The following is a 57,671-nucleotide window of genomic DNA, read 5'->3' on the forward strand; positions in this document are numbered from 1 at the left end:
GGCTATTCGTCGGCAGCGTCAGATGTGTATAAGAGACAGATTCTATACAATGTACCTTTCTGATAAACAGATTTTTTCGAATTTTGTATTGCAGTCTTCATATTTAAATATTCTCACATTTTTAACTTTATAATTTAAAGAATTATTTTCAAGTTCGATATTTATTATTGCTTTTGTCGATATTGAATGAGTCATTATCAATGATGCGCAATCGACAATTAAATTACCTGAATCCAACTTAGTAATTTCACGAGAGAGAATTTTTATTTTTAAATTTTCTTTTTCGTTATTTAAGTCGATTGAGTTAATTTCTTCAGGATATTTGTTTAACTTAATATCCAATATGGTTTTATCAAGATAGTAGTCTGCCATTATTTCATGACGGCTTTTAAATATCATTGTCCCCCTCCGTTGATGCAAGTTATACTTTCCCTCCCGTTAAAAGACAACGTGACTCAGAGTTGCAAAAAGGTAACAATCATGGAATTGATGAACAATGAGCTGGTCTGCTTTGCAGCCATTTGTAAACACCTCTCTCTTACAGAGGCATCAAAAGAACTTGGAAAGTCGAAAGCTCAAGTCAGCAGGCAGTTAGCGGCATTAGAAAAACAACTTGGTGTAACACTCGTCCACAGGACAACAAGAAAACTCGTTTTAACTGATCATGGTGAAAGCATTAGAGAGCTTGCCATCAAAACGTTAGAGAGCTTGCAGGAGTTAAATTACAGAGCTAGCTCGTTGAGTGAATGCATTAATGGAAAGTTTAAAATTACAATGCCCAACTCTATAGCCTCTTCTATTTTTGGCTCTGTTCTTAAAGGCTTACAAGAGCGATATCCAGCAGTGAACTTTGAAATATCATCAAGTAACAATGTTGAGAATTTATTAGAAAGCAACGTAGATTTAGCGATTAGGCTTAATAATATTATTGATGACACTCTGATTGCACATAAAATCGGTGATTATAACGATGTTTTAATATCTACAGTTAACAATGCCAATAACAACACGCTATTAATCTACAAGAATCACTCGAATAAGGAATCAATTAAAAAGCAGTACACTGACGTTATCGAAGTTGATAACACCTCTATTTTAATAAACTTTGTCTCTGAGGGGGTTGGGGTTGGCGTCATTCCAAATTACCTTGTAAAAGGTAACCATATAGACAACAATATCAAAATTTCACAAAATTTTGATATAGAACGCTCCATGTATATCGCCTACCCTTATCAAAACCCTTTACCAAGAAAGCTAGCTGAAATATCTACTTTTATTAGGTCTGAGTTATCAAAAATATTGAAAAATGAATCACTTTAGGATGGCTTTTCAGGTTTATAATTTTCCTTTGATAACTCATGAGGTCTAGCGAGAAGCTTTGTAACGTATTGTTTCAAAGAGCCTCGTTAGGCATTTATGAAAATCCCCAACTTTATGCTTGTTATCACAACATGAGATGCTATACCGTTTCATTATCAAGGCTTTGCGTGGAATAAATCACGTGGGTTAAACGATAGATTGACTTACATTAAAAATTTAATCGAAAGCAGCTTTATATTAAATTGATTTCATACCGTTCTGCGTGTATCTTCTACCCATATCCCCACAATAACCAAGGAGAATGCCATGGATAAGCTACTCGCGTCTGCACTAGAAATTAAGCAGCGAACTATGGTGACTGGCTTTTTTGCTAGAAATGGATTCAAAATTGCTATGACCGATTTTGATGATGTCACTTTTGAGCGAGAAGGTGTGCAAGTTAACGTGCATTTTGATTTACAGTCAAACGCAGAGTCTGCATCTATTTTATCCCAAGAGGCATCTGCCATTCCTGGTTAGTTATTTTGTTGTCAATCATACGCAAAGCCGAACGCAAACGTTCGGCTTTTTAATATGCGAAAAACGGGATTACAAAAGATGCGGCACAAACCTGCGTTACTGTCACTCATCCAAGTAAACAATCAATAAATCCGCTTCAACCTCATTCGCTACCCTTGGTACCGATGAAAAGAAACGGCTCAATAAATTATGATGATGACCGCAGACAACTAGGTCTATTCCCTCTTTTTTTACGATTCCCGACAATTTGATATGAAGGTCACCGATAACTGCCATCGTCTCGTGTACTGGATATAGGCATTTATCAGCGAGTTCTTGTAGCTCCTTTTGCAACTTTTGTTCTTCTTTCGGCTCCATGATCACACGATCAACATCCACATAAACGAATGAAAGTTTGGCGTTCGAGTTCTTTGCTTGAGTTATTGCTTTTTCGATAACGACTTGGCTAGATTGAGATAAATCAACAGCGACTAAAACGTGCTTGTAACTCATTCTTTCTCTCCTAGTTAGTTTTCATGTGCTTATAGTAAGTCTAGTTCACTAAGAGCGAATGCAATGTCTAAACTCATATTTCATGAAAATATTGGAGTTTGATATAAGAATGTGGAAACAGCCGAACGATCAGCTATCTAATAGCCATTGAAGGCTCGTGAAGTCAACTAGTGACTTAGGAACCGGTTATTGATATGTGGCCCATTTTGTTCTCCCTCCTTAAGATATACATAACTATGTAACTAACGCAAACAAACCCACGTTACGCCGTCACTACGCTTCTAAACCCTGTCAATTTCTATTGCAGCTTGTTTTATATTCCTAATTACAACGTCGCCTAGTTTAGTAAAACCACTTGGCAATAAGTAATTTTTTCGTGTAATCCATCGATCAAGATTAAGAGTTATTTCATAGACAACACTGAATTAAAGACAAGATTTAGAGTTAAAACAGAGTCCAACACTCCTATGTTCAACCTAAAACCGACATACGTCTGCGAGCACTTACTGTCTATATAACGTCAACTATATAACTATATTCAGATTTTATTTTTCTGTTACAACGTGTCTTTTTTATCTTTACAGCATAATCCTCTACTTGAAAACATACCCAATCACCATCTTGTAATTTAATTACACAAAAAGATGTTCGAAACATAACCGCAAGACAAAAAAACCAACACAAGTTACTGAATTTATTAATTTTAATTTAAAAGATAGCATTTCACCCCACATTCGTTCAAGCCAGAACGCATCAAGGTTAACTTAAACAAGTAAAATTTTACCAATTGCTTAGTACGGAATAGAGGAAGTTGAATAAATTGAAAGGTATAGAAATAACGTTACGACGTAACTACGTTAAGGTATGAAAATATTTGAGGATAAATATGAGGACCAAAAAAACAGGGCCAAAGCCCTGATATGAATTAATTAGTTTTGTTGCTGTTGTTTTTCTGCGTACTCAGATCGAATCTGTTCGGCAACAATTTTGATGGCTTCTGCTGTGCTTGTGCCCTTCGCCATCAATTCTTGAATTTTCTCTACAGCTTGTTGTTGCTCTTGGTGAGATAGAGGGGGTAAATCGTCAAACATAAAAAAGCTCCTCATTTTGAGGAGCAGACTATAACGATTCAATTAATAGGTCGCAAGGAAATTAATGGATGCCCCCATTGCGTTCTCGTTCGTGTACTGAGCAGCAATATCTAATTCGATCAACTTAAGTGGAGACAGTCCAATACCTGCAGTAATGGTACCTTCGTCGCTACTTCGAGCTAAGTTTTTCATATAACCCGCTCGCAATGCCATTTGACGCAAGATATCAAATTCAATACCAGCTCGAATCATTTGTGTATTATCATCAAAGGATGAAAAACGTTTTTCTTCATTAAGATCGTAGTCGACACTCATAGTAAAGTAATCGGCAACAACCCCTGCCCCGACCGTATATACGGGACGCATGCTGTATTCGTATGATTTTATCGTATCACTGCCATACATGAACGATTTTGTTTTAACGTCTCTTCCGATCAAGTTTTTTGCTGAAATACCGACACGATATGGGCCAAAGAACCAAAGCGCGCCCGCATCCAAGTTAAACATCGTTTCCGCTGTCTCATGTTCACGTAAGTCTTTGGTATCGAAATTCTGAAAACTCGTGGCGTAAGAGTACGTATAAATACGCTGAAGTTTAGGCGTAACACCAAATGAAAGGTGTTGATTCATAAAGTTGGTGTATTTAGCAAGTGATACACCTGCTTCAGCAACACCAATAGAAACACCTTGTACGTAGCTATCGTCTAACGGATTAGTACCTGACGTATCTACTTTTGGTTGTACGAATGATTCAGTGTATAACTTACCGTAAGCAGTTGCAGATAAAAATTTATTAGGAATACCTATAGCGACAACGCCACCAAGATCAAAGTCAGTTTTTTTTCCATCTATGGCATTCATCGATTTTTTGATTTCATCGACATCGGTCAATTTGCTGATGCGTTCGATTTCATCGACAAGATCATATTGATCATCGTAGTTACCACCAAAACTTGGCACGATCATTCCTGCATCGTCGTTTCGGCGATAAATTGCAGTAAGTGCGGGGTTGAAAAAAGGAGCAGTCAGATAAGTTGCTGATACCGTACCAACGCCCCCCATCGCATCGCTACGAGCTTCTATCGCATAAGTGGCAGCCGAAGCAACGTTTGCGAAAAGTGTGGTGGCAACAGAGGTGGCTAGAATTTTATATTTGGTTTTCATACTACACTTGTGATTTTGGTTCTTCCTGAACCTTTATCGGCACAAATGGTATTTCTTTAACTATTCTTCTTGGGAAAGATCATAGGTTCGGCTAATAGTTTGAGCTTGCTCAACAATTATATCGCCCTGCCAACGACGACTGTTGATACTCACTGCCAACACGTATCTATCATTTGGGACGCCCGCAAGCTCTAGTGAATTGGGATAGTTAGACTCGTACGTCTTTTTCCACATTTGCTCGTATTGACCATCAATGTAGTCATATAAACCAACTTCAAGTTGCGGTAATGGACAATGGGGATTACGAAGTGCGCTCTTTTCTACTTTCCAATTCTCTTTAGATGTCCAACGAACATATTGCGAAGAATTGGAATCTCCTAATATTACCCAAGTTCGATACTCTTGTTTATCTTTAGAAACAATAGTTAAGTGATACAAGCCTGCTTCAAGCTTACCCGTGAGGTTATAGCGTTTCGAATAACTACGCTCATTGGCTAATTCCGTACCGCTCGGCTGTTCTTCATAACTGAATGAACTGTCTGCGGATATAGAATCATCCACCCATCGATTAAATGAAATATTTTCGATGTCAGTTGTAGCTCTTAGCTTGATCACTAACCTAAATGTATCTCGCCCAGGGCTTTGGATAGTCTGACGAATAACGTTCACGCCACTTATCCATTCAGGCAGCGTTACACCAGTGAGAGACTTGCCACAGTTTTTAGATAGTGACTGACCAAGAAGGTCATTGAGATGAGGAGTCAAATCTTTACTTGGTTCCGTTTGCCACAGTTCAACAAGAGAGTTGAACATACCGGCAAGATCATCTTCAAGTAAGTGTTGATGTGCCTGCGTTAAAGGCGTGTTAGTTTGAAACCAGTCCATTGCATGGACTGGTGTCACTAACGCTAATGAGAGAACTACGGGGAGTAGTGTTTTCATTATGACTTATGCTTTCATCTTGTAGCCAACACCGCGAAGTGTTTCAATTTCCAGTCCTGGCAGTTTTTGACGAAGCTGCAATACGTGCGTATCCACAGTACGTGTTGTTGGGAAGTGATTATAACCCCAAACGTGGTCAAGTAGCTCATCACGAGTAAACACGCGACCTAAGTTCGACGCTAAAAATAGCAGTAGATCAAACTCTGTACGAGTTAACGTAATTAGCTCATCTTTATAGGTAACTTCACGAGTTGAACGATCAATTTCTAAGTCTTTTGTGATCACTTTATCAGCGCTGCTTTGCTCTGCTGAATCCGGTGCTCGTAGCTGTGCACGGATTCTCGCAAAGAGTTCCGCTTCAGCAAAAGGCTTCGTTAAGTAGTCGTTCGCGCCGGAATCAAGGCCTGCAACTTTATCTTTTACGGTAACAAGTGCCGTTAGCAAGATAACTGGTACGTCTTTAATCTGTTTCCATTCTGGGAGACATTGTACAGAGTCACCATCTGGGAGTTGGCGATCTAGAATAACCAAGTCAGCTTTTTTCCATTGTGGTTCTACGTCTGCAATACGTTCCACATGTAAACACTCATATCCTGCTTGTTCCAGGCTTACTAACAGGCCATCAGCCAAGTTTTTATCGTCCTCAACGAGAAGCAGTGTCTGTTTCACAAGGTATCTCCAATATAAAAGTTGTAGGTGGTCCCATCAGGGACATTTTTCCGCCCATGCGGCCTACCATAGATTCAACGATTGTTAACCCAAGTCCTAACCCGCTCTTACTGACGAACGGTTTCTTCAAATTTGCCCAATCTTTAGCCGTTAGGCCACCAGCATCTCGGACTTGGAATACTATTTTTTCTTCACTAGTTGAAACATCCAATTCAACCGGTGCAATACCGTACTTAAGCGCATTACGAAGCAAGTTATCGATACAAGTTCCTAACCAGTACACATTAACTTTAGCAGCCACATCTTCATTGATGTTGAAAAGCACGGCACTATCAAATTCTTCTTCGATCTTAAATTCTAACCAGTCTGCGACAGACGGAACCCAGTCTGTTGCAAGCATTTGGTTATCAGATTGCAAATAATCTTTACTCGCTTCTGCCAATTGACGCAAACGACGTGTATCTTCACACAATCTGCGAAACTCGTCATATACGCTTTCAGGTAGATGCTCGAACTCTCGGCGAAAGCCCTCAACCGTCAGTGATAGAGATGCAATAGGTGTTCTGAGCTCATGCGTTAAAATTTGCAACACAAGCATTCTACTACGGAGCTCTTCTCGCTTACTATTCCAGCGGTATACAGCCCAACCAATCACTAGAAGAATATTTGCGATTACCAGTATGATCATACTGATCCGCAAAACTTGTGAGTGATCTTCTACATCCCAACAAATATTGCCTCGTTTAACAAAGCAACTTTTGCTTTGAGACGCTAGAGCGTACGACAGACCCGCATTAGCGACGTTTTCTTCCCAGATATCTTTCTCGAAGACAAAGTAACGGTCACCACGTCGTAACCAAAGTTCGTTACCTTCGATAAACATGCTCGCGCCTGCAATCAAAGCATTAATGGCGTCGTCGTCCATGTTTTTCAAGCTTTCTAACAACTCATCCCCTTCCTCATTGTCACGCTCTTTAATATGCATGTATTGAGCAAGCTTGGGTTTGAGTTCTGGATACTTATCCACATAGCGTGCAGCATAAGTCCCACCACCAGGGTGAATGAGGCCACTACGCGAAAACCAACGTGGTGTCAGTTGCGTCCCTTTACAGATAGCTCTTGTAAATACTAACGGCTCAGTAATTAAAGGACTCAGTGGCAATTTACCACGACAAGTATTCGCTAAGCTGTAAAGCTGCTGTATATCTTTTAACGGATAGTCAGACGTTTGCGGCAGAAGCGAATCTGGCGCAAGTAACTTGGTAGGATAATTTGATTGCAGAATACGAATATCATACGATTTAAGAGCTACTTCATAATTAAATAGCTCTGTAAACGTATCTATTCTTTCTGGTAGTGAATCGGAAAATGCAGGTGCCGAAAAAAGCGGCAATACAGTTGCAAAACCGAGCAAAAACTTTTTAATCAAACTGTTACCGTCACTTGTTACATTAGCCAAAACTATACATCAATCTACAAGCAATTGACATCTGCTAACAGAAGGATTTGCATTACTATAACATTGAAACGGAACAAAAAAGGGCCAGCGATTGCTGACCCTGTATAGTTTTAAATCAAGAATGGTTAGAGTGCTTTAAAAATAGACTCAACACTTTCCTTCGCATCACCAAATAGCATTGATGTATTTTCTTTGAAGAACAGTGGGTTCTGTACACCTGCGTAACCAGTATTCATTGAACGCTTGAATACCACTACATTTTTCGCGTTCCAAACCTCCAGTACAGGCATACCAGCAATCGGGCTGTTCGGATCTTCAAGAGCTGCTGGGTTTACCGTATCGTTAGCGCCGATAACCAGTACGGTATCTGTTTCAGCGAAGTCATCATTGATTTCATCCATTTCAAGAACGATATCATACGGTACTTTCGCTTCAGCAAGTAACACGTTCATATGTCCCGGAAGACGACCTGCTACTGGGTGAATACCAAAGCGAACCTCAATACCTTTTGAACGAAGTACGTCAGTAATTTCATGCACTGGATACTGCGCTTGCGCTACAGCCATACCATATCCTGGAGTGATTATTACTGATTTTGAGTTCTTCAGCATTTCAGCGACTTCTTCTGCCGTTGTTTCGCGGTGTTCGCCCTGCTCTTCGTCACCTGAAATTACAATCTCTTGACCAAAGCCACCAGCAATAACACTGATAAACGAACGGTTCATGGCTTTACACATGATGTAAGAAAGAATCGCACCTGAAGAACCAACCAACGCACCTGTTACGATTAATAGATCATTTGCGAGCATGAAACCTGCTGCTGCTGCTGCCCAACCTGAATATGAGTTCAGCATTGAAACGACAACTGGCATATCAGCACCACCAATTGAAGCAACTAAGTGGTAACCGAACGCGAACGCAATCAATGTCATCACAATCAGAGCGAACATGCTGCCATCTGCTTTTACGAAGTAGATCATAAGAAGCGTAGAAATCACAACCGCTGCAAGGTTCATTTTGTGCTTGTGAGGAAGGTTAAGCGGCGAAGAAGAAATCACACCACGTAACTTACCAAATGCAACAATTGAACCCGTGAAGGTTACGGCACCAATGAAAACACCCAAGAATACTTCTACAAGGTGGATAACATGTTCAGCATGAGTTGCTGCTTCTGGCGCATCAAGGTAACTGTTGTAGCCAACTAAAACCGCAGCTAAACCTACAAAGCTGTGCAGTATCGCAACCAGTTCTGGCATTTCGGTCATTTCTACTTTCTTCGCATAGAAAATACCGATCGCCCCACCGATCGCCATCGCAATAATGATCCACCCAAAGCCTTGAGCATCAGGGCTGAAGATCGTCGCGATCAGCGCGATCGTCATACCTGCGATACCATAGTAGTTACCATTACGAGCGGACTCTTGCTTTGAAAGCCCCGCCAAACTCATGATGAAAAATAATGCAGCAACAATGTAAGCTGCTTGTACTAATCCTGCAGACATTGTAACTCCTATTTATCTTTGCGGAACATTTCAAGCATACGCTTGGTGACGGTGAAACCACCGAAGATATTGATGCTGGCGATCAATACAGCAATAAAGGATAGGAATGAAACGACCCCATTACCTTGCCCAATTTGCAGTAATGCACCAACCACAATAATGCCGGAGATAGCATTCGTTACCGACATAAGCGGAGTATGAAGTGCATGGGTAACATTCCAAACCACGTAGTAGCCGACAACACAAGCTAAAACAAATACAGTAAAGTGAGAAAGGAACGCTGCCGGCGCAACCGATGCAATCCAAGCAAAAGCACCTACTGCCGCGGCTACACCAATAATTTTCTTCGTTGGAGAGGTAGGTTCTTCTACTTTAGGCTCTGGTTTCGCAGGTTGCTCTTGTTTCACTTGCGGCTGCGCTGAAACCTGGATTGGTGGCGCAGGCCATGTAATTTCACCTTCTTTAACCACGGTGACACCACGGATAACAACATCTTCGAAATCAATATTGATGTTACCGTCTTTTTCTTTACACAGCAGTTTTAGAAGGTTAACAAGGTTTGTCGCGTAAAGTTGAGAAGATTGCGTTGGCAAACGGCCGACCATGTCAGTGTAACCAACAATTTTTACGCCATTATCTGTCATGATAACTTGGTCTTTCACAGTGTATTCACAGTTACCGCCATTAGCAGCTGCCAAGTCAACAATGACACTGCCCGCTTTCATGCTGTCGACCATTTCCTTGGTGATCAGCTTCGGAGCAGGTTTGCCAGGGATTAGTGCCGTTGTAATGATGATATCAACATCTTTAGCTTGCTCTGCATATAACTCTGCCGCTTTTTTGTTGAAGTCATCGGACATTTCTTTTGCGTAGCCGTCACCAGAACCAGAGTCTTCTTGGAAATCCACGGTCAGGAACTCTGCTCCCATGGACTCAACTTGTTCTTTTACTTCTGGGCGAACGTCAAATGCACGAACAATAGCCCCTAGGCTACCCGCAGCACCGATTGCAGCCAAACCAGCCACACCCGCACCAGCGACCAATACTTTCGCTGGTGGTACTTTACCGGCAGCCGTGATTTGACCTGTAAAGAAACGACCAAACTCATGAGCTGCTTCAACAACCGCACGATACCCAGCGATGTTAGCCATCGAAGAGAGCGCGTCTAAGGCTTGTGCACGAGAGATACGAGGAACAGAATCCATGGCAAGAACGTTAATGTTCTTACTTGAAAGTTGTTCCATCAACTCTGCGTTTTGAGCAGGCCAAATAAAGCTAACAAGTGTTGCACCATCTTGTAGTAGTGCGATTTCGTCAATGCCTTGTTCTTCATCTACGATTGGCGCATTAACTTTTAGAATAAGACCAGATGCCCAAACTTCTTCACTAGAAACGATTTTCGCACCAGCAGCTTCATAAGCAGCATCATCGAAACTCGCAAGCACCCCCGCTTGGGATTCAATCGCGATATCGAATCCCAACTTTATTAACTGCTCAACCGACTTCGGCGATGCAGCTACTCGCGATTCACCCGCAAGTATCTCTTTAGGTACACCGATTTGCAAAACGCATACTCCTTGTATACATATCAATAAATTAGTCCCAAAACAGAGCGTAGCTCTACTCTAACTCTTTTTTATTTCTATCTGTTTACCACGCAAGACAATTGCAAACGAAAGATGGTGTTTGGGGCCACCCATTTGCACAATAACACCTTGACTAACAGCCCTGTTATTATTCTGTTTGTATCGAACGCGTCTCATTACTTCAAGTGTTTTGTAATTTAAATACTAAATTTCATTACATATAACGCTAAGTAATGAATGATTGTCGCTCTGAGCACGAAAAATAACAACGCCATGCCTTACTAGGCTGAGGTCTAACCAGATCATAATTAAATGCTGACTTAACAAACATTTAAGCTCTAAAAAAGAAAGAGCCATCAGCATATACACTAATGGCTCTTTTTAAGATGATTGGAATCAAGTTGCGGTGAATTGTTAGTCGAAGATTTTATCGCCCATTTGATCGATAAACATTTGAGATTTCTTCAACATAAGTTCATTGGCATCTTGTTCCGAGCCGAGCAAATCTGAACGAATAAATCGATGCGTTTTTACTTCATCGTCGTATTGCTTTTCTATTCGACCAGCAATGCGGTATTGCCCACCCTCTGAAAGGCTCTCTTGGTAAATAAGGAAACCTTTGTACTTAACTGGTTCCACAGTTTTTACTTCAGCAGTCTTTTCACTACCACCAAACAAACGCGAAAAAAATCCCACGGTTCCTCCTTGGGTAAGCTCATCGATAGATTAAGCTTGTATCACTTAATATTGACATTGAGGATTGGTTTTTCATACCAGTCCAATTCTTTGTCTTCATCATAACTGGTATGGGTAAAAATTACAGGTACATCATGATCTCGGTTTTTACGCCGGTCTTCTTTCACCATTTCTGCCGCGTTCTTCACCGCGATATCCGCACTTTGCTTAAATTGGGTGAGCTTTTGTTCCGGAAGCGAAGATAAAAAATCAATATCATGACGAATATAGACGGGTTTGAGCTGAATAAGTGCAAGGCACGCAATATCTGCGAGCTGCTCGTTGTCATACTGCTCTACAAACTGAGGCAAACTGAGCACTTGTCCAACAAGTGTTTCCATGTAGTTATGCACATCTGAACTTATCTGCATTGGCAAATCTCCCTTGATCTATGAAAACAAGTATAGCAACGACTTGTTTATAACAACTTATTGATTGCTCTTAATTTAATCAATCTCTCTCTTTTTGTCGTAATGTCTCCCAAAATACTTGGGAAAATGAGCAAATAGACGTATTCTTGCTAGTTCTCGAAGCATGAAAATCGATAGCAGATTAATATCTATATTGATGAAACGCTTAACCTAACCAATTATATAAGCAACTATTTTCAGGCAATTTGTAATAGATGTCCTCATCATCAATGACTTCATCAGGCTTTCGGTTCCTTTTCCCATTTATGTTGCTGGGATTAGTGAGTTCGAGCATGAACAACATCATTCAGATGACTCAGTCAAACTGGGGTATTGCCGCAAATTTGCCGTACATACTGTTAGGCTGTGCACTGCTCCTTTGCTATTCATTTAAGCAAGGTAGGGAGTCAATGGTGTGCTTAGCGATGTTACTGGCCTATTTCGTGATACAGCACAGGCTACAAGTCCCACTTCAAAGTGGTACAGCCTTACTTGAGTTGACCATTTTAGCCACGCTACTTCCTGTTTCTTTTCTTGCGGTATTTTTGTTTAGTAAAGACGGTTTCGACTCAAGAGCCATGTTTACTTACCTCTTGATGTTAACGATGTTCGTTCTTTGGTCTTACCTTACGTTAGCGTATTACGTTGAAGGTGGGTTTGAACAATGGACAAGCGGCATTTTATTTATCGTACCTACGGTTTCTAAACTGCCTTTTATTCTAGTTTTATATTGTGTGGGTATTGTCTGCTTCCTCGGAATTCTTGTTTTAAAGAAGAATGAAATCATCCATGCTATGACCTACTCTGCAATGGTGCTGGCGTCCGCGACGTTCATTTTCTTTGATGTGCAATACATATCTAGCACCATGTTTACCCTAACGGGATTGCTTATCATTATTTATGCTGCCTCTGCCAGCCATCAATTGGCTTTCACAGATAGCTTAACGCGGATCCCGAGTAGGCGCGCACTCGACCTTGACTTAAAACACATGGGCAAAAAGTTCACGATCGCAATGCTTGATGTTGACCACTTTAAAAAGTTTAACGATACCTACGGTCACGATACGGGTGATGACGTATTAAAAATGGTCGCTTCGCGTCTAACTAAAACTCCCGGTGGCGCAAAAGTATATCGATTTGGCGGAGAAGAATTTACCATCGTCTTTAAAGGCAAGTACGCAGATGAGTGTAAAGAGTTTTTAGAAGAAGCACGTAAATCCATTGCAGAGTATGAGATGATTTTACGTGATGAAGAATCCCGCCCAGATAACCATAAACAAGGTCAAAAAAAGCGTGGTAACGACAGTTCGAGGAGAAAGTCAGTCTTTGTTACCGCAAGTTTCGGAGCGGCCGACAGCAAAAACGGTCAAGCACCTCAGGACGTGATTAAGTTAGCGGACGAAGCGCTTTACAAAGCGAAAAAAGCTGGACGCAATTGCGTGAGGCTTCATTAATACCCCAGAGCGAAAGTTAGCTGACTAATCTTGATTAAAGAACAAGACTAAGCTTCCTCCTTTTAACGCACTGCCATAATTGATCGTTAATCCGATCCCGATATTATCTATCCAATCGGAGTCAAATGGTGGTGTCATTAACCATCCAACACTAGCTTCGTAGTAGTGTACAGTATTCATGGGTTTTCTTGTATCACCACCAATATCAACTCGATTGAAGCTCGAATACACTGACTGCACAGTATCTCCAATGTGGGTAAAATCATAAAACACCTTTATTCCATTGACCCAATACCAGCCTTCCGGATTGCCAATATCACCATTATTTGCTTTACCCCAGCCAGTGCCATAAAAATAGTGAGGAGCCGACCAGAGGTACCATTTCCCCCACGATTCATGCTCTAGGTATTTGAGCTTTGTGTTGACTTCTCCAACAACGGCCCAAGCACTGGTGTTTAGGTATACATCTTCTAGAAATGGTTTTAGGTCATTCAGTGCATTACTACGATAACTATAATCGTTTTGATAGTACATTAAGTGTGAGCCGATTGCGCCACTAAGCGTTAGTTTGTCTGTGAGGTATTTTTCTCCAGCAAACTCAATATATCCGCCCATGACTAACTCTTTACTTTTATCTGGAATCTGTCCTTTTTGGTCTACATACACATCTTGCTCTGTACTTAAGGCATAAACTCGGCCATTTAATAGGTAGTGAGTTTGTATTCCCTCTTGTTCAAACAAATCAAAACTAAATGGTAGCGTTGATACAGCGATCTTCTTTCTGAGATCAACCGAATCTTGAGTACCAATGTCTTCGTTATCTATGTTGAAGTATTCGTTCGGATCGAAATCATGAAATCCTACCGTAAAGACATCGCTATCTGACAGAACGCTCCCAATAGCAAAGTTCCTTTCATACTCTTTTTGTATCTGATCTTGAATCGAATTAGCCTTAGAACATAATGAGAAAAGTGACAGTGTAGCTAAGGCGTAACTATTGATAACAGCTTGTTTCAACTTGTATTTACCACCGTATGTGTATTTCTTCCTAAAGACTTTGAGGTATACAACGCTCTATCCACCGTCGCATACAAATCAGACTGCTGCTCTTTTCCCGTTGGTTGAAAAACAAAAACACCCTGTGACACTGTCACTCTACTAGACACACTAGAATACTCATGTGGGTAATCCAGAAAATACATGGCCTCTTGTATACGTTCTGCTTCTCTCTCTGCGGTTTGGGCGTCTGTGCAACCCAGTAACACCACAAACTCTTCTCCGCCATAACGCCCTACGTATTCGCCAGAGCGACAAAATGTTGCTTTAAGTTGGTTCGCAATGGCTTGCAAGCAACGATCTCCTTCTATATGACCGTAATTATCATTAAAGGGTTTGAAAAAATCGACGTCCAATAAAATCAAAGCCATTGGCATGTTGTGACGGCCATGCCATGCAACCATCGATTCTAACTTATGATCGATATAACGACGGTTATAGAGTTTGGTTAAGCCATCTTCATTCGCTTGCTGGGTCAAAAGTTGATTCACTTTCTCCAACTGAGCTGTCGCTTGTTTAAGCTCTCGTCTCATATGGGCAATACGCTGCATTGCGATAAGCTTAGAGTTCAGTACGAGTTTATCTACGGGTTTAATTAAATAATCATCACCGCCGGCCTCTATGGCTTTTGCAATCATTTCTGGCTCTTCGTGACTGCTCAGGAAAATTATTGGGATCCAGTCGGGAAAGGTTTCTCTGATATGAAGAGAGACTTCAAAACCGTTCATATCTGGCATCGATATATCGAGTAATACCAGTTCAGGATCAAAACTCTCGTAGGTGTTTAGTGCTTCTAGCCCACTACCCACCGCTTTTACAATATGTCCAAGTTGCTTAAGACGAATAGCCAACTGCATCCTATCTAGCTGAACATCGTCAACCAGGAGGATTCGCATTGATGTCCCTGTCGGTTGCATAACGCGTTCCATTTCTTATTTTGTCTTTATTAAACATATACCATACTCAAAGAGTTGTTGCATTCGACTCATAATTAAGTGCTATATTTTTGTTTAAATATCACGGAATCAATTGTCTATAACGATTACACTGAAAATTGCCCTACCAAAACATGACCAACGAACGTTAGTTCAACAAACTCACGTGTTCTGGTCATCTTGCGGACACATGGGTATAGCTATTTGATGCATTTGGTATTAATATTCCCGCCTTTTTGTAATGAGAGACACACCATGTCAGAAGCAACTAACAGCGAAAGCAAAAAAATCGATCTAGCAACCATTTCTCCTGAACTACGTAAAGTTATCGAGTTTGACGAAGTTCCAGAGCAAATGTTCGAAATGGTTACCTCTATCCATGAAGTGTCTGAAGAAGCAGTGCGTGAGTCTTGGGACGAAATGCCTGCAAGTGCTCAGAACATTCTAGATAACTTCGAGCAATTTCATGCTCTAGTTTCTGTTGGCCAAGCATTTGCTGGTATCAACGTGATGGAAGAATTCCCTACTCTTAATCTGCCAGAAAACATGACAGATGAAGATAAAGAAGAATACCGCGCTCAATTACTTGATAATGTGCTTCACAACTGCGTGAAAGACATGGTTAAGCAACTTAAGAAAGCACGTCGCGACCCACTTCTTAAACGCGAATTCAAAGAAGTGTTCGCAAAATAACGTTTTTCCGACAAAATAAAGGCCGCGTTTGCGGCCTTTTTTGATCATTAAGCGTGCGTAGCTTTAAACGATTAATGCGGCGCTAATGCCACGTCTTTTTGCGTGACACTGACACCTTTAATTTGTGCGAATACACTATCACCTGCCTTTAAGTCGAGATCATCAAGCGCCCAAGGTGTTATCGTTGCCCACAAATAACATCCCTCATCTAGCTTTAGCGATACATTAATACTCTGTTTATCATCAGCCGCGTTAAACACCTCGATTGAATCGACCGTCGCAGGCAGGATATTTCGAATAGAAGTCGCCTTAGGTTGCTCTAGCGTAATAGAAACGTCGTTGGCACGCACTTGTAAGCGAATTGGCGTCTCTGGCTCACCATCAATCTTTTGCACCCATAGTGATGCATTAGGTGCAAGGCTGACACAAGTCAGCGCATAACGCTCATGATGTTCAGCAATTCGGCCTTCAAATAAGCTGCTTTGATCCGAGAAAGACTGCCATGGACGCATCGCATGAGAAGCCCACACCTCTTCAAGCTTACCTGAACTCGTAATTTTACCTTGATCGATAATAGCGAGGTGTTGCGCGAGTCTTAAGATCTCCTGCAGGCTATGCGTGACATAGATAATCGGAATATTAACCTTATCCGACAATTCCTCCAGAAATGGCATCACCTCACGTTTTCTCGGCATATCAAGCGACGCAAGTGGTTCATCCATCAAAAGCAAGTTGGGTTTTGATAGTAATGCGCGCGCAATCGCAACACGTTGCTTTTCACCACCAGACAGTGAGATCGGGAAGCGCTTTAGTAACGGTTTGATAGACAAGAGTTCGGTGACTGCATCAAAGTACTCGTCATCTTTTTCTTTAACGCCATACAACAAATTGCCTTGAACCGAATAGTGAGGAAATAAACGTGAATCTTGAAACACGTAACCAATGCCGCGCTTGTGTGTTGGTAAGTTGATCCCCTTTTCACTATCAAACAAAACGTGATCACCAATCGCAACATGTCCCAGCTTTGGTGCAACTAATCCGCTGATGATATTAATTAACGTGGTTTTTCCCGCACCAGATCGCCCAAACAAAGCGCTAATTCCGTTACAAGGTAACTCAAGTTTAATGTCGAAATCAGTATCACCAAGCATTTGTTTAAATTGAACTTTAATCGTCATTACTTCGCACCCAATCGACTTGCCGCTTTGCGATTTAGCCATTCAGAGATCATTAATGTAGACAAAGCTAGCGCGATAGAAATGATACATAGGCGAGCCGCCTGCATTTCCGCACCTGGCGTTTCAATAAAGTTGTACATTGCCAGTGGAATCGTTTGGGTCTCTCCCGGAATGTTAGAGACGAAACTGATCGTCGCCCCGAACTCACCAAGACTACGAGCAAAAGACAGCATCGTCCCAGTAATAATTCCGGGAATGGTCAGTGGTAACGTAATGGTGAGAAAAACTTTTAAAGGAGAAGCGCCTAACGTTGAAGCGGCATGTTCCAGTTTTGGGTCGACGTTCTCTAAACTTAACCGCACAGACCGAACCATCAAAGGCAAGGCCACGACAATACAAGCGACTACTGCTCCTTTCCAATTAAAGCTAAAGACTAGCCCTACATGTTCATAGAGCCACTTTCCAAGAAACCCTTGCCGCCCAAGAGAAATCAACAACAAATAGCCGATAACCACTGGCGGCAATACCAGTGGTAAATGAATTAAGCTATCGAGGATCGATTTACCGAAGAACGTTTTTCGAGAAAGTAGACAAGCAAGAAAAACGCCGAGAGGAATGAGCCAAAGTACTGCGTACGCGCCCACTTTGAGGCTTAACATTAAGGCTTGGTATTCCAGTTCTGTCACGCTTCGTTCCTATGATTGAAAGCCGGTTTATTGCTGAAAGCCATATTGAGCAAAAACGCGTGCGGCTTCGTCCGATTTTAGGTACTGGAAGAACTGCTCGGACTCAGTAGAATCATTCACAACCGCAGCCGGATAAACAATGGCCGCATGCGTATCACTCGCGAATTCACCAACAATTTTGACTTTGTCGGTTAACTGCGCATCAGTTTTGTAGACCACGCCTAAAGGTGCTTCTCCACGTTCAACCAACGCCAAAGCTAGGCGCACATTCTTTGCTGGTGCGATTTGAGTTTGAATCTCTTTCCATACACCCAGTGTAGTCAGTGATTCTTTCGCGTACATACCAGCAGGCACTGACGTCGGATTGCCTAACGCAAGGCGATTTCCATGCAATGCCTTTTCCCATGCTGTTGCATCAGAGAAGTTAAATGAGGTTAATTCTGAAGACTGAGGCGCAATCAACACTAAGCTATTGCGCACCAAGCTTGTGACATTGTCACGAGAAATAACGTCTTTATCGACCAAATAATCCATCCATTTTGTATTCGCAGAAATAAATATATCCGCTGGTGCGCCGTTGATAATTTGTCGAGCGATAGAAGAAGAACCACCATAAACGGGAGTGATAGAAACGTCATACTTTTCTTCAAAGTTTTGTGCGATTTCGTCGATCGCATTCGTCATCGAAGACGCCGCATACACTTTGAGGTTCGTAGCTGCGTTAGCTGAAAATGAAATGCTTAATATTGCCGCGAGGCAAGCATGCGTTTTCCATGCTTTCATAGAGAAACTCCAATACAAGGCAAGCGAAAGAACTGGTTATTTGGGTAGAAAGTTCAATCAGTTAATGTGCTATTTAAACAAAAAATCAAGGTTCATATGTTGTTCTATCGCATCTGCAATACGATTAATTCCTTGCTCCTTTAACTCTTCAAAGTCTTGTTGTTTGATTTGAGTGCCGTTTACCCACTCTGACACCAGGCTTAAGACATCTGCCTCATCAAAGAACCCGTGAAGGTAGGTTCCCATGATTTGGCCACACTTGCTGCTAGCCCCCTCTGCTTCACCGGTACTCAATGTAAGAGGTTGAACGCCCTGCACTTCACTCTGTCCTACGTGGATTTCATAACCCTTTACATTGGCTGTTTTGCCGTTAAGAGAAAGCTGTGCTTGTGTGTTTGTAAGCTGTTTGCTGTTAGTTAGCGTCGTAGTGATATCAAGCAAGCCAAGTCCTTCGCTTTGACCTGGTTGGCCTTCGACGCCGTTTGGATCATCAATCAAGTTTCCAAGCATCTGGTAGCCGCCACAGATACCAATCACTTTTCCACCAAGACGAATATGACGTAATATATCGTTATCCCACCCTTGGCTTCTTAGATACTCCAGATCGTCTCTCACAGATTTGGTCCCAGGCAAAATAACCAGGTCGGCTTTATCTATTTTTTCGCCTTTACCTACATAACGTAGATTGATGTCTGGATTCAATCGCAGCACATCAAAATCAGTATGATTACTAATCCGGGTTAAAACAGGCACAACAACATTCAGTTTTACCTCAGAGTGCAACTCTTGCTGCGCAGTGATCGCGTCTTCTGCTTCTAAATTCAAACCATGGAGAAAAGGAAGTACACCAAGTACAGGTTTACCTGTTTTTTCTTCTAGCCAATCGAGGCCCGATTGCAATAAACGAATATCACCTCGAAAACGGTTGATAACAAATCCTTTTACTCGCGCTTGTTCAGATTCAGAAAGTAACGCAAGTGTTCCGTACAAATGTGCAAACACTCCACCACGATCAATATCAGCAACAATGATCACTGGTACATCAGCGGCCTCAGCAAAACCCATGTTTGCAATATCGCCTTCTCGTAAATTGATTTCAGCAGGACTCCCCGCGCCCTCGATAATGATCGAATCAAATTCTTGAGTCAGACGAGAGAAGGAATCTAACACCGTGTCCATCGCCACTTTCTTGTAATCATGAAAGCCAGCCGCATCCATATTGGAAATCGCCTTACCCTGCAAAATGATCTGAGCACCTGTATCACTGTTAGGTTTAATCAAAACCGGATTCATATGTACGGTTGGCTCAATATTACACGCCTGTGCCTGAACGGCCTGTGCTCGACCTATTTCACCGCCATCTTTGGTTACCGCACTATTTAGTGCCATGTTTTGTGGCTTAAATGGGGCAACATTTATCCCTTTTCTTGCTAATACACGGCATAAACCTGCCACAAGGACACTTTTTCCGGCATCCGAAGTGGTGCCTTGAACCATTAAAGATGGGATCGCTGATTTCATGAACATTTGTAAGGAATAGAGGAAGATGAACAATCATAACGTCATCGTCCCCACTTACTCAAGCAAATGAATAGAATATGAATGTTGAAATCATCATTGGTTCAAACAAGCCCTGTTTTAATGAACCCATCAAAACAAACCGATGAGGATGTAACATGAAAAAGAATACAATTATCGCAACAATCGCCGCCTTAGCTATTGCTCCTTCTATCGCGTTCGCGAAAGATAACGCTCAAAACCAATCAAACTTGCAGTTTAACGGTCCTGTCACTGTGGAGAAATTGGACGCCTTGCTAAACGACTCCAATATGTTTACTGAAAAAGATGTGGTCGTTGAAGGTAACTTATTGCGTCAAGTTCGCGCGGATAAGTTTGTCTTTAGCGATGGTTCCGGTGAAGTGATGGTCGAACTGGATGACGATATTCAGCTAAATACTCCGATTGATCACACGACTAAAGTCCGTCTGTTTGGCGAATTTGAAGGCGGAAATAAGCCAGAAATTGAAGTCGAGCAACTGGTGATCATGTAAAACACCCCCGATTGCTTTGGATATCAGCATGATGTGGTGAGCATTACAGCTAAATGGTGACGGCAAGCACTTAAAATGATAGCTTCATCAATCTTGGTCTGCTTTTTGCAGACCATTTTTTTGTTCATTTTAATCATCTTGCCCGGAGACACCATGCTAGGTAAAGCTCTAAAGGTTGCAGCCTTTGGTTTGTGCGCTGTTTTGCCACTTTCCGCACATGCAAATAATTTCAACTACAACACGATGGAATTTCGCATGGGCACTAGCCCTGGTACATTTGGTGGCGAGTTCAATACCTACTTTACAGAAAACACCCACTTCATTGCTCGCGCAGACAGTGAGTTTAGCGGAGACTGGGACATTGCTGGTGGTATTGGCTTTAACGGCCCAGCAGGCCAATTTGCAGATATTTATGGCCAAATGTTGGTACACAACATTAAAGAAAACGGCAGTGATAAAGTGGGTGACGAGTGGCGCACTGAGGTGAATATTGGTACTCGTATTTGGTTCATGCAAAATGTTGAGCTACATGCCCGTATCGGTCAAATAATGGATAACGACGATTCCAATACCGTTTATAATTTTGGCGCAAGATTCCACTCTACTCAGCAACTATCACTTGGCGCGGATTTCAAAAATAATGGTGTCTATGGCCAACAAATTGTGATGTCTGCTCGTTTTGCATTTTAATTAAGTAACTAAGCAGTTGCATTAATAAGTGTGTGATTCAATAAAAATGGCCTCCGGTTTCGGAGGCCATTTTTGTTAAGTACCGATTGTTAGCCGGAACTAGTAACAAGGCATTAATTTTTGCCGGATTTTTTAGGTTTATCTTGGACATACTTTTTCGATACATCCACAACGGCGATATCTCTAAAAAAGCTTCGACCAAGTAAAATTGGAAACTTCATATGCCCACGCTCAGCTAACGTAAACTCAGTCTTTTCTTTGTGGTCACCGACGGTAATATACGCTTTTACTACCGCTCGTTTATCCACCTCTTCTGACGATGACTGCTTGATTTTAGCCCAGCGCTCTACAGGTACTTTAAACTCTTTAGTTTCTTTATCGCCCAAGTCGATCTTAAACTGAACCCAATCTTTACCATCACGCTCAAACGGAACAATGTCTGTCGCGCTAATTGATGATGTTGTCGCCCCTGTATCGACCCTAGCTTTGAAGGTTTGATCAATTTCAGGAACGTAAACCCACTCTTCAGAACCAAGAATCAACATGCCGTCTGGTGTCTTTGTCACTTTGGCTGGTTTTGTCGGTTTTGGCTCGGGCTTTTTCTCAGGTTTTACTTCAGGCTTAGGCTCAACCTCAGGCGTTGGATCAACCTCTGGTTTCACTTCTGGCTCTACTTTGACAGGTTCTTCGACCTTCGGCGACTCAGGCTCAGCAGGTTCCGGCGTCGTTTGAGTTGACGTACAAGCAATTAAACTGCCGCTCATCATAAGCGGCAGAATCAGTTTCCAGTTTTTCATCCACACTCCAATTAAGCTTGAGATACTTTCTTAATTGCGTCCGCTACGTATGGAATATGAGTTTCGGTAAGTCCAGCGATGTTAATTCGACCATCGCCAACACCATAAATGCCATAATCTTCACGCAGTTGCGCCATTTGGTTTTCACTAAAGCCTAGCACAGTAAACATGCCTTTGTGACCCTCAATGAAGTCAAATTGATCGGTATTATGGTTGTTTCTCAATTCGTTACACAAACTTTGACGAAGACTAACCAAACGATGTTGCATTTCACTCAACTCTTGCTTCCAAACGGAAGTCAGGTTGTCATCTTGAAGAATCGTCTTAACCAAAGCCGCTCCATGATCGGGTGGCATCGTGTAAGTAGAACGCGCTAACGTAAGTAACTTGCCTTTTGCGTTGGCCACGTCTTGCATGTTCTTACCAACGACAATCGCCGCACCTGTGCGCTCGCGATATAGGCCAAAGTTCTTCGAACATGATGTCGTAATTAACATCTCTTCAACGTTATCTGCCATGAAGCGAAGCCCTTTTGCGTCTTCCTCTAGGCCATCACCAAAGCCTTGGTAGGCAATATCAACAAATGGTGTGAAACCGTTCTTCTGTGACAATTCCGTAATGGCTTGCCAAGCAGAAAAATCGATATCTGCGCCTGTTGGGTTGTGACAACAACCATGCAGCAATACAACATCAGAAGGCCCTGCTTTCGCAAGATCATCCATCATTTTTGCTGTGTCTACTTGTTTCGTTTCTGGAGAAAAGTAATGGTAGAACTTAACTTTAAGACCTGCCGCTTCCATCACTGGTTTATGGTTTACGTAGCTAGGGTTTGAAATCCAAACCGTCGTATCTGGCTGTGCGACCTTCATCAGGTCACCTAACATACGCAGCGCACCACTTGCACCTGGCGTTTGAATGGCAGCAACACGATCTATTGCTGACGTTCCCGTCAGTAGCAAATCGATCATGCTTTTATTAAATTCTTCGCAACCCGCAAGACCAACATAAGATTTGGTTTTTTGAGTTTCAACAACGACATCCTGCGCCATTTGAATGGCTTTCATGATCGGCGTTTCGCCTGCGCTGTTCTTATAGACGCCAATACCAAGGTCAACCTTGTTTGGACGGTCATCGTTACGGTATGCAACGGATAGAGATAAAATAGGATCTAATACGGGAGTTGGGAGATTAGAAAACATGAAAGTCATAACCCTTTGAAATTCAAGTACCGAACCTCACGTTAACACCATCGCAAAAAATGGCGAAATGATTTTTCACTTATTTCATCAATTAGAGAACAAAATTCTGGGTTACGATAAGTTTTGTGCGCTCTATCGGTTATAAAAAGAACGATTCACTCCTCAATATACCAATCCACTCTTCCGTTTTTCCTAAATTCTCTTGGCGTCATGCTCGACCACGCTTTAAAACGTGTACTAAAGTTGGCACTAGTTGGATATCCGACTATCTCTCCAATATGTTGAATCGGCCATTCTGTTGAACGAAGTAGCCTAGCAGCGTATTCCATGCGCATACGTGTTAAATGTGCCATCGGGCTTCGACCAAACTGCTTTTGAGTCAGACGGTGCAAATGTGGCTCCGAACATGGATATAAAGCTGCCACTTGCTCGACACTCCAATCCTTATGCAGCTGACGCTGGACAAGATCGAATACGCGCCGAAGCCTCAATTGGCTGCGTGATATCGACTCTGAGGGCGGCATGTTTAACATCAGCTCTAACTGAGCCACGCTATGTGCACCAACCGCACCACCATAATCAATAGGAAGATTAATACTGCGTAACAACGTTTGGATACACGCATACATCACCTCAGGTGCAGATGTGAGCTGGTAACTAATATTACTCTCTATCATTGGCCATGCTCTATCAGGAGCAAGAAAAAGCCATGCGATCTGCCAGGGTTCCTCTTCCATACCAAAACCGTTTTCAACACCTGCAGGCACCGTGATCAACGAGCCAGGCTCCAAATCATATCGACACGCCCCACTTTCTAACCAACCTTTACCGCGCACGGTGTAAAGCAGCATGTGTTTTTTTTGGTTTTTACGATAAACAGAGAAGAAGTCACGACAGGTTGCAATTCCGCACTGCACAATGCCTCTCTCCTCCAATGCCAGTACTCGACTGTGATCAATAAACTCTTGATAGGTTTTTTCTGAAATCGCGTAGCGTTCTTGTTTATCTTCCATGATTTATTGGCTCACATATACACTAGTGGAGAGTTTTACAAAGGTTTTGGATGCCTTTGAAAAATACACCGCCAAATCATAGGGATAAACTACTCGCATTAATCTTTAAGGAGAAATGCGATGCTCTTAACACGCGAATACATCGATAAAGCATTTTGGCAAAAGCTGATTGCGATTGGCCTTCCTGTTTCACTTCAATCCATGCTTTTTGCGTTACTCGGCGTCGTGGATATTTTCATGGTGAGCCAACTCGGCGAATCCGCCACTGCAGCCGTTGGAGTCGGAAATCGCATTTTTTTCTTTAACCTTGCAGTCATTTTCGGTCTTTGCGGTGCAGTAACAGTGCTGGCTTCTCAATATTACGGTTCAGGGAATCTCGCAGGAATCCGCAGAACGTTGGCGCAATCTTGGTTTATTTCCATTTTAGTGACGCTGCCGTTTATTGTTCTTTATGCGATTTTTGATAAAGAGATCGTCTCTTTCATGTCAGACGATCCCGAATACGTCACTTATGCACGTGATTATCTTGTGGTTACGGGCTTTAGTCTCATTGCAACGGCGATAGTGGTACCTATTGAAGCGGTATTGCGCTCCGTAGGCCAAACCAAACTGGCAACCAACGTTAGTATCTCCGCGATTGTCGTGAACGTCGTGCTTAATTATGTTTTGATTTTCGGTTTATTCGGCTTCCCTCAATGGGGCGTATTTGGTGCAGCCGTTGGCAGCTTTGTTTCTCGATTTTTCCAAACGGCAGTGTTGATTTACTTTTTCTGTAAACGCTACGCATACCTTATTCCGACCAAGTTCGATTGGGCGCAAGGCCGTTTAAAGCAGTATCGTCAAAAATACTTTAAGGTTTCTCTACCCATGCTGGTCCACGATGCGCTCTGGACTGGTGGACTGATCGTTTACAGCATCATCTATGGTCAATTGGGCGTTTCAGAACTTGCGATCATCTCATTCTTATCACCAATTGAAGGTGTACTGATTTCAACCTTTATGGGATTTGCGGTCGCAGCATCCGTTCTTCTTGGTAATGATATTGGCGCAAAACATTATGACCGGGTCGAGAAAACGGCATGGTGGTATGTGTTAACCAGCGCAATCTTAGCCACCTTACTGTTTTTCCTAGTGTGGTTGAGCTCGCCTTTGATTCATCATCTATTGGTACTAAGCCCATTAACCGATGCAGAAATGGCACTTAACGTATGCTTAGTCATGGCGCTGGGTATGATTTTGAGAGTGTTTAACATGGTAGGGATTGGCGGCGTACTAAAGAGTGGCGCAGATATTCGCTACAGCATTTTTATTGATACGTTCGGTCAGTGGGCTATTGGTATTCCCCTTACCTATTACACTGGTATGGTACTCGGTTGCCTTTGCATTTTGTCTTGATGTCTTTGCTAGCTGAAGAATTTGTGAAAGGCGTACTGACGACTTATCGTATCCAATCTAAACGTTGGATAAACAATATGGTCGAAGATGACCAAACAGTGACAGCGTAACTGAAAATACACTGACGAACTCACACCAAAAGGGCTCACACGTTATGCACGTGTGAGCCCTTTTTATGTTTGGAGAATGCTTGATTAAATATCCGTAAAGCGATGAATGATTTGGTTTGAACTGCCACGCCATTCGAGATTGAGATCTTTCTTGTCTTGTTCAAACTTACCATCAATCAAAACGTCGATGTATTGCACCACTTCTCTTTGCGCGTCATCCAGTTCAGCCAGCGTGTAGCCTGTCCAAACCCAGATGTCTTTACCGGGACACTCTTCTCTCACCCTTTTCACGATCTTTAAAATATGAGGCACATTAGCAGGATGAAGCGGATCTCCGCCCGACAACGACAAACCGCGACGTTTAATGCGCGTGTCATTCAAGTCATTGATGATTTTGTCTTCCGCTTCTTGCGTGAACAACACTCCCGAATCCAATCGTTGCGTCGACTGGTTATAACAGCCACGACACTGATGTACGCACCCCGACACAAACAATGTGCAGCGCGTACCCGGTCCGTTAACAACGTCAATTGGATAATATTGGTGGTAGTTCATAATGCGTCTCTTTGTTATCGCGAAAAAGAAAATCAACCTAAAGCAGGTTGATTTTCAAAGTGTTGAATCGAGTGGTAATTAACCTTATAGGTGTTTCACTCGACGTTTAACTTCTTCTTGTTTGCCGAAGTTAAACGGACGTGCGTCTGGGCTGCCCAAGTAGCCACATACGCGACGTGTCACCGATACTTTGGTTGAATCGTGGTTGCCACAACTCGGGCAAGTAAAGCCTTTGCTTGTACATTCAAACTCGCCGGTGTAACCACATTCGTAACACTCATCAATCGGAGTGTTGGTTCCGTAGTAAGGAACGCGGGTGTAACTGTAGTCCCACACGTTTTCTAGCGCTTCTACGTTACGTTGCATGTTCGGGAATTCACCGTAACAGATGAAGCCACCGCTTGAGATTTCTGGGTAAGGCATCTCGAAGTCGATCTTGTCGTAAGGGTTAACTTTCTTCTCAACATCCAAGTGGAAGCTGTTGGTGTAGTAACCTTTGTCTGTTACGCCTTCAATCAAACCAAACTCTTTGGTGTCGATGCGGCAGAAACGACTACATAGGTTTTCACTTGGTGTTGCGTACAAGCTAAAGCCATAGCCAGTTTCGTCTGCCCATTGGTTCACCGCATCTTTTAGATGTTTGATGATCGCGACCGCTTTTTCACGCAATACGGCATCATCGTAAACGTGCGCCTCAGTACCAAACAACGCGTTGATAGTTTCATGCACGCCAATGTAACCTAGAGAAATTGATGCACGGCCGTTTTTGAAGATTTCTGCAATCGAATCGTCCGCTTTCAAGCGCACACCACATGCACCTTCCATATATAGAATTGGTGCAACGCGCGCTTTTACGTTCTCTAGACGAGAAATACGTGTTTCTAGTGCTTTACGAGCAAGACGTAGACGATCATCAAGCAGTTCATAGAACTTCGCTTCGCTGCCTTTTGCGCGAAGCGCGATACGTGGCAAGTTCAAGCTAACTACACCAAGGTTGTTACGACCTTCATGGATAAGTTCGCCATTCTCTTCGTAAGTACCTAGGAAGCTACGACAACCCATCGGTGTTTTGAATGAACCCGTTACTTCCACTACTTTGTCGTAGTTAAGAATGTCTGGGTACATACGTTTTGAAGCACACTCAAGTGCAAGCTTCTTAATGTCGTAGTTTGGATCTTCTTCCTTGTGGTTTAGACCGTCTTTAATACCGAACACCAATTTAGGGAATACGGCGGTTTTACGGTTTTTGCCAAGACCAGCGATACGGTTTTTCAAAATCGATTGCTGAATAAGACGAGACGCCCAGCTTGTACCAAGACCAAAACCAAACGTTACGAATGGCGTTTGACCATTTGCCGTGTGCAGTGTGTTTACTTCGTACTCTAGCGATTGGAATGCGTCGTAACACTCTTTCTCGGTGCGCGCTTTAGCGAACTCTTCTGGCTCGGCAATGTTCCACTCTTTCGCGATCTCTAGATGTTTCTCGTAGCTTGTCATAACGTACGGAGCAAGCACTTCGTCGATACGGTTGATTGTCGTACCGCCATAAATATGGCTAGCTACTTGAGCAATAATTTGCGCCGTCACTGCGGTTGCAGTTGAAATCGATTTAGGCGTGTCGATTTCTGCATTACCCATTTTGAAGCCGTGCGTTAGCATGCCTTTCAAATCGATAAGCATACAGTTAAACATCGGGAAGAATGGCGCGTAATCCAGATCGTGGTAGTGAATGTCACCCACTTCGTGTGCTTGAACCACATCACGAGGCAGGATGTGCGTTTTCGCGTAGTGCTTCGCCACGATACCAGCCAACAAGTCACGCTGAGTTGGGATAACTTTGCCGTCTTTGTTCGCGTTTTCGTTAATCAAATCAAGGTTACTTTCTTCAATCAAACCCTCGATTTCACGAGTTAGTGCACTTTGCTTTTCACGCGCGATGTCGCGGTCATGGCGGTATTCAATATAAGAACGTGCTAGGGCTTTGTAAGGACCTTGCATGAGTTCATTCTCGACTAAGTCTTGAATCTCATGGATGTGAACTTCATCGTGATCTTTTAGCTGTAACTCGACAGCAAGAGCGACATTAAGAGCATAAATGGCGACATCTTTATCTTTGTTTTCCGCTGCCGCTTCAACTGCTGCTTGGATACGATCCCTGTTGAACGGAGCTCTTGAGCCGTCACGCTTGATTACGATTGGTTTCACTTTCTTCTCCTTACCCCAGCATACTCACAGAGTTATCCACAAACACACTATATGGGGTTATTTTTTATTCTGCTAACACAATATATTGTGGCGTATTTAACGAAAAGCACCACTTGAAAACATTGATTTTGATCAATAAAGATCGGCTAGCGGACAAGAACAAATCGATCTTATTGGTACTGATCTCAGTTGAGAAGAAAACCATGAAAATTGCAAAATTGGTACGAAATCTACTTGCTTTTTTTAGAGCGCTTATAGGATAAAGGTTGGAAAGGAATACGCTAAAATCCAGGAGTGAAACAAGCCAATATGCGATCACTATTTGTTACTGCCTTATTAATTTTTAGTTCAACGTCACTTGCTCAAAACTCCATCAACTTAACCAGTTGGAATATAGAATGGCTATCTATAAATGGAGGTAAGGTTTCGAGAACCAGTGACGATTTCGTCAAACTCAATCAATATGTGGATAAAACTCAAGCCGACATCATCGCCTTTCAAGAGGTCGACTCCAAAGCCGCCGTTCAAAAAGCCGTAGGCGATGGCTACGCGATTTACCTCTCTGATCGAGCTCAATCAAACAATAAGCACCTTCAGTTTTCTGATACCAACCAGTACACCGGTTTTGCTGTGCGTAAAGACATTGAAGTGTCTGACCCAGCAGACTTCTCAATCACGCGTGGTAATAGCAAGTTGCGCTTTGCCAGCTACATCGTCGTTAACCCAAACCAAAAGGACGAGCTTCACCTGCTCTCTGTGCATTTAAAAGCAGGATGCAGCGGAGCATACAAAAACAACCGCAATTGCCAAACACTGAGCCAACAAGGAGAAGCACTTTCGAAATGGATGAGCGAGAGAGAAAAGAAAAAGCAGCAGTACGCCGTAATGGGCGATTTCAATCACAACTTGTCTTATCAACGTGATTGGCTGTGGGCGATCATGACGCTCGGTAACGATGCACAATTGGTAACGCGAGATACCAAAGCGGATTGCAAGGTTCGCTCAAATAAGAACCCAAGAAAAACACACCAATTCCGCTCTTTGATTGATCACATTATTGTTAGCCCGCAAATAAAAGCGAAAAACGCACATCAAACGCTGTTCAGTTCACAAGATGTTTTGGATTACAAACTGAGTGACCATTGCCCTGTAAACGCGACGGTAACGCTTAACTGAACGAACAAAATAGCCCAGCATCATGCTGGGCTATTTTATGTTGTTTGTTAGATAGACGTTTGATTAGACGAGAGAAACCGTTCTATCAAAGCGATCTTGGATTCAGCAGTACGACGTCACCCTGCTTCAACCCCGTTCGCACTCTCCCCAACTCTCCAAGCTGGATAAGTCGAGTTTCTACCTCACCGCTGTCTTGCACCACTTTTACGTAGTCCAATTGACCAACTTGGTAAACCGCCTCTTTTGGCACGCGAAGTACAACATCGTCGGTCAAGGTCAACGCGACTTTGGCGTATGTACCTGGATAGATAGCCGTTAGCGGCTCAAATTGAAGCTTTACGGTATAACTGCGCGAGTTGGCATCTGCCGACGGCGTCACTTCTTTTACAGCCGCTTGCGCGTTGAGGTTGTAAGACGGAAAAACAACGTCCACTTCTTTATCGTAAGTCACATAAGGCATGACAGACTCAGCAAAGTTCACTTCTATTTCCAACGAGTTTGGATTGTACATTGATAAAAGCAAAGCCCCCGGCGTCGCAGTATCACCTTTGTTGATGGGCTTTTGCGTGATCAAGCCATCAAACGGCGCAGTAATAATGCTGTAGCCAAAGGTCGTTTCTGCCTCAGAGACCGCCGCCTGAGCTTTATTGAAGTTGGCTTGCGCGGTTTGCAACGCACTTTCCGCTTGGTCAAATTGCGATTGAGGGATCAGTTTTTTGTTTAAAAGCGCTCTGACACGAGAAAACTCCTTTCTCGCCGTATTGAGCTGCGCTTGTGCAGAGGATAAAGCCTGCTCACTTTGACGAACTCGCGCATCGAGATCATCGCTTTCTAGCCGCGCCAACACGTCTCCTTGCTTCACTCTATCGCCAACCTTCACCAATACCTCCTTCACCGATGCCGTTAACCGTGCCGCGATATCGGCGTGCTGCTCTGCAACGACGACGCCCGGAAACTCTCGAACAACCGATTCGCTGGTTAACATCAGTTGATGTGTCTCTGCATTATTTACATCAATCTGGTTGGTTTTCGCGTCATGTTCTGTCGGCAACTTTTCTGTAAAAAAACCAGCCATATAGAGAAAAAGAAGCGCGAGTATGGCAAACAGAATCACGCCTAACCATTTGGTATCTAATTTCATTGCTCTTCCTCCATCTGAGGTAATCCATGTCCTTTGGTGTTTTGGTATGCAAGGTTATAAACCACCGGAACCACAAGCAGCGTAAAGATGGTCGAGGCGGTAATACCGAATATGATTGCCCAAGCCAAACCGTTAAAAATTGGGTCTAGCGTAATCACGACGTTACCCAGTAACGTTGTACCCGCGGTCAGCAATATTGGCCGCATACGAACAACACCAGATTCAATCAACGCATCATGTAAACTACGACCTTCAGCCAGCGATTGCTGAACAAATTCAATCAAAACGAGCGAGTTACGCACCACAATCCCTGCTAGCGCAATCATGCCGATCATCGCGGTCGCCGTGAACAGCGCCGGGTTCGGGTAATTACCGATGTCACTGCTTAACACATTCAAAATCCAGAACCCCGGCATAATCCCAATCACGGTCAGGGGTATCGCCAGCATGATGATGCCCGATACCGCAGGTAAACCAGTTTGAATCAACATCACCACAAATACGCCAAGCAGCGCAGCGCCATAAGCAATGCCTAAATCGCGGAATACGTCCACTGTGATTTTCCATTCCCCCTCACCACTCCAAACCACTTCGATGTTGTCTGGCACGCTCCAAGTGACACCAGCGCCATTGCTCAAGTACGTGCGATCTTGCCAGTGACGATGCACATCTTCCGCGTGAGTTGTATCTTGGTCAGCCATCACATCGGCAATCACTTCACCCGGAACACGCCCAACTACCTCGGCGTAGACATACACAACAGGCTTGAGGTTTTTATGGAAAATCGGTTTGTCCGCTGCGCGTTTCACAAAATGACCGACTTCAGACAACTGCACGATAGGCTGAGGAGCATCCACAACCGCCCCATTGGATTCTACTTTTGCAATCCCCGGACGGCCTCGCACATAAAGCTGCTCTAGTTGATTCAGGTTATCTCTGTCTTCGCGTCGGAGCTGCACTTCGATAGGTAGTGGATCCACTTCTCTTGGATCGGCGATATAACCGAGCACTTTGGCGTTCGCGGCGGTAATAAGCGTGTTATTGATATCAGCAACAGAAACACCGGACAGCGCCGCTTTTTCTTGAACAACGATGAATTGCCACGTTTCTAAATCACCTTGGATGCTGGTATCCACCTCAGAAACCAACTGTTCTTTGCGAAGCCTATCCGCGACTTTCTCTGCTTGGATCATCAGATCTTCATAAGATGTCGCTTCATCACCGTAAACTTCTGCCGTAATGGTGGCGATAACAGGCGGGCCTGGCGGCACTTCGACTAGCTGCACGTCAGCGTCAAACTTATCTGCAATCTGCTCTAAATCCGCCCTGAGTCGTGTCACCAGTTCGTGTGATTGCATTGCGCGGCGATTCTTCTCTGCAAGAACGACTCGAAGCTCGCCTTGGTATGGTTCGCTACGCATAAAGTAGTGGCGCACCATGCCGTTGAAGTCCATTGGGGAAGCGGTGCCTGCAAAGCCCGACACACTTGTCACTTCCGGCACCGTCATTAAATAGTCCGTAAAGCTCGACAGCGCGTTGGAGGTATCCACAAAGCTTGAAGACTCTGGCATGTTTAATACCAATTGGAACTCATTTTTATTGTCATAAGGCAGCAACTTGAGTGGAACTAAGCGAAGTGCTGGCAACAATGCTGCCAAGACGAACAACAAGGCAACCAAACCAAGGAAAAGCCACGCTTTCTTGCGACTTTCAAGTAGCGGAATCAACACACCACGATACAAACGATACATCGGCGAAGATTGGATGTCATAGTGGCCGTTTTCCTCAGCACCTTTGAGTAGCTTCTTGGCAAGCCAAGGCGTGATCATAAACGCGACAACGGTACTAAAGATAACGCTGATCGGAACGTTGAACGCCAGTGGCGCCATGTAAGGCCCCATCATCCCAGAGATAAAAAACATCGGCGTAAACACGATCACGATTGCGACCGTCGACATTAACAAGGCGCTACGAATTTCTGCCATGGCGAGAACAATCGCATTGGTTCGTGTTAGATTTTTTCGTTTGAGGTAGCGTTCAATGTTGTCGATACTCGCGATCGGATCGTCCACGATCAAACCTAGCGCCAAAATCAATGCAAAGAGCGTGACTCGGTTGATGGAATAGCCAAATGCCAAGTCCATCCCGAGCGCGGCACCATAGCTAATCGGAATCGCGATACCAACCACCAATGCGCTTCGCCAGTTCAAGAACAAACCGACAAACACCACGACCGTTAGAATAGAGATGCCAAGGCTTGATACCAAGTTGTTTACTTTCGCATTCGCCGTTTCGCCATAGTCACGAATGACTGCAACTCGAACTTGTGGAGGAAACTGCTCGGATTGAAGCTCCGCCAGTTTATCCCGAACAGACTGAGCGACGTTAACCGCGTTCGAGCCTTTTTGTTTAGCGACAGAAATGAACACCGCTGGGTATGCTTCATCGTGGTTTTTATCGCGATACCAAGTATCGGATGTTGCCTCACCTTCACCGTCGTAAATACGCGCGACATCTTTCAAATAAACGGGTTTGCCATTGAGCACCGCGATAACAAGATCGCCAACCTCTTCGGCGTTAGTCAGAAACCGTCCCGACTCCAATGTGTAATTTTGCCCGTTTACGCGAACGTTCTTGCCTTGGGTTTTGCTATTACTGAGCTGAATGGCCTGTTCGAGGTCATCGATGGTTACTTTGAAGTTTGCCATTGCAACGGAATCAAGCTCTATCTGGATTTTTCTCGGCTCACCGCCAATCACTTCCACCTTGTTGGTGGCATCCAATGATTTAATGCCTAACGTGGCTTGGTCTGCAATACGTCTCAACTGATGGCGATCGAGAATGTCTGGATCGGTGGAATAAATTGCGGCAACAACAATGGGTACATCATCGATCTCAACAGGCTTTACAAGCCAGTTAGTGACAGAAGGAGGAACTTTGTCTTGGTTGGAATAGAGTTTGTTGTAAAGCTTAACCAGAGCATCTTCGCGGTTTTCGCCGACATAGAAACGGACGATGACTTGCGCAGCACCTTCCATTGACGAAGAATAAACGTATTCCACACCGTCAATTTGGCTAACAAGCTTTTCTAATGGTTCAGTGATTTGATTTTCGACTTGAGAAGCGCTTAGTCCGGGAGCCGAAACCAATACATCTGCCATTGGCACAACGATTTGCGGGTCTTCCTCTTTCGGGGTCAACCACAAGGCCGCGGCACCGACCACAAGCGCGAGTATGATCATGATCGGAGGGAAAAAGCTGTTCATCACAGACTGAACAAAACTTCGCTTTAGTTTGTCGGGCATCCTTTCCCCTCCATATCAGATTGATTGTTTACGCGTTCGCGGTTTTCATCTTCTTCGCGTTACGGTTAGTAATGATCGCTTTCGCGAACAGAGATCCAACTAACATCGCAAGGAAGAACACTACAATGCTCACGTTGCCTAATGCCAGACTCGCAACCGCAGGGCCAGGACAAATACCTGCCAAACCCCAACCTAAACCAAAGATCGCCGCACCAGATAACAAACGTCCGTCGATGTTCTTATTGGTTGGTGTGCAAAACGCTTCACCGCTAACTGATTGTTTTCTCGGCTTGATGATTAAAAAATAGCTTGGCATGAATACCGCGAGTGCGCCGCCCATCACAAAAGCCAAACTTGGATCCCAACTGCCAGAAATATCTAAAAATCCAATGACTTTAGCTGGGTCGATCATACCAGACACCGCCATGCCCATACCGAATAACACACCGCTCAAAAGAGCAGAAAAACGAAAAATAGTCTTGTTCATGGAATCTCTCTTAAACTAGGTGAAGTCGAACGAATACCGTTAGGCCAGCGACAGCCATAAATACACAGGTCGCCACAATAGAGCGCTTAGACAAACGGCCCATGCCACAAATGCCGTGCCCACTAGTACATCCGTTACCCAGTCTGGTTCCGATTCCTACCAATAAACCAGCGGCAATCACCATCCCTAAAGAAAGGTTCGCGGTACTAGGAACCGCAACGCCCAACATCAGAACGCTAATCAAGCCACCAGCTATCATTCCAACCGCAAAAAGCAATCGCCACGAATAATCGCCTTTTTTCGGTGACATAATGCCATTCATAATTCCACTGATTCCGGCAATTTTCCCGTTAACCAACAACAATATAGTGGCGGAGATCCCTAACAAAATGCCACCAAACAACGATTCCCATGGAATAACGTTTAACATTATTTACCTCTAAAATCTTAGCTACGAATTAGTTACAGAAAACGCTATGAAGCGCCTTGATTAATGACTCAACTCTCGGTTCTGATAACGAATAAAACACTTGCTGTGATGCCTTACGAGCCTTGATCAATTTGTGTTTGCGAAGCACCGTCAAGTGCTGTGAAAAGGCGGATTGGCTAAGGAACGAGTTCTTTTGCAGTTCCCCAACACCAACTTCACCTTGGGTCAGTTGGCACAACACCATTAGCCTTTCCGGATGTGCCATTACTTTTAGGAGATCAGCAGCTTCATTTGCATTGCCTTTCATTGCTGCTACATCCATATCTGTATAGCTCATGACTCACCTCTACATTAAAAACTAAATTAGATATTACTAAAACAATATCTTTAGTCAACACTAAATTAGTAATTGCGAATTTAGATAAATTAACATTAGACATTTCTAATTTAGTTAATTATAGTAATGAACATCAAAGGATGGCGTTCTCAGTTTGAGAGTACGAAGGAGAAGAGTTATGACGTTAGAAAATGCAGTACGAGTTTTTGCAGGCACGATGGTATTGGTCTCGGTCATACTAACCGTGTTCGTTCACAGTAACTTCATTTGGTTCACCGTGTTTATCGGCGTTAATCTTATTCAAAGTGCTTACACGGGAATCTGCCCTGCTGCTTATTTTTTAAAGAAATTTGGTTTTAGATAATCTAGAGCGTAGTGACCTTTCACACAGGCTATTCGTGAAAGGTCAGCTCGCCCTAAAACTTGGAGTTAAAAATGACTAAGATCTTAATCGTCGGTGGTGTTGCAGGTGGTGCATCTGCGGCGGCGCGTGCTCGTCGTCTAAGCGAAGATGCCGAAATCATCATGTTTGAACGTGGCCCGTTTGTTTCATTTGCCAACTGTGGCTTGCCTTATCACATCGGCGGCGATATCCAAGAACGCAGTAAGTTACTACTGCAAACGCCAGAAAGCTTTTTAGCACGCTTTAACGTTGATGTTCGCGTGATGAATGAAGTAGTTTCTATTAACCGACAGGACAAAACCGTTACCATCAAAAACCTGTTGGATGAGTCTGAATACGTAGAATCATACGACTTCCTACTGCTTAGCCCAGGTGCTGGTCCTATTGTTCCACCAATCCCAGGCCTCGATAACCCGCTCACCCACTCGCTACGTAACATTCCAGATATGGATCGCATCATCGAAACGATCCAAATGAACAAGCCAGAACATGCGACGGTTGTTGGCGGCGGTTTCATCGGTATAGAAATGATGGAAGCCTTCCACCAACTTGGCATTAAAACCTCTCTGATCGAAATGGCAGACCAAGTCATGACGCCAGTAGACCGTGAAATGGCAGGCTTTGCTCATGCAGAAATTCGTGACAAAGGTATCGACCTAAAACTTGGCGTCGCGCTTGAATCTGTGAAATTCGTACCTAACGAGCACGTTGCAAGTTTCGACTCTGGTGAGAGTGAGAAACACCAACACCTAGAAGGTGAATTGGAGTTAACACTGAACAACGGTGAAAAACTCACTACCGATATTCTGATCATGGCAATCGGTGTACGTCCTGAGACAAAACTGGCGCAAGAAGCTGGCCTTCAAATTGGTGCGCTAGGCGGTATTTACACGAACGAATACATGCAAACCAGCGATCCTTCGATCTACGCTGTCGGCGACGCGATAGAAGAGAAAGACTTCGTGACTGGCGAGCAAACTCTAGTGCCACTTGCAGGCCCGGCAAACCGTCAAGGCCGTATGGCAGCGGACAATATGCTTGGTCGCAAAGAAACTTACCAAGGTACACAAGGTACTGCGATTTGTAAGATCTTCGACCTTGCTGTGGCTTCAACAGGTAAAAATGAGAAACAATTGAAACGCGCTGGCGTTGAATACGATAAAGTGTACGTGCATACCGCAAGCCACGCGAGCTACTACCCTGGTGCAGAAGTGGTGTCGTTCAAAATGTTGTTCGATCCAAAATCAGGCAAGATTTTAGGTGCTCAAGCAGTTGGTAAAGACGGTATCGACAAACGTATTGACGTTATGGCTGTTGCACAACGTGCTGGCATGACGGTTGAACAACTACAGCATCTTGAACTGACTTACGCGCCACCTTACGGCAGTGCAAAAGATGTGATCAACCAAGCGGCGTTTGTGGCAAATAACATCATCAAAGGTGACGCAGCGGCGATTCATTACGATGAAATCGACAACCTGACTGAAGATCAAATTCTCCTCGACGTCCGTAACCCGGGTGAATTGGAGTCTGTTGGTTATCTTGAAGGGGCAATCAACATTCCGGTTGATCAACTGCGCCATCGTATGGGTGAACTACCAAAAGACAAAGAGATTGTGATTTACTGTCAAGTAGGCTTACGCGGTAACGTGGCATACCGTCAACTGGTCAACAATGGTTACAAAGCTCGTAACTTGATTGGTGGATACAGAACACTCAAATTCTCGCGCTTATAACGGGATAATAAAAACAGAGAAAACCGAGGGATTGGTTTTCTCTTTTGTTTATTTACATGGACTCAAATCTAACTCATTAACCTTCTATCGCCAAACGGACTGCTGCTTGAGCATGGATAGAAGTGGTATCAAGTAGCGTAACATCGGTGTGACTTTGGTTTACAAGTAAGGCAATTTCAGTGCACCCGAGAATCACAGCTTCAGCTCCCTGCTCTTTTAGTTTTTCAATGATTTGCAGGTATATCGTTCTCGATTCCTCTTTGATTTCACCTTGGCATAACTCTTTATAAATAATGTTATGCACTATAGAGCGATCATCTTGAGCAGGAGTTATGACATCCAGCCCATAGAGGTCGGAAAGCCGTCCTTTGTAAAAGTCTTGCTCCATTGTGAATTGAGTACCAAGGAGTCCGACCTTTTGAACCCCTTTCTCACGAAGTAACTCAGCAGTCGCGTCTGCGATATGTAGTATGGGGATATTAATGCTGGCTTCAATTTGAGGAGCAACTTTGTGCATTGTGTTCGTACAAATAAGAATAAAATCAGCGCCCCCTTTTTCTATTGAAGATGCAGTATCAGATAGAATACTTGCCGTTTCTTCCCATTTACCTTGGTGTTGAAGTTTCTCTATCTCTGAAAAATTCACGCTATACATACAAATTTTTGCGGAATTTAGGCCGCCTAACGCCTCTTTGACTCCTTCGTTGATCAATTTGTAATAACTAAGCGTCGACTCCCAACTCATGCCGCCTAGAAGACCGATAGTTTTCATATAACTCTCCAATCGTTATACACCACCATGGCAGGGGTGTTTTTACAAACAAAATCAACCACGTGAATAGACAGCCTTCTAGCTTTGTCACTAGTGAGAACTGGATAAACCTGTAATCAGAAAAACGAGAACCAAAAAGGACGACTACGCAATTCTCATATCTCCTCGCAACATTGTTACCGCACTTCCAGAAAGCTTAACGCATTCCGGATTCAATAATTCTGTATAAACAACTCCACTTCTCTTGGATGCTTGAAAGCCTTTTAATTGCGCTTTACCGAGCTCTTTAGCCCAGTAAACACATAAAGCGCAATGAGCAGAACCTGTCACTGGATCCTCATCAACACCCACCCAAGGGGCAAAATAGCGAGAGACAAAATCAGCGTCAGTGCTTGATTGAGCAGTGATAACAACTCCACGACCTTTTTGTTTAAGTAACGCACTAAAATCAGGTTCGAGTTGCTCTATCAAAGACTCATCATTGATGACGATCAACTGCTTATTATCAAACTGACCATAAGCAATTACATCAGCCACATCGAGCCCTAAGCCGTGAAGCAAATCTGTGTTAATACTTGCTCGCATATCTAAAAGAGGGGCAGGAAACACCAAATGAATGTCGTCATGATCAAGTTGTGCAGTTAAAACGCCGGATAGCGTGCCAAACTCAATGGTATCACCTGTACTATATAACCCTTGCTCTCTCAGTACGTGCGCCGTGGCCAATGTGCCATGTCCACACAAAGCGACTTCCGTTTCAGGTGTAAACCAACGAAGTTGCATTGTATTTAATGACAGAAACGCGGTTTCAGATAGTGACATCTCTGCCGCTATGGCCAACATCATTTCCTCATCAAGGCTTGATTCTGTGATACACACACCTGCAGGATTGCCTTTGAACACATCTGATGTAAACGAGTCGACCTGAAAAATTTTAACTTCCACAAAATATCCTTAAGTTCTATCAACCACTGTAGAACCATTAGCAGCGCTTAGTGCATTTGTACCACGTAATGTATTGCACCAGTTATTTGAGCAGTAAACCTTTCTTAACTAAGAAGAAACCACTTTTTCTCCTGATGGGATTTATTGGTATTTTGCCGAAGTAATGAACTCACCGAATGTTTCACACCAAACAACAACAGTATTGTATTCAGAAATGGAAATCCCTTGAGGAACCTCAACAACGAAGTTATTGAATGTTTTGACATCACCAACCAAGCTCATCTCAGATTTAAGGTCATTAAACGCTTGTTCAGTCTCGACAAATTTAGGAGATAAATAGAGTTTATAGTCAGGCCCGGGAGCGAGTTTTCCTACCAGCGTAATAGCTTGAGAACTCAAATGAATTTCACCTTCTCCCCAATGAAAAGCGTCGCTATCTTTGAGGTCCCTCGTGACAACTGCACTGTATTCTGCACCTTGCATGCTCTCAGAAACTTGCTCATCGGTCGGCGCAGGCGGTGCAATAAGAATCGGTAAAGTATAGATACCTATCGCAATACCAATCGCAACAGCCACTAAGTGGCTTAACGTTAATTTAATTATACTTTTCAAGGTCATCTATCTTCTTGTTAGTTTCATCAGCTTAGATTTCGGATCAAATACAGACATCCGTCAGGTTATACGTCTAATAGCCTAATTTCATTAATATTATACACAAGCTGGACCAATGCGCCTTAATTGCTGCCTTTTAGAGTGCTATCCAATAACCCCGTTATTAACGAAAATAACTATTTTAATTCAGCCCCCTACACGCCTTCGACGAAATGTTCTAAAGGCAAAGTGAGCAATTAAAAACGGCTGATAATTGATATCAGCCGTTTGCTTATCGGAAATGTCGTTGTGCCGGTTTGGTCACTATTCCGCTTCCACCAAAGCGATCTTATCGGATGTCGATTTTTCCAATTTGATCGCAATAAACTTAGAGGTTGGCGTAAACGTTCTATCCCCATAACTGTCCAAAGGAACTAATGGGTTTGTTTCTGGATAGTAAGCCGCCGCCTGACCTGCTGGTACATCATAGGCAACAAGCGTAAATCCGCTCACACGGCGCTCAACGCCATCTTCCCACAATGACACCATGTCCACTTTGTCGCCCGGTTCAAAACCGAGTTTACGAATATCCGCTTCATTGATAAACAGCACTTCGCGCATACCAAATACTCCACGATAACGGTCATTCAAGCCGTAAAGTGTCGTATTGTATTGGTCGTGTGAGCGCATGGTTTGCAAGATCAAATCTGGCTTTTGGCCTTTTTCGAGTATCGCTTCGCTGATCAACTGCTTCGGCAACTCGCTAGAGCTGAACTGTGCTTTGCCGCTTGGTGTATTCCATCGACGCTCGGCTGCTGGGTTTACCAAGTGGAATCCACCCGGGTGTTTAAGCTTATGGTTAAAGTCGGTAAAACCTGGAATCGTGTCGGCAATCAAATCGCGAATACGATCATAATCTTCAATCGCCCACAACCAATCAATTGGTTTTGCTCCGAGTGTCGCATTGGCAATACCGGCAATAATCGCTGGTTCTGAACGCAAATGCTCCGAACGCGGTTTTAGCTGACCAAATGAGATGTGCACCATGCTGAAGGTATCTTCAACCGTCACGCCTTGTGAGCCAGTCGCTTGCTGATCAATCTCGGTACGGCCTAAGCACGGAAGAATAAGCGCATCTTTACCTGTGACAAGGTGAGAACGATTTAACTTCGTCGAAATGTGTACGGTTAAATTACAGTTTCGCATCGCGTTGTGCGTACGTTCTGTGTCTGGCGTTGCTTGTGCAAAGTTACCGCCCAAACCGATAAATACTTTCGCTTGCCCTTCTTCCATCGCTTTAATGGCTTGCACAGTGTTGTGGCCTTCACCACGCGGGACGGCAAAGTTAAATCGACTTTCAATGCGATCCAACAACAGATCTGAAGGTTTTTCATCAATGCCCATCGTACGGTCGCCCTGAACGTTACTGTGACCACGCACTGGTGAAAGACCCGCGCCCGGCTTACCAACGTTACCTCGTAACATTTGCACGTTTGCGACTTCTTTAATGGTTGGCACAGAGTGACGATGCTGAGTCAACCCCATTGCCCAACACATGATCACACGTTCTGCACGTCGATACATGCTCGCCACCATCTCGATTTCACTTAAATCAAGACCCGATTGTTCCGCGATGTGTTCCCAAGAGGTTGCGTCCACTTCAGCCAAATACTCATCAATACCTATCGTGTGTTGCTTGATGAATTCACGGTCAAATACCGCTTTGCCACCGTTTTGCAATGCCTCGCGTTCCCATTGCAGCAAGAACTTCGCGATGCCACGAAACACTGCCATGTCTCCACCTAAAGCAGGACGCAGGTACGCCGTGTTTGTAGGCTCTGAGCCATTACTCAACATCTCAATCGGCATTTGTGGGTTTTGGAAACGCTCTAATCCGCGCTCTTTGAGCGGGTTTAGACAGATAACCTGTGCACCACGTTTTACCGCTTCGCGCAGAGGTTCAAGCATTCGTGGGTGGTTCGTGCCCGGGTTTTGACCTATCACGAAAATCGCGTCGGCTTCTTCAAAATCATCAAAGATCACTGTGCCTTTACCAACACCAATGGTGTCTTTCATCCCTATTGCACTGGCTTCGTGGCACATGTTGGAACAATCTGGGAAGTTGTTGGTACCGAATGCGCGCACAAATAGCTGATACAAAAACGCCGCTTCGTTGCTTGCACGACCAGAGGTATAAAACTCCGCTTGGTGCGGCGAATCCAATTGATTGAGATGTTTCGCGACAAGAGCAAAAGCCTCATCCCAAGAGACTGGCACATAGTGATCGGATTCAGCATCGTATCGCATTGGGTGCGTGATACGGCCTTGGTATTCCAACCAGTAATCGGTTTGCGTTGAGAGAGAAGAAACGCTGTGATTGGCAAAAAACTCAGGATCAACCAGACGATTGGTCGCCTCCCAGTTTACCGCTTTCGCGCCATTCTCACAGAAATTGACTTTACCACTATCTGGCGACTCACCCCATGCACATCCCGGGCAGTCGAAACCGCCATTTTGGTTGGTTTTGAGCATAGTGCGAATGTTTTTAACTGCATTTTCACTGCCCCACCAACTTCTGGTTACGGCTTTCAGTGCACCCCAACCACCAGCTGGACCTTTGTATGCTTTTATTTGTTCTTTTTGGCTCACGACTTTACTCCTCGCAGATATACCAGCAAGCAGGGTGCCCGTGAAAACAAGCGCGTTATTTATTGAGATAATGCGGAAGTATTGAAGGGCTTAGTTTCTAATCCATGTATTTTTAATCCAAATAAGTAACCACTCAACATGCTCTCGCTTGTCCGAGCGTTTACTTATCTAGATTCTTGCTATCGGATACCCGCCTACTGTTTCTAAGACTGTTAGATTCAATTTGCATTGTTGCGCCTTGATCTAAATCAAAGATTAAGTCGTTATTCAATATGCGTCCAATTGATAATCCTGACCGAGTGATAAACCAAATCTATGACGAATTTTTCCACTGACGGTCATCACATTTTTAATCAATACAGTTTATGAGGTTAATCGTTTTCCCATTCGATTCCACTTAGTTCGCTTAACGAACTCAATAAAATCGGCATTCTTGATAATAGATAGTATCTATCACACTATAGATACTTTAAATTTGACCCTAATTAATATCAGGAATAGCCTTGATTCAGATCAATTTTGAGTGTGGTTTTATTCTTGACTTGGTTTTGTTTTTCCATTTCCCAGTTAAAACGCTCCAGCGCTTAAAAAGTACGGTAGTGCTGTGCCCTTTTTAGGGAGTTCCCCCGTACATGTGACTCACAACGTAAGGTGAACAATCCATTATGGATATCAAACAACTGAAATATCTCATCGCACTTGAACAGACCAAACACTTTGGTCAAGCCGCCGCATTGTGCCACATTACGCAGCCTACCTTATCCATGAGAATCCGAAGCTTAGAGGAAGAACTCGACCTCGAATTAATCCAGAGAAGTCAACGATTTGAAGGATTTACTGAAGCCGGAGAACGCATTTTAGCTTGGGCAAAAACCGTCTTAGCCGCTCATGATGGATTGCAAGCCGAAGCCGCCAACTGCCGTGGTCAATTGGTCGGCTCTCTTCGGCTTGGAATGGTGCCACTCGCCAGCCAAAACCCGATGGAATTGCTCAAACCATTAGCTCAACAGTTCCCTGAGTTACGCTTTCAAATACTCTCCATGACGACCGAACAGATCATAGACCAACTCAATCGCAATCAACTTGATTTGGGGATGTGTTATGTCGATCAAGTCAACACCGCTTACTTCGATGTTATCGAGCTAGATTCGACCAAACTTGGCGTTTTATTCGATGAGCGTCATTTTGATTTTGCCGAATCTGAAGTGTTGTGGGAGTCACTCAATAACATTCCGCTAGGGCTGCTTTCGAAGGGCATGCACTATCGCCACTCGATTGATCTTAGCTTTGTGAGTAAAGGGCTAGTTCCACAAACCGTCATTGAAAGTAACTCCACCTTTCACTTGATCCAAGCAGTAACCAGTGGCCTTTGTTGCGCCATTATGCCGCTGAATTGTGGATTGGAAGAGTTGAACGATACGCTTCGCATTATTCCTATCGAAGAAGCCGCCGTTCACGCCCCGCTAGGTTTGTTAAAGCGAAAACAAGAACCCTTCTCCGCGCTAACCGATCAGTGTTTCGCAGCAGCAAAAAGCATATTCAATCGATAACAACAATCCACACGTCAATGTTTGGCATACACAACGGCTTATGAGGTGATTTCATGAGATGTACTACTCAATCTTATTTTGAACTGTCCGATTTCAATCAAGCACCACCTCAACCAAGTGCATTCAATTACCGAGAATTGATTGATGGCCGCCCAGTGCAACAAATGTCGCTGGCGAGTGAGTCAGCTTTAGCTATCAGCTACAACGGCATTAGCCAAGCGGTCATGATGGTGACGCCAGGCCATCTGGAAGACTTCGTGAAAGGATTTAGCCTAAGCACAGGCATCGTCCACGACTTCAAAGAGATCAAAGACATTGAAATTGGTGGCGATCACGAATCTCACTATGCGGAAGTGGAAATCAGCAACCGCGCTTTCTGGGCGTTAAAAACACAACGCCGAAATCTTGCTGGCACAACCGGATGCGGCATTTGTGGCGTCGAGGCTCTTGAACAAGCTTTGCCTGATTTGGTGCCACTGACACCGTCTCTTCCTCCGCGCTCCAATGTATTCGAAGGGCTGCGAGACAAAGTCGCACAGCATCAAGAAGCCGCACGTGAATCTGGCGCGTTACACGCCGCTTTATTTGCAGATTTACAAGGCAACATCAAGTTGTGCCGAGAGGACATCGGCCGCCACAACGCGCTAGATAAGTTGATTGGCGCATTGGCCAACAATCACATCGAACCTCAAATTGGCTTCGCAATAATGACCAGCCGTTGCAGCTTAGAGTTGATCCACAAAGCCGTTCGCGCGCGTATCCCCACTCTGGTTTGCTTATCTGCACCCACAGCGTTAACCGTCGAATGGGCAAGAAGAAACCATTTGAACCTAATTCACTTGCCAAAACACGGCTCGCCGCGTCTATACAGCCCTGCGCCTTAACACGTCAACCTAGCCGAATTCCTAATATTTCTAACAGAGACCTCCGGGTCTCTGTTGTTTGCTTCTCGTTCCCAATTGATACTTAGCGACAAGACACTATTCTGTCCAACCAAACGTGCTCACCCCTTGTCAGCACTAAGCTTATGAATATTAATCCGTTTGCATTTGAACGCTTTCCAATCCGATAAGAACCCTGTCAAAAACCCATAAATTAGTAAGGATTTTGTGTGACTCTTTTCACGCTTTTCCGCCTTCCTAGGCATTTCTAGGAATTTTTCCTAGCCGATCTAGGCAACCATCTCATGTGCCTCACAAAACCACTCTCTAGAATTCCGCTCAGTCAAAGGTAACAAGAGCGCATAACGGTCTCCGTTGTGTTTCTAAAACAATTACAAGAGAGTTCATCATGTTAAAATTCCTCGAACAGGTGCGGAAGCCGACCCTCGATCTTCCTGTCGAAGTTAGAAGAAAGATGTGGTTTAAACCGTTCATCCAATCTTACTTGGTCGTATTCATCGGCTACCTAACCATGTACTTGATTCGTAAGAACTTCAATGTCGCGCAAAACGACATGATCTCAACTTACGGTTTGAGCATGACAGACCTAGGTCTTATTGGCCTTGGCTTCTCCATCACATACGGCATCGGTAAAACCGTTGTGTCTTACTACGCTGACGGTAAGAACACCAAGCAATTCCTCCCTTTTATGCTGATCCTTTCTGGTCTTGCAATGCTTGGTTTCAGCTTCAGCATGGGCGGCGGTAGTGCAAGCCTGTTCTTGATGGTGGCTTTCTACGCTCTGAGTGGTTTCTTCCAAAGTACTGGTGGCCCTTCTAGTTACTCAACCATTACAAAATGGACACCTCGTAACAAACGCGGCTCTTACCTAGGCTTGTGGAACATGTCGCACAACGTTGGTGGCGCGGGCGCAGCGGGTGTTGCTCTTTTCGGTGCTAACTACCTATTCGACGGCCACGTAATCGGCATGTTCGTGTTCCCTTCTATCATCGCAATCATCGTTGGCTTTATCGGTATGCGCTTTGGTAGCGACTCACCAGAAGCTTACGGTCTAGGTAAAGTAGAAGAACTTTTCGATGAAGCAGTGAGTGAAGAAGACACCGCCGCTGAAGAAAACCAGATGACCAAGAAAGAAATCTTTGTTGAATACGTTCTTAAAAACAAAGTTATCTGGCTACTTTGCTTTGCAAACATCTTCCTTTACATCGTTCGTATCGGTATCGACCAATGGTCAACGGTATACGCATACCAAGAGCTTGGCCTGTCAAAAGAAACGGCAATCTCTGGCTTTACTCTGTTCGAAGTTGGTGCGCTTGTGGGTACTTTGATGTGGGGTTACCTGTCTGACCTAGCAAATGGTCGCCGCGCATTGGTTGCTTGTGTGTCTCTTGGTTTGATCATCGTGTCGCTTGAGTTCTACCAGCACGCCACTAGCGAGTTCATGTACTTGGCCTCTCTATTTGTATTGGGCTTCTTGGTGTTTGGTCCGCAACTTCTTATCGGTGTTGCCGCGGTTGGTTTTGTCCCTAAAAAAGCAATCAGTGTGGCTGACGGCGTAAAAGGTACATTCGCTTACCTAATCGGTGACAGCTTCGCGAAACTTGGTCTCGGTATGATTGCAGACGGTACACCTATCTTCGGCTTAACAGGTTGGAAAGGTACCTTCGCAGCCCTAGATACCTCCGCCATGATTTGTATTGTTTTGCTTGCTTTCGTCGCTATCGCGGAAGAGAAGAAGATTCGACACGCGAAGAAGCTTCAACTTGCACAAGACCAAGCCTAACTTCTCTGCGCGCTTTACTTCGGTAAAGCGCGCAAGATCATTAAAAAGCATGGTTCAATTCAGTATCATTAAAGATTTTTCTATTGGCTCCTGTTGGAGCTTGTTGTTAGTCGTCTGCTCTATTTGGTTGTAATAATGATTCATGTTGCTCTAGTTGATGATCACGTCATCGTGCGTTCGGGTTTCGCACAATTATTAAATTTAGAAAGTGATATTACCGTTGTTGGTGAGTTCGGCTCTGTCGCAGAAGCACGCACAGGCTTGCCTTCGGTACATCCACACGTCGTCATCCTAGATATTTCCATGCCAGATGAAAGCGGCTTAAACTTTCTTAGCGAAATACCAACTGGCATTGCCTGCGTGATGCTTAGCGTGCATGACTCCCCTGCGATGGTGGAAAAATCACTAAAACTTGGTGCAAAAGGCTATCTAAGCAAACGCTGTAGCCCAGACGAACTTATTCAAGCCGTGAGAACCAGTGCGTCTGGCGGCTGCTATCTTACCTCCGACATTGCCATCAAACTGGCAACACCAAGTGACAAAGCTGCATCGCTTTGCCAACTAACAAGACGCGAAAATGAAGTTTGCCAGCTTTTAGCCAAAGGGCTGGATGTAAAATCCGTCGCGGCAGAGCTTGGCTTGAGCCACAAGACCGTGCATGTTCATCGTGCAAATGCCATCGACAAACTCGGCGTGAAAAACAACGTTGAGCTCGCCAAACTATTTTCTCAAGAGTCCTTTTAATGCGAGCTTATGCTATTACCACCATTTGCGGACTTTTTGTTATGGCTTGCGCCTGGTTCTGCTTATGGGTGATTGCCTATTACTTTGTCAATGATCCAGAACTAGCGATCTTATTGTTTCCTTTCGCTTTACGATTAGGTGTCGCCCTGCACACTCGCACCGCTTATTGGCCGACGATTTACCTTTCGGAGTGGGGGCTTTCCATCGCACTTGCGATGTTACTGGGTCAACCGCAGTGGCTTACCGTGCTGATTGCGAGCATTGCCAGTATCCCGGTCACTCTGATTGCGAAAAAATATTACTACGGAGACCAAAACCGCCATTTAGCCGTGATGAGCGCAGTCATTATTATTAGCGCGTTTATTAATGTGATGGCCGTTGGTTTTCACGTTCCTTCGGTTTACATGGTATGGCTGGCTAGCATTTCTGGAGGCTTGCTCGTGGTGCCTATGTGCTACTTGTTATGGAGTTATTTGTTCCAAAGTCGTTGGTCTCCGCTTAGCTCTCTCCTACTTAGTAATGCCGTTGTATTTCAGGTGCGTCATATCGTGCTTTATGCGCTGCTTTTGATCGGCAGTATTTTGGTGCAAACCAGTTTGCCTGAAGAGCTAAAACGATTTGCGCCATTTTGTATGGCGATTCCAATCATCGTGCTTGCTCTGCGTTACGGCTGGCAAGGTGCCCTACTCGCCACCATGCTTAACAGTATCGCGCTGATTGCGGCTCGTAGCGGGGTGTCGAATCTAGAAATCACCGATTTGTTGTTGTCTCTCTCGGCGCAAACCATCACTGGCATTATGCTCGGTTTAGGGGTTCAGAAACAAAAAGACCTCAATCACAAACTGCGCAGCGAGCTTGCACGCAATCAGAATTTGTCTCGCCAGCTTATCAAAGCGGAAGAATCGGTAAGACGCGATATTGCGCGCGAGCTACATGACGAAATCGGCCAGAACATCACGGCGATCCGCACACAAGCCAACATCATCAAGCGGGTAAATAACGCAGAAACAAGCGTGGGTTGCGCCGACATGATCGAAGGGCTTTCCCTCAACGTGTACGACACCACTAAGCGACTGTTGAGCAAACTAAGACCCAAAATGCTGGATGATTTGGACTTAAAAGAATCCGTCGAGCAACTGACGCGAGAGATGGAATTCGCCAATCACGGAACGACTGTTCAACTGAACTGGCAAGGCGATTACACCAGCTTGAGTGATACGCTCAAAGTAACCCTATTCCGTTTATGCCAAGAGTCATTAAATAACGCAGCCAAGTACGCAGAAGCGCAGTTGATCAATATTGAGCTGACGATCGGAGAAGCTGCGGTGTCACTGATGATTCACGATAATGGTGTCGGCTTCAAGGTTCAGGACAGCATGAAAGGCATGGGCGTTCGCGGCATGCAAGAGCGTGTGCACGCGTTAGGTGGAAAAATGGTTATCTACTCCACCAGCGATCAAGTGATTGGCACACAAATCAGCATTACTTTACCTAAGGTGTAACTCAAGATGTTTGGATTTTTACGTTCACCTAAATTTACTCAACCGAGTCTGAGCAAAGAGCAAATCGACCAGCGTTACCGCCATTGGCGTTTGCATATTATGTTGGGGATGTACATCGGCTACGCAGGTTTTTACTTTACCCGTAAGACCTTTAACTACGCCGCACCAGCGATGATTACCGATCTTGGCTTAGATAAAGGCGATTTGGGTCTTATCGGTACGCTTTTCTACATTACTTACGGCTGCTCGAAGTTTATTTCAGGTACGATTTCAGACCGCTCTAACCCTCGTTATTTCATGGGATTAGGATTGATTGCGACAGGTCTGGTCAACATCGCGTTCGGCTTTTCTAGCTCACTCGCAGCTTTCATTACTCTGTGGATCTTAAACGCGTGGTTCCAAGGCTGGGGCTGGCCTTCGTGCTCCAAGCTGCTAACCACTTGGTATTCACGCTCCGAGCGTGGCTTCTTATGGGCGATTTGGAACACCGCACACAACGTTGGTGGCGCGCTGATCCCTATTTTGGTGGGCTATTTAACGTTGCACTACAGCTGGCGTGAAGGCTTTATTCTACCCGGCATCATCGGTGTATTACTCGGTCTATTCGTTTGTTGGCGATTGCGCGACAAACCCACAACAATGGGCTTACCAAGTGTCGGACAATGGCGCAACGACGCGCTAGAACTTGCGCAAGAAAATTACGGACGTGGCCTCACCTATCGCGAAATTCTGAAATCGTACGTATTTAACAACAAATACATCTGGCTGCTCGCGTTCAGTTATGTGTTGGTTTACATAGTCCGAACCGCAATCAACGACTGGGGAAACCTGTATTTAACCGAGCAGCATCACTATAGCCTGATTAACGCCAACGCTGCCCTTTCTATGTTTGAAATCGGTGGTTTTGTTGGTTCATTGGTTGCGGGTTGGGGCTCAGACAAACTCTTTGGCGGTAACCGCGGGCCAATGAACTTGCTGTTCGCGATTGGGATTTTCTTATCTGTCTCTGCGCTTTGGCTAATGCCCCTGACCAACTTTGCATTCCAAGCGGCGGGATTGTTCTCCATCGGCTTCTTTGTCTTTGGACCACAAATGCTAATCGGTATGGCGGCGGCGGAGTGCTCTCACAAAGATTCTGCCGGCGCGGCAACAGGATTCGTGGGCTTGTTCGCCTACATGGGCGCAGCATTGTCTGGCTATCCACTAGCGTTAATTCTTGAAGAATATCATTGGACGGGTTTCTTCATCACCATTTCAGTTTGTGCAGCCGTCATTGGCCTTTTGTTGCTGCCATTTTTGCAAGCGCAACCATCACGAAAACCACTCGAACCAAAACCTCGGTTGTAAATCGACTTATCGCCCTTCGGGCAAATTGGCGAGTGACCTAACCGCGCTCGCCATCCTTATTTAACGTATCTCTGCTCAATTTTTCTTCCGATTCAGTTCGGAGGGTTAACTATGGGAAAAATTCATGAATTTGAACACTATTTCATCGCATAGCTTCTTTCAAATGAACAACAAAATCCAAAACTACGCTTGGGGAAGCACCTCTTCTATTCACGATTTGTTTGGCTTTTCTAACGAAACGAATGAGCCTCAAGCAGAAGTATGGATGGGGACTCACCCAAACGGCTGCTCTGAAGTTCAGATTGAGCAAAACACGCTGCCTTTGTCTGAACTGATCAAACAAAACCAACCCGCTTACTTATCAGCAGAAACCGCAGCGAAATTTGGCGACCTGCCCTTTCTGTTTAAGATCTTAGCGGCCGAACACGCGCTGTCGATTCAAGTTCACCCAAGCAAACAAGATGCCGAGGTAGGTTTTGAAAAAGAGCAAAGTGCTGGCATCCCACTAAACGCGAGCCATCGTAACTACAAAGATCCAAACCACAAACCTGAGTTGGTGTACGCGCTGACAAGTTACCAAGCCATGAACGGTTTTCGCTCGTATGCCGAGATTATTGAAGCATTTAGCCTTTGCGATATCGATGAGCTACGCGCACCGCTAGATGAATTCAAACGCGAAATCAACTCACAAGGTTTACGCGATTTCTTTGTGCACATTCTGACCATGGAAGGAGAAACAAAAGAGCGAGCACTGAAACAGCTTCTTGCCCACGCTTCACGTCAATCGGAGCAAGGCACTGACAGCGACGTTTTCCAGCTCATCTTGGATCTATCCACTCAATACCCCGGCGATGTCGGCTTGTTTGCGCCATTACTGTTGAATGTCATCACGCTGCAACCTGGCGAAGCGATGTTCCTGAGCGCAAGAACGCCACACGCTTACATTAAAGGTACGGGATTAGAGATCATGGCGAACTCAGATAACGTTTTGCGTGCAGGACTCACGCCGAAACACATGGATGTTAAAGAACTGGTTAAATGCACAGACTTTGTGCCTAAGCCGTTTAACAGCCTTGTTCTTGAACCCAATGCAAATGGTTGCCGGAGCCTTTACCCCGTTCCAGTGGCAGACTTTAGTTTCAGCATTCTTAACCAACCGAACAATGAAGTGGTTGAGGCAAACAGCGCAGAGATTTTGATGGCGATTGATGCCGACCTGACACTCATCAGTGATAACGGTGAGACGTTAACCGCCGCGAAAGGACAATCTGTATTTGTTCCTGCTTACGTTGGCCATTACCGTATTCAAAGTGCGGGACGTGTGGCTCGCGCCTTCAACTAGTTTTTGAACAACTGATTCAAACTAGCGTCTGACCCAAGGGACTGGGTTAGACAATTTATTCCTTTCATAGATTGAGCCAGTCCGCTTTTAAGGTACTCATGCTTACACTTTTTCGACTCAAATCCGCAGCGGCCTAAGCCATCTAAATTCTCTACCCCCGATTCTTCTTTTCACTACAGCACTCATTGTCAAAACCCATTTATTTCCGGTAAATCCTCCGCTCCAATATCAAATTACTTGGATAACAAAGGCGCTCACACAGTGGTATTTGTTGCAAAACGTATAATCAACGTTGTAATCAAAGCCCCAATCACTACAATCTCTGGTTCGATTTTTCAGTTAACGTTTGTATGCCGAAGTTAAACCAAGATAACCCTGTTCAAAGCTCCGCCCTTTCCGATATCGAAACCAGCAGTAAGATTCAATCGGCATTAGAACCGAAGTTTCACAAGCCAGACAAACGTCTCTGCTTAAGCCCTGGCCTATCGGATAAGCATTTGGCGCGCCGTTGGCAAGTATTAGAACACGTGACCAATAAAGATCATCTTCTTGATCCTTTCACGCAGTCACATTGCTACGCTTACTCCAACAACATCGAGCACTTCATTGGTACTGTCAATGTGCCGGTCGGCATCGCAGGCCCTTTACGCGTCAACGGTTTGTATGCGAACGATGACTTTTTGGTTCCGCTCGCAACGACAGAAGCCGCGTTAGTCGCTTCCTACAACCGTGGCGCAAGTCTTATTACCGCCGCTGGTGGCGCGAGCGCATTGTTGCTGAGTGAAGGGGTGAGCCGAACACCAGTGTTCGCCTTTAATAACCTTGCCAACGCTGGCCAGTTCGTCAGTTGGGTTGTGACCCAGTTTGAAGTATTTCGTCAAATAGCGGAATCCACCACCTCACATGGCAAACTCAAAGATATCAATGTAAATATCGAAGGAAACCACGTTTATTTGGTCTTTGAATACGTGACCGGTGACGCTTCCGGACAAAACATGGTGACCATCGCAACAAACGAAGTGTTCCATCATATTTTGGCGACCAGCCCAATCAAACCAACTCAAGCATTCTTGGATGGCAACTTATCAGGCGACAAAAAACCAAACGCGCACACACTGCGCTCGGTACGCGGTAAGAAAGTATCCGCCGAAGTGACCATTCCTGCTGAGTTGGTGGAAAAATATCTGCATACGACGCCGGAGTCTATGGTTCAATTTGGCAAAATGACCACGGTGGGCGGTTTACTCAGCGGGACGATTGGCGTCAACGCGCATTACGCAAACGCTCTTGCCGCGCTGTACATTGCTTGCGGTCAAGATGCCGCTTGTGTTGCAGAGTCTGCCATTGGTATCACTCGTATGGATGTGGACGCTCAAGGCAACTTGTACGCGTGCGTAACCTTGCCAAACATCATGGTGGGAACGGTTGGCGGGGGCACTGGCCTTCCTACGCAAAAAGCATGTTTGGATATTTTAGGTTTGCACGGCAACGGCAAAGCGAAAGCCTTAGCCGAAGTCTCAGCTGCGCTTTGCCTGGCTGGCGAACTCTCGATTGTGGGCGCATTTTGTGCCGATCACTTCTCCCGGGCTCACCATAAACTTGCTAGAAAATAATCCTTTTACTTTGTACAAGAGAACACCCATGCGGTTTTCTCTTGTGCCAATAAAGCAACTTTATTTATTAGCTCATAAATTAGTTTAAGTTATATTGCAGACTTAATAATTGCATCACTCTCACGTTGACCGCATTATTGCAGTATCACCACACATTCCTCGCTATATCACTGTTTGACCCTATTCTCACGCGATATTAAATATCAGTACGTTACCTAAATAAATATCAAAAACATCTAGCACTAAAGTACCAAATTCATAGATTGAGTTTTTTGTTAGTCACTTATAGATACTATACTCGTTCCTGCAGCTGCTTGATTTTTCTAAATTTATTATTTAGCTCAAATGAGCTTAATCACTCCCTTTAAATGGATTTAAGTCGTTCCCTCGGGTAAGCGAGTTAACTATGAGACGTCAGAAACAGTATGAAATCTCTTGTTGGGTACTAGGGTTGATTATCGTATTACTAAGTTACGTCCCTTCAGTACCAGCAGAAATGGAACTAACGCCCTCCGATCAAACCGTTGCGCGTTTCCTCTATCAGAGCACTTTTGGGCCAACACCAACATTAATTGATGAGGTAGAAGAAGTCGGGATGGAAAGTTGGATATCTCAACAAATCTACCTTCCTGCCACCTATCATCAACCGCTCTATCGGACACCTTTTTCCAAAGGCGCACAATCCAATCGCGAAAACGCTTGGTATCAAATTGTTATTACTGCTGATGATCAACTCAGACAACGCATGGCGTATGCATTAAGCCAGATCTTAGTGGTCTCTCGCTATGGCGGTGTTCTTTCCAGTAAGCCCACAGGTCTAGTCGACTACTATGATGTATTGATTGCTAACGCTTTTGGCAACTACCGAGATTTATTATATGACGTTTCCATTCATCCTGTTATGGGCAGCTATTTGTCCATGCTCGGTAGCGTAAAAGAGAACAACACGACGGGTGCATTACCTGATGAGAACTTCGCTCGAGAGTTGATGCAGTTATTCACCCTAGGCTTGTATGAACTGAATATCGATGGCAGTAAAAAGCTTGATCGTACAACGGGTAAGCCTATCCCCACATATACCCAAACGGATATTCAAGAGCTCGCTCGAGCATTAACTGGGTGGAAAAATGCCGATTTAGCGTTTGTCGAACCGATGCGAGTCATCAGCCACCGACACGATGGTGGCGAGAAACGATTGCTTGGTAACACAATTCCTGCGGGTTTAACTGCGCAAGAAGAGCTTTCAAAAGTGATCGATATTTTGATGTCTCATCCAAACATGGCGCCGTTTGTTTCTAAGCTACTTATCCAACGTTTTGTAACTTCGAATCCAAGTCCGGAGTACATCGCACGTGTTGCTTCGGTATTCAATAACAATGGCGAAGGAGAAAAAGGAGATTTAAACGCGGTCATTCATGCCATCTTGCTCGATTCTGAGGCTCTAGGCATGACAGATACCCCGCCAATAAAAGTGAAAGAGCCAATACTGGTCCTAACTAATTTTCATCGAGCAGCGGGTTTTACAATCCAATCTACACGTTACGAAGACGCTACTACGATGATGAATATCGCCAATCAAGGACCTCTTCGTTCTCCTTCCGTATTTAATTTTTACTCTCCTGACTACCAACCATCTAACGAGTTTACGGAGTCTGGTATTAGCTCTCCGGAGTATGAGCTACTGAACTGGTCCGTTTATACCGATTTGGTCAACTATATGTTGACCAGCTCTCGCAGAGGCGGCGGTGATTCCTACACACTCGATCTCGGCGAGTTCTATCTTCTTTTGGATGATCACGATGCCTTAGTCGAGCTGGTTAACGAACGCTTCTTTGCTGGAACGGCCTCGGCGGAATTAAAAAAACTCATGCTCACCGTGTTAGATGAATATCGTGAGGACTATGTGCCAACAACAAAGCTCGCCTTGGTGATTTTTACCGCCATTTCCGGCGATGAATTCTATATTCAGGATTAGGAGTGGATTATGGATATTTCACGACGACATTTTATAAAAAGCACTGCATCGATGGGCGCTTTAGCTTCGCTTGGTCTACCGGGTTATTCTCTCGCGGCGCCATCCAATGACTTTCGAGCATTGATATGTGTTTATTTAGCAGGTGGAAACGATGCGTTCAACACTGTACTGCCGTTGTCTGACGCGCACTATAACCAATATGCCAAAGTCAGAGGTGCTCTTTCTGTCGCTAAAGACGACATACTCCCTATCAATTTGCGTACCGCCGATAGCTCGGATAATCTGGTAGAACTTGGCTTACACCCCAAACTAAAGGCGCTGTCTTCAATTTTCGAACAAGGCGATGCCAATATCGTGCTCAATAGCGGCATTCTCAACCATCCCGTTACAAAACAAGCGATTGAGCTAGGTGAAGCGTCACTTCCCGAGCAACTATTTTCCCACAATTCACAAACAGACGCTTGGTTACTTGGTGGTATGCAAGAATCTAGCAATTTGGGTTGGGCGGGCAGAATGTTGGACGTATTAACTTCTGAATCAGAAATAACCCCACTATACAGTGTGCACGGGAACTCGCTTTGGTTACGCGCGATGGAACACCGCCAAACCGTGCTGAAAAAAGACCGTGCGGTTCAGCTTACCGCGATTGATAACCCGCTATATAAGGGGATCTATGACCAACTGCTTTCTCATCAAACAGAGAATCCGTTTAGTGGTCACTTTAATTTGATGGTTGATGAGTCTATGATGATGAGCCGTGTACTAAGCGAGCAACTCAATCATATTGATGACGCGCCGCTGTTCACCTCATCAACACTCGGCAAGCAGATGCAAACCGTCTATAAATTGATCGCAAGCCAAGATGTGTTAAAGCAACAACGACAAGTCTTCTTTGTTAAACACTCTGGCTACGACCTACACGATTCTCAATTAGTTCGACACCCCGTACTACTCGAAGATCTAGCAACTAACCTCTTAGCAATGTATCGTGCGATTGCGCGGTTGGGGCTAAACAAGCAAGTCACTTCTTTTACAATGTCTGACTTTGGTCGACGGATGACAAGCAACGGTAACGGCACCGATCACGGTTGGGGTGGTCATCAACTATTGATTGGGGGCGCGGTGAATGGTCAGCGACCTATCGGCACATGGCCTGAACTAGTATTGGGCGGAAACGATGACTATTCTCAAGGTCGACTCATACCTCAAATTGCAGCTGATCAAGTGGGCTCAACCCTCGCGCAGTGGATGGGTGTGAGTGATAACGCGGCACTGGAATACGTGTTCCCGAATATCCGCAACTTCGCTAATTCAAACCTTGGCTTTATGGCTTAAGCTGCTTTAATGAGCTCTTATTTAACATGTCATGAAAAAGGGAGCATTTACGCTCCCTTCTCAATATCATTCCCGCTGAGTGTCCGTTACGCTTCGTCGCGACGGCGCTCGTTACACAGCTTAATGGCACGCTCAAGTAATTCTAGCGCGGATTGCTCACATTCAGGCAGAGCCGCATCACTTTCACCAATTGGCGTTACGCGGTCACCCCATTTCAATACTGCCGCACCCCATGTCAAACCTGCACCAAATGCAGCAAGAAGCATGTTATCACCTGGGTTAACTCGGCCTTGCTCTACCGCTTCACATAATGCAATTGGCACCGTCGCTGCAGAAGTATTACCGTAGTTTTGGATGTTCACAAACGCTTTGTCGTGTGGGATCCCAGATAGGTCACATAGGGTTTGAATAATACGAATATTCGCTTGATGGGGAATAACAACGTCGATTTGGTCGGTAGTTAACTGTGATGCTTTAAGCACGGTTTTCGCAGCTAGCCCCATGCCTTTTACCGCACGTTTGAAAATTTCTTGTCCTACGAAGTTGAAATCCCAGTAACCGTTGTCTTCCGCAAAACGGTCCATACAAGTACCAAACTTTGGTACGGAAAGAATATCGCGACCTTTAGCGTCACAACCAATTTGAGATTGCAGTAGACCCGTTTCTTTTTCTGTTCTTGATAACACAACGGCGCCCGCTCCATCACCAAATAGAACAGCGGTATCTCGCATGGCCCAATCGATGTAGAAAGACAATCTTTCCGCGCCAATAATGATCGCGTTGCGATAGTTACCTGATTGAATCAAACGTGTGCCCGTTTCAAGGCCGTAGACAAATCCCGTACATGCGGCATTTAAATCAAAGGCCGCCGCAGAACGAATGCCCAAGTTCTGCTGTATTTTAGATGCGATGTTTGG

The 57,671-nt window shown here is 44.3% G+C and carries 51 protein-coding genes and 1 pseudogene (1 of these 52 running past the window's edge); 20 read left to right on the top strand and 32 right to left on the bottom strand.

The window, feature by feature from the left end; translation table 11 throughout:
* Positions 1-42: 42 nt before the first annotated feature.
* Complete coding sequence (locus tag EX191_RS18275; protein ID WP_164665634.1) at positions 43-399, bottom strand: hypothetical protein; 357 nt, start codon at positions 397-399, stop codon at positions 43-45.
* 81 nt (positions 400-480) lie between these two features.
* Between EX191_RS18275 and EX191_RS18280 the strand changes: the two genes are divergently transcribed.
* A complete protein-coding gene (locus EX191_RS18280; protein ID WP_193448218.1) occupies positions 481-1,320 on the top strand; it encodes a LysR family transcriptional regulator in 840 nt (279 codons plus the stop codon).
* Between the two features lie 306 nt (positions 1,321-1,626).
* Positions 1,627-1,839, top strand: coding sequence for a hypothetical protein (locus EX191_RS18285; RefSeq protein WP_012842272.1), 213 nt, complete (start codon positions 1,627-1,629; stop codon positions 1,837-1,839).
* 102 nt (positions 1,840-1,941) lie between these two features.
* Here the strand turns inward: EX191_RS18285 and EX191_RS18290 are convergent, their stop codons facing one another.
* The 10 genes from EX191_RS18290 to EX191_RS18335 all read right to left on the bottom strand — a co-directional run bounded on the left by EX191_RS18290 (position 1,942) and on the right by EX191_RS18335 (position 11,850).
* Entirely contained in the window at positions 1,942-2,331 is a 390-nt protein-coding gene (locus tag EX191_RS18290) for a universal stress protein (RefSeq protein WP_012842271.1), read from the bottom strand.
* Between the two features lie 929 nt (positions 2,332-3,260).
* Entirely contained in the window at positions 3,261-3,422 is a 162-nt protein-coding gene (locus tag EX191_RS18295; protein WP_005394474.1) for a YoaH family protein, read from the bottom strand.
* A 42-nt stretch (positions 3,423-3,464) separates the two neighbouring features.
* Positions 3,465-4,586: a conjugal transfer protein TraF gene (locus EX191_RS18300; protein WP_046875459.1), complete on the bottom strand. Its 1,122-nt coding sequence runs from the start codon at positions 4,584-4,586 to the stop codon at positions 3,465-3,467.
* 60 nt (positions 4,587-4,646) lie between these two features.
* The gene (locus EX191_RS18305; protein WP_193448219.1) at positions 4,647-5,528 is read right to left on the bottom strand and encodes a DUF2861 family protein; all 882 of its coding nucleotides are present in this window, start codon (positions 5,526-5,528) and stop codon (positions 4,647-4,649) included.
* 6 nt (positions 5,529-5,534) lie between these two features.
* Positions 5,535-6,197 (bottom strand): response regulator transcription factor VxrB, encoded by a 663-nt coding sequence (vxrB, locus tag EX191_RS18310; protein ID WP_005394480.1) that lies wholly within the window; start codon positions 6,195-6,197, stop codon positions 5,535-5,537.
* Positions 6,172-7,626, bottom strand: a complete 1,455-nt coding sequence (gene vxrA / locus EX191_RS18315) for a sensor histidine kinase VxrA (RefSeq protein ID WP_005394482.1) — start codon at positions 7,624-7,626, stop codon at positions 6,172-6,174. Before vxrA ends, vxrB begins: the two co-directional genes overlap by 26 nt.
* Positions 7,627-7,781: 155 nt before the next feature.
* Positions 7,782-9,158: a Re/Si-specific NAD(P)(+) transhydrogenase subunit beta gene (gene pntB, locus EX191_RS18320; protein ID WP_005394484.1), complete on the bottom strand. Its 1,377-nt coding sequence runs from the start codon at positions 9,156-9,158 to the stop codon at positions 7,782-7,784.
* Between the two features lie 8 nt (positions 9,159-9,166).
* Complete coding sequence (locus tag EX191_RS18325) at positions 9,167-10,723, bottom strand: Re/Si-specific NAD(P)(+) transhydrogenase subunit alpha (protein WP_005394487.1); 1,557 nt, start codon at positions 10,721-10,723, stop codon at positions 9,167-9,169.
* A 435-nt stretch (positions 10,724-11,158) separates the two neighbouring features.
* Positions 11,159-11,440, bottom strand: coding sequence for an HlyU family transcriptional regulator (locus EX191_RS18330; RefSeq protein WP_012842269.1), 282 nt, complete (start codon positions 11,438-11,440; stop codon positions 11,159-11,161).
* Between the two features lie 41 nt (positions 11,441-11,481).
* Positions 11,482-11,850, bottom strand: coding sequence for a late competence development ComFB family protein (locus EX191_RS18335; RefSeq protein ID WP_005394489.1), 369 nt, complete (start codon positions 11,848-11,850; stop codon positions 11,482-11,484).
* Positions 11,851-12,104: 254 nt separating this feature from the next.
* Here EX191_RS18335 and EX191_RS18340 point away from each other — a divergent pair, with 254 nt between their 5' ends.
* Positions 12,105-13,343, top strand: a complete 1,239-nt coding sequence (locus tag EX191_RS18340; RefSeq protein ID WP_048625059.1) for a GGDEF domain-containing protein — start codon at positions 12,105-12,107, stop codon at positions 13,341-13,343.
* A 24-nt stretch (positions 13,344-13,367) separates the two neighbouring features.
* On the opposite strand, the gene EX191_RS18345 is transcribed toward EX191_RS18340, so the two are convergent.
* Positions 13,368-14,360: a Solitary outer membrane autotransporter beta-barrel domain gene (locus tag EX191_RS18345; protein WP_193448220.1), complete on the bottom strand. Its 993-nt coding sequence runs from the start codon at positions 14,358-14,360 to the stop codon at positions 13,368-13,370.
* Positions 14,357-15,316, bottom strand: a complete 960-nt coding sequence (locus EX191_RS18350; protein WP_167427511.1) for a GGDEF domain-containing response regulator — start codon at positions 15,314-15,316, stop codon at positions 14,357-14,359. Before EX191_RS18350 ends, EX191_RS18345 begins: the two co-directional genes overlap by 4 nt.
* A 273-nt stretch (positions 15,317-15,589) precedes the next feature.
* Between EX191_RS18350 and EX191_RS18355 the strand changes: the two genes are divergently transcribed.
* Positions 15,590-16,027, top strand: coding sequence for a DUF3069 domain-containing protein (locus EX191_RS18355; RefSeq protein WP_005394495.1), 438 nt, complete (start codon positions 15,590-15,592; stop codon positions 16,025-16,027).
* 71 nt (positions 16,028-16,098) lie between these two features.
* Here EX191_RS18355 and modC read toward each other — a convergent pair whose 3' ends face one another.
* The 4 genes from modC to EX191_RS18375 all read right to left on the bottom strand — a co-directional run bounded on the left by modC (position 16,099) and on the right by EX191_RS18375 (position 20,195).
* Positions 16,099-17,205 carry a molybdenum ABC transporter ATP-binding protein ModC gene (gene modC / locus EX191_RS18360; RefSeq protein ID WP_193448221.1) on the bottom strand — a complete coding sequence of 369 codons (1,107 nt, stop codon included), beginning with the start codon at positions 17,203-17,205 and terminating at the stop codon, positions 16,099-16,101.
* Entirely contained in the window at positions 17,205-17,891 is a 687-nt protein-coding gene (gene modB / locus EX191_RS18365) for a molybdate ABC transporter permease subunit (RefSeq protein WP_193448222.1), read from the bottom strand. Before modB ends, modC begins: the two co-directional genes overlap by 1 nt.
* A gap of 27 nt (positions 17,892-17,918) precedes the next feature.
* The gene (modA, locus tag EX191_RS18370; protein WP_085343792.1) at positions 17,919-18,674 is read right to left on the bottom strand and encodes a molybdate ABC transporter substrate-binding protein; all 756 of its coding nucleotides are present in this window, start codon (positions 18,672-18,674) and stop codon (positions 17,919-17,921) included.
* 69 nt (positions 18,675-18,743) lie between these two features.
* Positions 18,744-20,195, bottom strand: a complete 1,452-nt coding sequence (locus EX191_RS18375; RefSeq protein ID WP_193448223.1) for a cobyric acid synthase — start codon at positions 20,193-20,195, stop codon at positions 18,744-18,746.
* Between the two features lie 155 nt (positions 20,196-20,350).
* On the opposite strand from EX191_RS18375, the gene EX191_RS18380 reads away from it, so the two are divergent.
* Positions 20,351-20,725, top strand: a complete 375-nt coding sequence (locus EX191_RS18380) for a YgiW/YdeI family stress tolerance OB fold protein (protein ID WP_193448224.1) — start codon at positions 20,351-20,353, stop codon at positions 20,723-20,725.
* Positions 20,726-20,878: 153 nt separating this feature from the next.
* Positions 20,879-21,415 (top strand): hypothetical protein, encoded by a 537-nt coding sequence (locus EX191_RS18385; RefSeq protein WP_005394515.1) that lies wholly within the window; start codon positions 20,879-20,881, stop codon positions 21,413-21,415.
* A gap of 113 nt (positions 21,416-21,528) precedes the next feature.
* Here EX191_RS18385 and EX191_RS18390 read toward each other — a convergent pair whose 3' ends face one another.
* From EX191_RS18390 to EX191_RS18400, 3 genes are all read right to left on the bottom strand, one after another.
* A complete protein-coding gene (locus EX191_RS18390) occupies positions 21,529-22,212 on the bottom strand; it encodes an ATP-dependent zinc protease family protein (RefSeq protein WP_005394517.1) in 684 nt (227 codons plus the stop codon).
* 11 nt (positions 22,213-22,223) lie between these two features.
* Positions 22,224-23,411, bottom strand: coding sequence for an amino acid aminotransferase (locus EX191_RS18395; protein WP_168187765.1), 1,188 nt, complete (start codon positions 23,409-23,411; stop codon positions 22,224-22,226).
* A 155-nt stretch (positions 23,412-23,566) separates the two neighbouring features.
* Positions 23,567-24,424, bottom strand: coding sequence for an AraC family transcriptional regulator (locus EX191_RS18400; RefSeq protein ID WP_134645680.1), 858 nt, complete (start codon positions 24,422-24,424; stop codon positions 23,567-23,569).
* Between the two features lie 120 nt (positions 24,425-24,544).
* On the opposite strand from EX191_RS18400, the pseudogene EX191_RS18405 reads away from it, so the two are divergent.
* Positions 24,545-25,929 (top strand): annotated as a pseudogene (locus EX191_RS18405) (MATE family efflux transporter).
* An 84-nt stretch (positions 25,930-26,013) separates the two neighbouring features.
* On the opposite strand, the gene nrdG reads toward EX191_RS18405, so the two are convergent.
* Positions 26,014-26,484, bottom strand: coding sequence for an anaerobic ribonucleoside-triphosphate reductase-activating protein (gene nrdG / locus EX191_RS18410; protein WP_005394529.1), 471 nt, complete (start codon positions 26,482-26,484; stop codon positions 26,014-26,016).
* An 84-nt stretch (positions 26,485-26,568) separates the two neighbouring features.
* Positions 26,569-28,689, bottom strand: a complete 2,121-nt coding sequence (gene nrdD / locus EX191_RS18415; RefSeq protein ID WP_193448225.1) for an anaerobic ribonucleoside-triphosphate reductase — start codon at positions 28,687-28,689, stop codon at positions 26,569-26,571.
* Positions 28,690-28,998: 309 nt separating this feature from the next.
* On the opposite strand from nrdD, the gene EX191_RS18420 reads away from it, so the two are divergent.
* On the top strand, positions 28,999-29,865 hold the full coding sequence (locus EX191_RS18420; protein ID WP_193448226.1) for an endonuclease/exonuclease/phosphatase family protein: 867 nt from the start codon (positions 28,999-29,001) through the stop codon (positions 29,863-29,865).
* A gap of 85 nt (positions 29,866-29,950) precedes the next feature.
* Here the strand turns inward: EX191_RS18420 and EX191_RS18425 are convergent, their stop codons facing one another.
* Genes EX191_RS18425 through EX191_RS18445 form a run of 5 tightly spaced genes read right to left on the bottom strand, consistent with a single transcriptional unit; the run spans position 29,951 to position 35,565 of the window.
* On the bottom strand, positions 29,951-31,006 hold the full coding sequence (locus tag EX191_RS18425) for an efflux RND transporter periplasmic adaptor subunit (protein WP_193448227.1): 1,056 nt from the start codon (positions 31,004-31,006) through the stop codon (positions 29,951-29,953).
* Positions 31,003-34,311, bottom strand: coding sequence for an efflux RND transporter permease subunit (locus EX191_RS18430; protein WP_193448228.1), 3,309 nt, complete (start codon positions 34,309-34,311; stop codon positions 31,003-31,005). The genes EX191_RS18425 and EX191_RS18430 overlap by 4 nt, the downstream gene beginning before the upstream one ends.
* Before the next feature lie 28 nt (positions 34,312-34,339).
* Positions 34,340-34,798, bottom strand: a complete 459-nt coding sequence (locus EX191_RS18435; protein WP_005460965.1) for a YeeE/YedE family protein — start codon at positions 34,796-34,798, stop codon at positions 34,340-34,342.
* A 10-nt stretch (positions 34,799-34,808) separates the two neighbouring features.
* Entirely contained in the window at positions 34,809-35,228 is a 420-nt protein-coding gene (locus EX191_RS18440) for a YeeE/YedE family protein (protein ID WP_005394547.1), read from the bottom strand.
* Between the two features lie 28 nt (positions 35,229-35,256).
* A complete protein-coding gene (locus EX191_RS18445; RefSeq protein WP_012842251.1) occupies positions 35,257-35,565 on the bottom strand; it encodes an ArsR/SmtB family transcription factor in 309 nt (102 codons plus the stop codon).
* A gap of 178 nt (positions 35,566-35,743) precedes the next feature.
* Between EX191_RS18445 and EX191_RS18450 the strand changes: the two genes are divergently transcribed.
* Together EX191_RS18450 and EX191_RS18455 are read left to right on the top strand one after the other, a co-directional pair.
* Positions 35,744-35,929 carry a YgaP family membrane protein gene (locus tag EX191_RS18450; protein ID WP_005460908.1) on the top strand — a complete coding sequence of 62 codons (186 nt, stop codon included), beginning with the start codon at positions 35,744-35,746 and terminating at the stop codon, positions 35,927-35,929.
* A gap of 71 nt (positions 35,930-36,000) precedes the next feature.
* A complete protein-coding gene (locus tag EX191_RS18455; RefSeq protein ID WP_193448229.1) occupies positions 36,001-37,704 on the top strand; it encodes an FAD-dependent oxidoreductase in 1,704 nt (567 codons plus the stop codon).
* Positions 37,705-37,780: 76 nt separating this feature from the next.
* On the opposite strand, the gene EX191_RS18460 is transcribed toward EX191_RS18455, so the two are convergent.
* The 4 genes from EX191_RS18460 to EX191_RS18475 form a co-directional block, all read right to left on the bottom strand.
* The gene (locus tag EX191_RS18460; RefSeq protein ID WP_193448230.1) at positions 37,781-38,476 is read right to left on the bottom strand and encodes an aspartate/glutamate racemase family protein; all 696 of its coding nucleotides are present in this window, start codon (positions 38,474-38,476) and stop codon (positions 37,781-37,783) included.
* Positions 38,477-38,620: 144 nt separating this feature from the next.
* The gene (locus EX191_RS18465; RefSeq protein WP_080955948.1) at positions 38,621-39,421 is read right to left on the bottom strand and encodes a PhzF family phenazine biosynthesis protein; all 801 of its coding nucleotides are present in this window, start codon (positions 39,419-39,421) and stop codon (positions 38,621-38,623) included.
* Positions 39,422-39,562: 141 nt separating this feature from the next.
* Positions 39,563-40,039, bottom strand: a complete 477-nt coding sequence (locus tag EX191_RS18470) for a DM13 domain-containing protein (RefSeq protein ID WP_041853065.1) — start codon at positions 40,037-40,039, stop codon at positions 39,563-39,565.
* Positions 40,040-40,336: 297 nt separating this feature from the next.
* The gene (locus EX191_RS18475; RefSeq protein ID WP_193448231.1) at positions 40,337-42,661 is read right to left on the bottom strand and encodes an FdhF/YdeP family oxidoreductase; all 2,325 of its coding nucleotides are present in this window, start codon (positions 42,659-42,661) and stop codon (positions 40,337-40,339) included.
* A 665-nt stretch (positions 42,662-43,326) separates the two neighbouring features.
* Between EX191_RS18475 and EX191_RS18480 the strand changes: the two genes are divergently transcribed.
* The 10 genes from EX191_RS18480 to EX191_RS18525 all read left to right on the top strand — a co-directional run bounded on the left by EX191_RS18480 (position 43,327) and on the right by EX191_RS18525 (position 56,754).
* A complete protein-coding gene (locus tag EX191_RS18480) occupies positions 43,327-44,211 on the top strand; it encodes a LysR family global transcriptional regulator AcsS (protein WP_193448232.1) in 885 nt (294 codons plus the stop codon).
* Between the two features lie 53 nt (positions 44,212-44,264).
* Entirely contained in the window at positions 44,265-45,095 is an 831-nt protein-coding gene (fdhD, locus tag EX191_RS18485) for a formate dehydrogenase accessory sulfurtransferase FdhD (RefSeq protein ID WP_193448233.1), read from the top strand.
* A 406-nt stretch (positions 45,096-45,501) separates the two neighbouring features.
* Positions 45,502-46,896, top strand: coding sequence for a hexose-6-phosphate:phosphate antiporter (gene uhpT / locus EX191_RS18490; RefSeq protein ID WP_104970731.1), 1,395 nt, complete (start codon positions 45,502-45,504; stop codon positions 46,894-46,896).
* Positions 46,897-47,031: 135 nt separating this feature from the next.
* Positions 47,032-47,640 (top strand): response regulator transcription factor UhpA, encoded by a 609-nt coding sequence (gene uhpA / locus EX191_RS18495; protein ID WP_193448234.1) that lies wholly within the window; start codon positions 47,032-47,034, stop codon positions 47,638-47,640.
* On the top strand, positions 47,640-49,142 hold the full coding sequence (uhpB, locus tag EX191_RS18500) for a signal transduction histidine-protein kinase/phosphatase UhpB (protein ID WP_193448235.1): 1,503 nt from the start codon (positions 47,640-47,642) through the stop codon (positions 49,140-49,142). The genes uhpA and uhpB overlap by 1 nt, the downstream gene beginning before the upstream one ends.
* Before the next feature lie 6 nt (positions 49,143-49,148).
* Complete coding sequence (gene uhpC, locus EX191_RS18505) at positions 49,149-50,489, top strand: MFS transporter (protein ID WP_025794408.1); 1,341 nt, start codon at positions 49,149-49,151, stop codon at positions 50,487-50,489.
* Between the two features lie 124 nt (positions 50,490-50,613).
* Positions 50,614-51,831 (top strand): mannose-6-phosphate isomerase, class I, encoded by a 1,218-nt coding sequence (gene manA / locus EX191_RS18510; RefSeq protein WP_193448236.1) that lies wholly within the window; start codon positions 50,614-50,616, stop codon positions 51,829-51,831.
* Between the two features lie 350 nt (positions 51,832-52,181).
* A complete protein-coding gene (locus EX191_RS18515) occupies positions 52,182-53,444 on the top strand; it encodes a hydroxymethylglutaryl-CoA reductase (protein WP_193448237.1) in 1,263 nt (420 codons plus the stop codon).
* A gap of 406 nt (positions 53,445-53,850) precedes the next feature.
* Positions 53,851-55,419: a DUF1800 domain-containing protein gene (locus EX191_RS18520; RefSeq protein WP_193448238.1), complete on the top strand. Its 1,569-nt coding sequence runs from the start codon at positions 53,851-53,853 to the stop codon at positions 55,417-55,419.
* A 9-nt stretch (positions 55,420-55,428) separates the two neighbouring features.
* The gene (locus tag EX191_RS18525) at positions 55,429-56,754 is read left to right on the top strand and encodes a DUF1501 domain-containing protein (protein ID WP_193448239.1); all 1,326 of its coding nucleotides are present in this window, start codon (positions 55,429-55,431) and stop codon (positions 56,752-56,754) included.
* A gap of 86 nt (positions 56,755-56,840) precedes the next feature.
* Here EX191_RS18525 and EX191_RS18530 read toward each other — a convergent pair whose 3' ends face one another.
* Positions 56,841-57,671, bottom strand: partial view of a ketoacyl-ACP synthase III gene (locus EX191_RS18530; protein WP_005394577.1) — the 3' portion only. The gene runs 264 nt beyond the window's last position; only the last 831 of its 1,095 coding nucleotides appear in the window; its start codon lies beyond the right edge, outside the window — the gene reads right to left on this strand; its stop codon occupies positions 56,841-56,843.

The sequence above is a fragment of the Vibrio chemaguriensis genome, from assembly GCF_012275705.1.
Lineage (GTDB): Bacteria > Pseudomonadota > Gammaproteobacteria > Enterobacterales > Vibrionaceae > Vibrio > Vibrio diabolicus.

What these genes read in the sequence shown, in the direction of transcription:
- EX191_RS18275 (WP_164665634.1), bottom strand. Translation starts at nt 399, where the DNA reads ATGATATTTAAAAGCCGTCATGAAATAATGGCAGACTACTATCTTGAT.
- EX191_RS18280 (WP_193448218.1), top strand. Translation starts at nt 481, where the DNA reads ATGGAATTGATGAACAATGAGCTGGTCTGCTTTGCAGCCATTTGTAAA.
- EX191_RS18285 (WP_012842272.1), top strand. Translation starts at nt 1,627, where the DNA reads ATGGATAAGCTACTCGCGTCTGCACTAGAAATTAAGCAGCGAACTATG.
- EX191_RS18290 (WP_012842271.1), bottom strand. Translation starts at nt 2,331, where the DNA reads ATGAGTTACAAGCACGTTTTAGTCGCTGTTGATTTATCTCAATCTAGC.
- EX191_RS18295 (WP_005394474.1), bottom strand. Translation starts at nt 3,422, where the DNA reads ATGTTTGACGATTTACCCCCTCTATCTCACCAAGAGCAACAACAAGCT.
- EX191_RS18300 (WP_046875459.1), bottom strand. Translation starts at nt 4,586, where the DNA reads ATGAAAACCAAATATAAAATTCTAGCCACCTCTGTTGCCACCACACTT.
- EX191_RS18305 (WP_193448219.1), bottom strand. Translation starts at nt 5,528, where the DNA reads ATGAAAACACTACTCCCCGTAGTTCTCTCATTAGCGTTAGTGACACCA.
- pntB (WP_005394484.1), bottom strand. Translation starts at nt 9,158, where the DNA reads ATGTCTGCAGGATTAGTACAAGCAGCTTACATTGTTGCTGCATTATTT.
- EX191_RS18335 (WP_005394489.1), bottom strand. Translation starts at nt 11,850, where the DNA reads ATGCAGATAAGTTCAGATGTGCATAACTACATGGAAACACTTGTTGGA.
- EX191_RS18340 (WP_048625059.1), top strand. Translation starts at nt 12,105, where the DNA reads ATGTCCTCATCATCAATGACTTCATCAGGCTTTCGGTTCCTTTTCCCA.
- EX191_RS18350 (WP_167427511.1), bottom strand. Translation starts at nt 15,316, where the DNA reads ATGCAACCGACAGGGACATCAATGCGAATCCTCCTGGTTGACGATGTT.
- EX191_RS18355 (WP_005394495.1), top strand. Translation starts at nt 15,590, where the DNA reads ATGTCAGAAGCAACTAACAGCGAAAGCAAAAAAATCGATCTAGCAACC.
- modC (WP_193448221.1), bottom strand. Translation starts at nt 17,205, where the DNA reads ATGACGATTAAAGTTCAATTTAAACAAATGCTTGGTGATACTGATTTC.
- modA (WP_085343792.1), bottom strand. Translation starts at nt 18,674, where the DNA reads ATGAAAGCATGGAAAACGCATGCTTGCCTCGCGGCAATATTAAGCATT.
- EX191_RS18375 (WP_193448223.1), bottom strand. Translation starts at nt 20,195, where the DNA reads ATGAAATCAGCGATCCCATCTTTAATGGTTCAAGGCACCACTTCGGAT.
- EX191_RS18380 (WP_193448224.1), top strand. Translation starts at nt 20,351, where the DNA reads ATGAAAAAGAATACAATTATCGCAACAATCGCCGCCTTAGCTATTGCT.
- EX191_RS18385 (WP_005394515.1), top strand. Translation starts at nt 20,879, where the DNA reads ATGCTAGGTAAAGCTCTAAAGGTTGCAGCCTTTGGTTTGTGCGCTGTT.
- EX191_RS18390 (WP_005394517.1), bottom strand. Translation starts at nt 22,212, where the DNA reads ATGAAAAACTGGAAACTGATTCTGCCGCTTATGATGAGCGGCAGTTTA.
- EX191_RS18395 (WP_168187765.1), bottom strand. Translation starts at nt 23,411, where the DNA reads ATGTTTTCTAATCTCCCAACTCCCGTATTAGATCCTATTTTATCTCTA.
- EX191_RS18400 (WP_134645680.1), bottom strand. Translation starts at nt 24,424, where the DNA reads ATGGAAGATAAACAAGAACGCTACGCGATTTCAGAAAAAACCTATCAA.
- nrdG (WP_005394529.1), bottom strand. Translation starts at nt 26,484, where the DNA reads ATGAACTACCACCAATATTATCCAATTGACGTTGTTAACGGACCGGGT.
- EX191_RS18420 (WP_193448226.1), top strand. Translation starts at nt 28,999, where the DNA reads ATGCGATCACTATTTGTTACTGCCTTATTAATTTTTAGTTCAACGTCA.
- EX191_RS18425 (WP_193448227.1), bottom strand. Translation starts at nt 31,006, where the DNA reads ATGAAATTAGATACCAAATGGTTAGGCGTGATTCTGTTTGCCATACTC.
- EX191_RS18430 (WP_193448228.1), bottom strand. Translation starts at nt 34,311, where the DNA reads ATGCCCGACAAACTAAAGCGAAGTTTTGTTCAGTCTGTGATGAACAGC.
- EX191_RS18435 (WP_005460965.1), bottom strand. Translation starts at nt 34,798, where the DNA reads ATGAACAAGACTATTTTTCGTTTTTCTGCTCTTTTGAGCGGTGTGTTA.
- EX191_RS18440 (WP_005394547.1), bottom strand. Translation starts at nt 35,228, where the DNA reads ATGTTAAACGTTATTCCATGGGAATCGTTGTTTGGTGGCATTTTGTTA.
- EX191_RS18445 (WP_012842251.1), bottom strand. Translation starts at nt 35,565, where the DNA reads ATGAGCTATACAGATATGGATGTAGCAGCAATGAAAGGCAATGCAAAT.
- EX191_RS18450 (WP_005460908.1), top strand. Translation starts at nt 35,744, where the DNA reads ATGACGTTAGAAAATGCAGTACGAGTTTTTGCAGGCACGATGGTATTG.
- EX191_RS18455 (WP_193448229.1), top strand. Translation starts at nt 36,001, where the DNA reads ATGACTAAGATCTTAATCGTCGGTGGTGTTGCAGGTGGTGCATCTGCG.
- EX191_RS18460 (WP_193448230.1), bottom strand. Translation starts at nt 38,476, where the DNA reads ATGAAAACTATCGGTCTTCTAGGCGGCATGAGTTGGGAGTCGACGCTT.
- EX191_RS18470 (WP_041853065.1), bottom strand. Translation starts at nt 40,039, where the DNA reads ATGACCTTGAAAAGTATAATTAAATTAACGTTAAGCCACTTAGTGGCT.
- EX191_RS18480 (WP_193448232.1), top strand. Translation starts at nt 43,327, where the DNA reads ATGGATATCAAACAACTGAAATATCTCATCGCACTTGAACAGACCAAA.
- fdhD (WP_193448233.1), top strand. Translation starts at nt 44,265, where the DNA reads ATGAGATGTACTACTCAATCTTATTTTGAACTGTCCGATTTCAATCAA.
- uhpT (WP_104970731.1), top strand. Translation starts at nt 45,502, where the DNA reads ATGTTAAAATTCCTCGAACAGGTGCGGAAGCCGACCCTCGATCTTCCT.
- uhpA (WP_193448234.1), top strand. Translation starts at nt 47,032, where the DNA reads ATGATTCATGTTGCTCTAGTTGATGATCACGTCATCGTGCGTTCGGGT.
- uhpB (WP_193448235.1), top strand. Translation starts at nt 47,640, where the DNA reads ATGCGAGCTTATGCTATTACCACCATTTGCGGACTTTTTGTTATGGCT.
- uhpC (WP_025794408.1), top strand. Translation starts at nt 49,149, where the DNA reads ATGTTTGGATTTTTACGTTCACCTAAATTTACTCAACCGAGTCTGAGC.
- manA (WP_193448236.1), top strand. Translation starts at nt 50,614, where the DNA reads ATGAATTTGAACACTATTTCATCGCATAGCTTCTTTCAAATGAACAAC.
- EX191_RS18515 (WP_193448237.1), top strand. Translation starts at nt 52,182, where the DNA reads ATGCCGAAGTTAAACCAAGATAACCCTGTTCAAAGCTCCGCCCTTTCC.
- EX191_RS18520 (WP_193448238.1), top strand. Translation starts at nt 53,851, where the DNA reads ATGAGACGTCAGAAACAGTATGAAATCTCTTGTTGGGTACTAGGGTTG.
- EX191_RS18525 (WP_193448239.1), top strand. Translation starts at nt 55,429, where the DNA reads ATGGATATTTCACGACGACATTTTATAAAAAGCACTGCATCGATGGGC.